This window comes from Pseudomonas sp. PAGU 2196, assembly GCF_022179005.1.
Classification (GTDB): Bacteria; Pseudomonadota; Gammaproteobacteria; order Pseudomonadales; family Pseudomonadaceae; genus Aquipseudomonas; species Aquipseudomonas kermanshahensis.
The window spans coordinates 43,184-100,448 of sequence record NZ_BNTL01000016.1 but is presented as its reverse complement, the minus strand read 5'-3'; the positions used below and the strand labels follow the sequence as shown (position 1 = coordinate 100,448).

Genomic DNA, 57,265 nt, shown 5'->3' with positions numbered 1-57,265 from the left:
TGATGGAAGATGCGCAGTGGGTGGGGCTGTGTGCGGCGCCCGAGGCGTTCTGGCAGTGCCAGGTGCGCTCCCTGCTGGGGCTGGGTATTCATTTTCAGGTCATCGCCTGGAGTGGGCTTGGTCTGGCGCTGGTGGCGCAGGTGGTTGCGGGTCGGGTTGGGTGGTGGCTGGCGGGCCTGGCGTTGGTGTTCGCGATACCGGCGTTGGTGCTGTATACCGCCAGTATTGCGGTGTTTGCCGTGGTGCTGGCCGGGTTGCGGCTGGTGCGGCAACCGCAGCGCGGCTGATAGGGGCTGCTTGGCAGCCCATCGCCGGCAAGCCGGCTCCTACAGGTACAGCGCAGACCCTGACACCAGCGCGATACCTGTGGGAGCTGGCTTGCCGGCGATGGGCCGCGCAGCGGACCCGGCAATATCAACCCGCACGCAGCCTCAAGCTCCGCCACAACGCCGCGGCCATCAACACGCTCACCACCGCCCACCCCCAGGCCTGCTGATTCTCCAGCCCTTCCAGAAACAACTGCGGCGCCACCCCCGCCCCCACGATAAACGCCAGCAATGCCACCTCGGCCCGCCGCGCCAGCACCGGCCGCACCAGGTAAACCACTGCCGGCAACGCCAGTGCAGCTGTAGGGAAACTGCGGTAACGCGGGTCGAATACCAGCGCCAGCATGCTCACCGCCGCCGCAAAGCCCGCTGCAAGCAACAGCCAGCCAGCACGGGCCTCAAGCCAGGCAAAAATACGCTCACGCCAGCCCACGCGGCGGGCCAAGGCCAGGGCGGCGTGGGCCAGCACCAGCAGGTTGAGCGCCGCCAGCAGCCCGGCCCACAGCCACTCCCCAGCAAAGCGTGCGTGGCTGCGCATCAGCTCGCCCCACAGCCCCAGGCAACCCGCGCCAAACGCTGCCAGCAGCGGCAACAGCAGGGCCACCATGGGGGTAGCGGGTTGCCCGGCCATCAACAGCATGACCAGCATCAATACCGCGCTGGCCAGCAGCCACTGCGGCCAGTAGTGCAGGTTGCTGACGGGCCCTTCGAGCACGCCTTTGTCCTGCCGGTCGGCATCGTAAAGCCCCCAGTAGCCGCCCACGGCGCCTTCGCTGGCGCGCTTCCACGGCTGGTCGAAGGCCTCGATCAAGTTGTACCGCCAGCCATTGCTTTCGGCCATCGTCACAAAGCCACGGATAAAGCGCGCCTCGTTGACCCGGCTGGGCACGGCGGTTTCCCGTTGGCGGCCTTCGCTGGGCCAGCCGGTCTCGCCGATCAGGATGTCCTTGGGCGCAAAGCGCGTCCCGAACTCACGGCGCACATCGGCGACATGGGCCAAGGCATCGTCGATGCCGCGCGGGTCATCCTCCCAGTAAGGCAGCAAATGGATGGTCAAAAAATCCACCTCCGGGGCCACCTGGGGGTGTTGCAGCCAGAATTCCCAGACGTCGGCATAGGTCACCGGCACCTTGACCTGGCGCTTGACCTTGGCGATCAGCTCGGCAAGGCGCGTGCCGGTGACTTCCTTGCGCAGCAGCGCCTCGTTGCCGACGATCACCGCGCTGACGACATCGGGGTTGGCGTTGGCGGCAGCGATCAGCAGGTCCACTTCCTTCTCGGTGTCCACCGGGTTGGCGTTGACCCAGGCACCGAGCATCACCTTCAGGCCATGTTTGCGTGCCAGCTGCGGTATCGCCTCAAGGCCGGTCATCGAATAGGTGCGGATGCACTGAAAACGCTCGGCCAGCAAGGCCAGGTCGGCATCCATGCGCGCCGGGCGCAGGCGAAACGGCTGGTCGAACGGCGACTGGTCCTTGTCGAAAGGGGTGTAAGAAGCGCACTGCAGTTTGTGCGTGGGGCTGGCCGCATCGGGCAGGTGCACCGGCTTGCCAAGCCCGTACCAGAGCGTTGCCAGCCCGATCAGGGCAAGCAGGCAGGCTAGCAGGTACAACGGCAGGTGCAGGCGGGTGTGGCTGGGCATCGGGCGGTCCATCGTCAGGCGCAAAAGGGTAGATAGTAGCCCGGCGCCAAACCTTTGGCATGCAAGGATCGCGCAGACTGGCGTGAGCCCATGGCGCTAATGGCACAGTGCTGTCGCCTATGGTTGGTTACATGTCGTACAGGGAGCAGGTCACAAGTTGTTGCAGGAAGATGATGCAATCTCCGAGACCTGACGAGGGGATGCTTTGATGGCAACTTTGAACAAGATGCGACGTTTCCTGGGTGTGGGCACCGCCCTGGTAATGGCCATGAGCGCTGCACAGGCAATGGCCAAAGAAGTAAGCATTGGTTACGTGGATGGTTGGGCCGACAGCGTGGCGACCACCAACGTGGCCGCCGAAGTGATCAAGCAGAAGCTCGGCTACGACGTGAAGTTGCAAGCCGTGGCCACGGGCATCATGTGGCAGGGCGTGGCGACCGGCAAGCTCGATGCGATGTTGTCGGCCTGGTTACCCGTGACCCACGGCGAGTACTGGACCAAGAACAAAGACAACGTGGTCGACTACGGTGCCAACTTCAAGGATGCCAAGATCGGCCTGATCGTCCCTGAATACGTGAAGGCGGTAAGCATCGCCGACCTCAAGACCGACAGCAGCTTCAAGCAGAAGATCGTCGGTATCGACGCCGGCTCCGGCGTAATGCTCAAGACCGACCAGGCCATCAAAGACTACGACCTGACAGGTTACAAACTGCAGGCCAGTTCCGGCGCTGCGATGACCGCCGAACTGGGCCGTGCCTATGCCAAGCAGCAGTCTATTGCCGTGACCGGTTGGGTGCCGCACTGGATGTTCGCCAAGTGGAAGCTCAAGTTCCTCGAAGACCCGAAAGGCGTGTATGGCGCTGCCGAAACCGTCAACAGCATCGGCAGCAAGGAACTGGCGACCAAGGCGCCGGAAGTGGCGGAGTTCCTCAAGAAGTTCAGCTGGCAATCCAAGGACGAGATCGGCGAAGTGATGCTGGCGATCCAGGAAGGCGCCAAGCCTGAAGCGGCGGCCAAGGACTGGGTGGCCAAACACCCGGACCGGGTCAAAGAGTGGACCGGTAAGTAACCGGCAACACGCTCACCTGTAGGAGCAGCCTTGTGCTGCGAAGAGGCCGGTACAGCCCCAGAAAAACGGGGCAATCTGTACCGGCCTCTTCGCAGCACAAGGCTGCTCCTACAGGTGTTTTGTTACTTAATCGGTAAAACACTGTTGCATCTAAGACTAAGGTCGTCTGGTTGGCGTCCAACGGCAGCATAAAGTGAGGGTGTGGGTTTCATCCCCTATCTGTGCTGCTAGGACAAAAACAATGAACGACAGCATTTACCTCTCGATACAAAACAGCCCGCGCTTCAAGGAGCTGGTTACAAAACGCGAACGGTTCGCCTGGATTCTCTCGGCGATCATGCTCGGTCTCTACTGCGCCTTCATCCTCCTGATCGCCTACGGTCCTCATGTACTGGGCGCCAAGCTCAGCCCAGAGTCGTCGATTACCTGGGGCATCCCCCTGGGCGTCGGCCTGATCGTTTCGGCATTTGTCCTGACCGCCATCTACGTGCGCCGTGCCAACGGTGAGTTCGATGAGCTGAACAAGGCCATCCTGAAGGAGGCGCAACAATGATTCGCCACGCCAAAGCCCTGGCCGTTCTGGCCTGCGGCGTTTTCGCACCCGCCGTGTGGGCCGCCGATGCCCTGACCGGCGAGGTGCAGAAACAGCCGCTGAACGTGTCGGCGATCGCCATGTTCGTGGCCTTCGTCGCCTTCACCCTTGGGATCACCTACTGGGCGTCCAAACGCAACAAATCGGCGGCGGACTACTACGCAGCCGGCGGCAAGATCACGGGCTTCCAGAACGGTCTGGCAATTGCCGGTGACTACATGTCGGCGGCCTCGTTCCTGGGGATTTCCGCCCTGGTGTTCACCTCGGGTTACGACGGCCTGATCTACTCCATCGGCTTTTTGGTCGGCTGGCCGATCATCCTCTTCCTGATCGCCGAACGCCTGCGCAACCTGGGCAAGTACACCTTCGCCGACGTGGCTTCGTACCGCCTCGGGCAGAAAGAAATCCGTACCCTGTCGGCCTCCGGCTCGCTGGTGGTGGTGGCGTTCTACCTGATCGCGCAGATGGTCGGCGCCGGTAAGTTGATCGAGCTGCTGTTTGGCCTCGACTACCACGTGGCGGTGATCCTGGTCGGTATCCTGATGTGCCTGTACGTATTGTTCGGCGGCATGCTGGCCACCACCTGGGTACAGATCATCAAAGCCGTGCTGCTGCTGTCCGGTGCCAGCTTCATGGCACTGATGGTGATGAAACACGTCAACTTCGACTTCAACACCCTGTTCTCCGAAGCCATCAAGGTGCACGCCAAAGGCGAGGCGATCATGAGCCCTGGCGGCCTGGTCAAGGACCCGATCTCGGCGTTCTCCCTGGGCCTGGCGCTGATGTTCGGTACCGCTGGCCTGCCGCACATCCTGATGCGCTTCTTCACCGTCAGTGACGCCAAGGAAGCGCGCAAGAGCGTGCTCTACGCCACCGGCTTCATCGGCTACTTCTACATCCTCACCTTCATCATCGGCTTTGGCGCGATCCTGCTGGTCAGCACCAACCCGGACTTCAAGGACGCCGCAGGCGCCTTGCTGGGCGGTAACAACATGGCCGCGGTGCACCTGGCCAATGCCGTGGGTGGCAGCGTGTTCCTGGGCTTCATCTCGGCGGTGGCCTTCGCCACCATCCTGGCGGTGGTTGCTGGCCTGACCCTGGCCGGTGCCTCGGCGGTGTCCCACGACCTGTACGCCAGCGTATGGCGCAAGGGCAAGGCCAACGACAAGGACGAGATCCGCGTGTCGAAGATCACCACCATCGCCCTCGGCGTGCTGGCGATCGGCCTGGGCATCCTGTTCGAGAAGCAGAACATCGCCTTCATGGTGGGCCTGGCGTTCTCGATTGCTGCCAGCTGCAACTTCCCGGTACTGCTGCTTTCGATGTACTGGAAGAAACTGACCACCCGCGGCGCCATGATCGGCGGCTGGCTGGGCCTGGTGAGTGCAGTGGGCCTGATGATCCTTGGCCCAACCATCTGGGTACAGATCCTCGGCCACGAGAAGGCGATCTACCCGTACGAGTACCCGGCGCTGTTCTCGATGCTGATTGCCTTCGTCGGTATCTGGTTCTTCTCGGTCACCGACAAGTCCAAGGCGGCTGAGAACGAACGTGCGCTGTTCTTCCCGCAGTTTGTGCGTTCGCAAACCGGCCTGGGCGCTTCCGGTGCGGTTTCGCACTGACCGCTGAGGCATAAAAAAAACCGCGATACGGGTGATGCCCGTATCGCGGTTTTTTTATGCTTGGACGGCTAGATCATGCCTAGCAGCAACAGCACCAGCAGAATCACCAACACCACGCCGATAATGCCGGAAGGGCCATAGCCCCAGCTGCGCGAGTGTGGGAAGACGGGTAAGCCACCAATCAGCAGCAGGATCAGGATGATGATGAGGATCGTGGTCATGGCGGAGTCCTTGCGTGGTTAGGGGTCAAGGGCCTCGGACTGCTGGCCTCTTGTTAAATCGGACCGGTGCGCTTGGCTAAAGATTCCATTTGTTCGGTACTGACCGCTTGGTCATGCCCTTTCATTCACTACCCTGATGAACCCTCCCTCACGGCAACGCCTTGATTAGACTCGCCTGACAACCCATCAGCACAAGGCCTGCCACCATGCAAAACCGCATCATGATCACCGGCGCCGGGTCCGGCCTCGGCCGCGAGATCGCCCTGCGCTGGGCACGCGAAGGCTGGCGCCTGGCGTTGGCCGATGTCAACGAGGCCGGCCTGCGCGAAACGCTGGAACTGGCCCGGGAAGCCGGTGGCGAAGGGTTTATCCAGCGCTGTGACGTGCGTGACTACAGCCAGCTCACGGCGCTGGCCCAGGCCTGCGAAGAGCGCTTTGGCGGCATCGATGTGATCGTCAATAACGCCGGCGTCGCCTCGGGCGGCTTCTTCGCCGAACTGTCGCTTGAGGACTGGGACTGGCAAATCGCGGTCAACCTCATGGGCGTGGTCAAGGGCTGCAAGGCCTTCCTCCCGCTGCTGGAGCGCAGCCAAGGGCGGATCATCAACATCGCCTCGATGGCCGCGCTGATGCAGGGCCCGGGCATGAGCAACTACAACGTCGCCAAGGCCGGTGTGCTGGCCCTGTCGGAAAGCCTGCTGGTGGAATTGCGCCAAGTGCAGGTGGCGGTGCACGTGGTGTGCCCGTCGTTCTTCCAGACCAACCTGCTGGATTCGTTCCGTGGCCCGAACCCGGCCATGAAGGCCCAGGTCGGCAAGCTGCTGGAGGGCTCGCCGATCAGCGCGGTCGATATCGCCGAGTACATCCACCGGCAAGTGGCTGCCGGCGAGTTTCTGATCTTGCCCCACGAGGCCGGGCGCCAGGCGTGGCAGCTCAAGCGCGAGGCACCTGAGCGGCTGTATGACGAGATGGCCGACATGGCGGTGAAAATGCGTGCCAAGGCGCATGCGCGATGATCTGTCTGTAGGGGAAATTACCCACTGATGTAGGTTGCTTCTGAATTGCCCTGGAGCTATTGAGTAGCCTTAAGTACCCGAGGCAGTCTCCGGTTTTCCCTTACGCTGGAGGATCGGATCATGCTGGTAATAGGGCGCGAAGTAGGCGAAGTCATCACCATTGGCGATGACATCCGCATCATGGTGGTCGAGACGCGGGACGGGATGGTGCGTTTTGGGGTGAGTGCGCCCCGCGAGGTGCCGGTGCACCGCGCCGAGGTGTACAAGCGCATCAAGGAGGGCGAGGTGCGCAAGGCGCGTGGCGCGTGAGGGCGTCAGTCGAGCAGCTCGCGTGGCACATCATGTTTGGCCAAGAGCTGGCATTGCTGGCTTTCCGGGTCGAACAGGATGAACGCCTGGCCCTTGGCCAATGCCTGGCGCACCCGCAATACGCGGGTTTCGAGGGGGGTGTCGTCGCCGTTGTCGGTGCCGTCGCGGGTGACGAAGTCCTCGATCAGCAGGGTCAGGGTGTCGGCTTGCAATTGGTCGTAGGGGATTAGCATGGCGGGCGATTCTGGGGGTTGAGTGTGGGCATGCTACGCGAAACGTTCGTGCATTTGGGGCCGCTGTGCGGCCCATCGCGACGCAAGGCCGCTCCCACAAGGACCGTGTAGGAGCGGCCTTGCGTCGCGATGGCTGCGCAGCAGCCCCAAACTATCAGCCTTTATTCCCAACCAGGCTATCCACCGCCGGCACCCGCGTATCGCTCTCCATCTGCGCATCGTGCTCCAGCTGATGGCTGAAGCGCTCGAGCGAGGCATTGGCCGGCTGCGAATCACTGGCAAACACCGGTGGGCTCAACAAGTACGCTGACAGCAACCGGCTCAGCGCCGCCAGGCTGTCGATATGCGTGCGCTCGTAACCGTGCGTGGCATCGCAGCCAAACGCCACCAGCGCGGTCCGGATGTCATGCCCCGCCGTCACCGCCGAGTGGGCATCGCTGAAGTAGTAACGGAACAGGTCGCGCCTGACCGGCAAATCGTGGTCGCCGGCCAGCTTCAGCAGGTGACGCGACAGGTGGTAATCGTAAGGCCCCGAAGAGTCCTGCATGGCCACGCTCACCGCATGCTCGCTGGAGGCCTGGCCTGGCGCTACCGGGGCAATGTCGATGCCGACGAATTCGCTGACGTCCCAGGGCAGGGCACCTGCCGCGCCGGAGCCGGTTTCTTCGGTGATGGTGAACAGCGGGTGGCAGTCGATCAGCGGCTGTCGGCCACTTTCCACCACTGCCTTGAGCGCCGCCAGCAATGCGGCTACACCCGCTTTGTCGTCCAGGTGGCGGCCGCTGATGTGGCCGCTTTCAGTGAACTCTGGCAACGGGTCGAAGGCGACGAAATCGCCGACCGAGACCCCCAGGGCTTCGCAATCGGCGCGGGTCGCGCAGTAGGCATCCAGGCGCACTTCGACGTGGTCCCAACTGATAGGCATCTGGTCGATGGCGGTGTTGAACGCATGCCCGCTGGCCATCAGCGGCAACACGCTGCCGCGGAACACACCGGTGTCGGTGAACACACTGACCCGGCTGCCCTCGGCAAAGCGGCTCGACCAGCAACCCACCGGCGCCAGCGCCAGGCGGCCGTTGTCCTGCAACTGACGCACGCTGGCGCCGATGGTGTCCAGGTGCGCGGAAACGGCGCGGTCGGGTGAGCTTTGCCGGCCTTTGAGGGTGGCGCGGATGGTGCCACGACGGGTCAGCTCGAAGGGGATGCCCAACTCATCCAGGCGTTCGGCCACGTAGCGCACGATGGTGTCGGTGAAGCCGGTGGGGCTGGGGATGGCGAGCATCTCCAGCAGGACGCGTTTGAGGTAGTCGAGATCGGGTTCGGGGTGGTGTTCGGACATGGGTACTCCTTACTGGCCTATTCGCGGGGCAAGCCCGCTCCCACACGTAAACCTGAAACCTGTGGGAGCGGGCTTGCCCCGCGAAAGGGCCATCATTGATTTACGCCAATCCCCGGCTATGCGGGAACAACAAGTCGATGAACCGCTCAGCCGTCGGCTGCGGTTCATGATTGGCCAGGCCGGCGCGTTCGTTGGCCTCGATGATCACGTACTCCGCCTGTTCGGCATCACGCACCATGAAGTCCAACCCCACCACCGGAATTTCCAGCGCCCGCGCCGCGCGCACCGCCGCATCGGCCAGCACGGGGTGCAGGCGCTCGGTCACGTCCTCAAGGGTGCCGCCGGTGTGCAGGTTGGCAGTACGCCGCACCGCCAGGCGTTGGCCGGCAGGTAGCACGTCGTCATAGCCCAGCCCCGCCGCACGCAGGGTGCGCTCGGTTTCATCGTCAAGCGGGATGCGGCTTTCACCGCCGGTCGCGGCCTGGCGCCTGCGGCTCTGGGCTTCGATCAGTGCGCGGATGTCGTGCTTGCCATCACCCACTACCTGGGCCGGGTGGCGTATGGCAGCTGCCACCACTTCAAAGCCGATCACCACGATGCGCAGGTCAAGGCCGGCATGGAAGCTCTCCAGCAGTACACGGCTGTCGAACTGCTTGGCGTGGGCCACTGCTTGGGTGAGTTCGTCGAGGGAGGTGAGGTTCACCGCCACCCCTTGGCCTTGTTCGCCATCCACCGGCTTGACCACCACCGCGCCATGCTCGTCGAGAAACGCCAGGTTGTCGTCGGCGTTGCCCGCCAGTTGCTGCGCCGGTACACGCAGCCCGGCATTGCTCAGTGCTCGCTGGGTCAGGCACTTGTCTTGGCACAGGGTCATGGTCACGGCGCTGGTCAGGTCGCTTAGCGACTCACGGCAGCGAATGCGACGCCCGCCCAGGCTCAAGGTGAACAGCCCGCCTGCGGCGTCTTCGACCTGCACTTCGATACCGCGGCGCAGCGCCTCGTCGACAATGATCCGTGCATAAGGGTTAAGCCCTGCTTCAGGGCCGGGGCCGAGGAACAGGCGTTCGTTGATGCCGTTCTTGCGCTTGACGGCGAAGGTCGGCAGGTTGCGAAACCCGAGTTTCTCGTACAGGCGCTTGGCCTGGCGGTTGTCATGCAGCACCGACAGGTCCAGGTAGGCAAGGCCACGGCTCATGAAGTGCTCGATCAGGTGGCGCACCAGCACTTCACCCACGCCAGGGCGGGTGCAGTGCGGGTCCACGGCCAGGCACCACAGGCTGCTGCCGTGCTCGGGGTCATCGAACGCCTTGGCATGGTTAAGGCCCATGACGCTACCGATCACCGCGCCGCTGTCTTCATCCTCGGCCAGCCAGTAAACCGGGCCGCCGAGGTGACGTGGCGTGAGCCGGTCAGGGTCGACCGGCAACATGCCGCGCGCTTGGTAAAGGGTATTGATCGCCTGCCAGTCCCCCAGGTTTTGCGCCCGCCGCACGCGAAAACCGCGAAACACCCGCTGCGCCGGGCGGTAGTCGGTAAACCACAGGCGCAGGGTGTCGGAGGGGTCGAGAAACAACTGCTGCGGCGCCTGCGCCAGTACCTGCTGCGGCGCGGCCACGTACAGGGCAATGTCGCGCTCGCCAGGGCGCTCGTCCAGCAGCTCCTCGGCGAGTGAGACGGGGTCTGGGTAGGTATGGCCGATCAGCAGCCGGCCCCAACCACAGTGCACGGCACGTGGCTGGTCGTGGGGCTCGCTGCCATCGCCGGCCAGGCGCGCCTGCAAACGCTCGTAGGACGGTGCCTGGCCGCGCAGCAGGCGCTGGCCGTAGGCGATTTCGTGGGCTTTCATCGGTCAGATTCCTTGTTCGCTCAGCCACAGGTTGAGCGCCGCCAGCTGCCACAGCTTGGAGCCTCGCAGCGGCGTCAACTGGCCGTGCGGGTTGCTCAGCAAGCGGTCGAGCATGGCCGGGTTGAACAGCCCTCGGTCTTGGCTGGGGTCGGTCAGCAGTTCGCGCACCCAGCCCAGCGTCGCGCCTTCCAGGTGCTTCAGGCCTGGGACCGGGAAGTAGCCCTTCTTGCGGTCGATGACCTCATGCGGGATGACCCGTCGGGCGGCCTGCTTGAGCACCTGTTTGCCGCCATCGGGCAGCTTGAAGCGTGCTGGGATGCGTGCCGACAGTTCCACCAGGCGGTAATCGAGGAACGGCGTACGCGCTTCCAGGCCCCAGGCCATGGTCATGTTGTCGACCCGCTTGACCGGGTCGTCGACCAGCATCACCGTGCTGTCCAGGCGCAAGGCCTTGTCGACCGGGTCGCTGGCGCCAGGGCGGGCGAAGTGCTCGCGGACAAAGTCGCCGGCGGCATCGCTTTCCAGCAGCCAAGGGGCTTGCACGGTGTCACGGTACTCGGCGTGGCTGCGGTCGAAGAACGCGTCGCGGTAGGCGCCAAAGGCATCCTCGGCGCCATCCACCTGTGGGTACCAGTGGTAGCCAGCGAACAGTTCGTCGGCACCTTGGCCGCTTTGCACGCCTTTGCAGTGCTTGGCCACTTCCCGCGACAGCAGGTAGAAGGCAATGCAGTCATGGCTGACCATCGGTTCGCTCATGGCGCGGAACGCGGCCGGGAGCTGGTCGATGATTTCATGTTCGGCGATGCGCAACTGGTGGTGGCGGGTGCCGTAGTGGCGGGCGATCAGGTCGGAGTACTCGAACTCGTTACCGCGTTCGCCGCCGGCATCTTCGAAGCCGATGGAGAAGGTCGACAGGTCGTCCACACCGGCTTCACGCAGCAGGCCGACCAGCAAGCTGGAATCGACCCCGCCAGACAACAGCACGCCAACGTCCACCGCGGCACGCTGGCGGATCGCCACGGCATCGCGGGTGGCGTCGAGCACCCGGGTGGTCCAGCCTTCGAGGTCCAGTTCACGCTCGTCGGGGTGGGCGCCGTACTGCAACTGCCACCAGGTCTGGCGTTCGATTTCGCCGTGGCGGTCGACGCGCATCCAGGTGCCGGGCTCAAGTTTTTGCACGTTGGCCAGCAGTGTGCGCGGCGCGGGCACCACGGCGTGGAAGTTCAGGTAGTGGTTGAGCGCTACCGGGTCGATCATCGGGTCGATGTCGCCGCCCTTGAGCAGGGCAGGCAGGGTCGAGGCAAAGCGCAGGCGCTCCCCGTTGCGCGACAGGTACAGCGGTTTGACGCCAAGGCGGTCGCGGGCCAGGAACAGGCGCTGGTTGTCGCGCTCCCAGATGGCCAGGGCAAACATGCCATTGAGCTTGGGCAGCAAGGCCGCGCCCCAGGCGTGGTAGCCCTTGAGCAGCACTTCGGTGTCGCCATCGGACCAGAACGTGTAGCCCAGGTCTTGCAGCTCCTGGCGCAGTTCGGGGAAGTTGTAGATGGCGCCGTTGAAGGCCAGCGACAGGCCGAGGGTGTTGTCGACCATCGGCTGAGCCGAACCGTCGGACAAGTCCATGATTTTCAGCCGGCGGTGGCCGAGGGCGATCGGGCCCTGGCTATGGAAGCCCCAAGCGTCCGGGCCGCGAGGCGCCAGATGGTGGGTGATGCGCTCCACCGCGGCCAGGTCGGCCGGGCGAGGGGCTTGGTCGAGGGGGGTGAAACGTAACTCTCCTGCTAATCCGCACATAAGTCCTTACCGGTTTTTCCGTTGGGGAGGCGGTGCCCAGAATCAGGGCGCCGTAAGGAACTGACCGGTGAGGTTTGCAGGAGTTTTAGAACGATCTGTTATATGGGTCGGGTTGATGGGGGGTTGGTTTGGCATTTGTTGCGGCTGTGAGATCGAGCGCCGCCCGCGCGGCGCTCGATCTCACCGGCGCAGCCTATCCCCAGCCATACACCCCAGCCATACACCCCAGCCCTATCACTTACCCCGAACCAACCTGCGCAAGGCAAACCGGTTCGGATGGCACGCCTCAGCCACCGCCCGTGGCACCGGCAACGGCTCCCCGCACACCCAGGCCGCAATCAATTCGCCCGACAGCGGGGCCGTGATCAACCCCCGTGACCCATGCCCGCTGTTCACATACAGCCCATCGAGCCAAGGGCACTCCACCTCTGGCACCTGCCGCGCGTCCTTGCCCAGCACGGCGAAGGCTTCGGCAAACGCCTGCGGGTCGGCCATGGGCCCGACGATTGGCAGGTAATCCGGGCTGGTGCAGCGAAACGCCGCCCGGCCCTGCAACTGCTCAGGGTCGAGTGCAGCGGTGTCCAAGCGCTGGGCCAGGTCCACGGAAATATCGTCCAGCAGCGCCAGGTTGCCCTTGTGCTCGGCAACGGTCGGCGCCAGGTCGTCACTGTGGAAGTCGAAGCTGGCGCCCAGGGTGTGTTCGCCCTCGCGCGGCGGCGCCACATAGCCGTCCGCACACACCACCGTACGCAGTGCGCGGCTGCTGTCGGTAGCCGGCAGGCGGGTGATCTGCCCGCGGATGCGCTTGAGCGGCAGTTGTGCGCAGGGCGCGAAATGCCGCACGTCGGCAGCACCGGCCAACACCACCAGCGGCGCGCTGGCCAGCAAGCGTTCGCCGTCCCAGGCCTGCCACAGGTGATCGACCTTGCGCAGTTCGATCACCTCATGGTGCACTCGAAGCTGGATCCTGGGGTGTTGCAACTGCGCCTGGCACAAGGCCGGCGGGTGTACCCAGCCGCCTTCCGGATAGAACAGGCCGCCTGCGGGCAATGCCACCCCGGCAACGGCTTCGGCCTGGTCACGGTCAAGTGCGTGCAGCAGGTCGTGGTCGAACGCCTCGGCCAGTTTGCCCTGGCGTTCTGCCTCCTTGCTGTCGAACGCCAACTGCAGCACCCCGCAAGCATCCCAGTCGCGGCCACGCTGCAAGTGCGCTAGCTGGCGCCGGGTGTAGCCGAAGCCGGCCAGGATCATCTGTGAAAGGGCCGTACCATGGGCAGACAGCTTGAGGTACAGCACCCCTTGTGGGTTACCGGAGGCTTCCTGAGCAGGCGCCGCATGGCGCTCCAGTACCGTGACCTGCCAGCCACGCCTGGCCAGGCTCGCGGCACTGGCACTGCCCGCCAGCCCGGCGCCGATCACCAAGGCCTCGCGTGGCACCCCAGCACTGCGCGGGCGGCCATACCAGGGCAGCTGCTTACGTAGGGCGGTCGGCCCGGTGTAGGCACCGCTCATCACCTCCCACTTTTTGCCAATGCCCGGCACCTTCTTCATGGCGAAGCCGGCCTCGACCAGGCTGCGCCGCACCCAGCCGGTGGTGGTGAACGTGCCCAGCACGGTGCCTGGGTGTGACAGCTGCGCCAGTTGCGCGAACAGCTCTGGGGTCCACATGTCGGGGTTCTTGGCCGGGGCGAAGCCGTCGAGGAACCACACGTCGATGCGTGCATCAAGCTGTGGCAACTGCTCGAGCACATCGCCAATCAGCAGGGTCAGGGTCACCCGTCCGTTGGCGAAGGTGAACTGCTGAAACCCTGGGTGCACAGCCACGTACTGCTCAAGCAGTGGCTCGGTATAGGCCGCCAGCTCTGGCCACAGGCGCACCGCCCGGGCCATGTCGTCGTGGCCGAGCGGGTATTTTTCGACACTGACGAAATGCAGACGGGCGTCGGCGTGGGCGTGCTGGTCGAATAACTGCCAGGCGCAGAAAAAATTCATGCCGGTGCCGAAACCGGTTTCGCCGATCACCAGGCAGGTGTGCGGGGCTAGGTCGGCGAAGCGCTCGGCCAGGCGCGTCTGGCCGAGGAAGACGTGTTTGGTTTCTTCGATGCCTTCGTTGACGGCGAAGTACACGTCGTCGTACTGCCGCGAATGGGGGCGGCCCTGGTCGTCCCAGTCGATCTGGGCATGTTGGAGGAGGGTGGACATGGTGGGCTCGGTTGCAGCGGATGCGGGATTTTATGCCATCTGCGGTTTTTACGCTGGTTACACGAACACAGCCTCAGCACAAATCCGCTAGTCTTGGTTATCCAATGAAGGAGCCACTGCATGTTCGAATCCGCTGAAATCGGTCACAGCATCGACAAGGAGACCTACGACGCCGAAGTGCCCGCCCTGCGCGAGGCGCTGCTCGAAGCCCAGTACGAGCTCAAGCAGCAGGCGCGCTTCCCGGTGATCGTGCTGATCAATGGCATCGAAGGCGCTGGCAAGGGCGAGACGGTCAAGCTGCTCAATGAGTGGATGGACCCGCGCATGATCGATGTGCTCACCTTCGACCAGCAGACCGACGAAGAACTCGCCCGGCCACCGGCTTGGCGCTATTGGCGGGCCTTGCCGCCGAAAGGGCGGATGGGCGTGTTTTTTGGCAACTGGTACAGCCAGATGCTGCAGGGCCGTGTGCATGGGGTGTTCAAGGACGCGGTGCTCGATCAGGCCATCACCGGTGCCGAACGCCTGGAGCAGATGCTGTGCGACGAAGGCGCGCTGATCATCAAGTTCTGGTTCCACCTGTCCAAGAAGCAGATGAAAGCCCGCCTCAAGGCGCTCAAGGATGACCCGCTGCACAGTTGGCGCATCAGCCCGCTGGACTGGCAGCAGTCCGAGACCTACGATCGTTTCGTGCGCTTTGGCGAGCGGGTGCTGCGCCGTACCAGCCGTGACTACGCGCCCTGGCACGTGGTCGAGGGGGTCGACCCTTACTACCGCAGCCTGGCGGTGGGGCGCATTCTGCTGGACGGCCTGCAAGCCGCCCTCGCCAACAACCCCAAGGGCAAGCACCAGGGCAACGTGGCGCCGTTGGGTCGCAGCATTGACCAGCGCAGCTTGATCGGTGCCCTGGACATGACCCTGCGCCTGGACAAGCAGGATTACCAGGAACAACTGGTCACCGAGCAGGCACGCCTGGCCGGCCTGCTGCGCCACAAGCACATGCGCCGGCATGCCCTGGTGGCGGTGTTCGAAGGCAACGACGCGGCAGGCAAGGGCGGCGCGATCCGCCGCGTGGCGGCGGCGCTGGACCCACGCCAGTACCGCATCGTGCCGATTGCCGCGCCCAGCGAAGACGAACGCGCGCAACCGTACCTGTGGCGTTTCTGGCGGCATATTCCGGCGCGGGGCAAGTTCACTATCTTCGACCGCTCCTGGTATGGGCGGGTGCTGGTGGAGCGGGTCGAGGGGTTCTGCAGCCCGGCCGACTGGATGCGTGCCTACAGCGAGATCAACGATTTTGAAGAGCAGTTGGTGAATGCCGGTGTGGTGGTGGTCAAGTTCTGGTTGGCGATCGACCAGCAGACCCAGCTGGAGCGTTTCGAAGAGCGTGAGCAGATCCCCTTCAAACGCTACAAAATCACCGAGGACGACTGGCGCAACCGCGAAAAGTGGGACCTGTATACCGAGGCCGTGGGCGACATGGTCGACCGCACCAGCAGCGAGATCGCGCCATGGACACTGGTCGAGGCCAATGACAAGCGCTGGGCCCGGGTGAAGGTATTGCGCACCATCAACGAGGCGCTGGAAGCGGCGTTTGCCAAGGACAAGAAATAGCCACCTGTGCCAGGCAGTCATGCCGCTGGGGAATGACCTGATGAATTCTTTTCCCGGCACTTAGCCCCGCGCCAGCCGCCAAGCCCGTAGAATCCAAGCACCCCCACCACGGGCTTGATCGAGGGCTTTATGCACACCACTTCCGGACGCTGGGTCTATGGCCTGCTGTTGGCACTTCTGACCGCGCTGCTGTGGGGCATCCTGCCGATCAAGCTCAAGCAGGTGCTGCAGGTGATGGACCCGGTCACCGTCACCTGGTACCGCCTGTTGGTGTCTGGCGGGCTGTTGTTCGCCTGGCTGGGGGCCAAGCGCCAGTTGCCCTCGTTCGGTAAGCTCGGGCCCAAGGGCAAGGGGTTGGTGGCCGTGGCCGTGCTTGGCCTGATGGGCAACTACGTGCTCTACCTGATCGGCCTCAAGCTGCTTAGCCCAGGCACCGCGCAACTGGTGGTGCAGGTAGGCCCGGTGCTGTTGCTGGTGGCCAGCGTGTTCGTGTTCAAGGAGCGCTTCAGCCTGGGGCAGGGGCTGGGCCTGGTGGTGTTGATCGGCGGTTTCGGGCTGTTCTTCAACCAGCGCCTGGAAGAGCTGCTGACCTCACTCGGCACCTACACCACTGGCGTGCTGACCATTTTGCTGGCGACCAGCATCTGGGTGTTCTACGCCTTGAGCCAGAAGCAGTTGCTGACGGCATGGCATTCGCAGCAGGTGATGATGGTGATCTACCTGAGCTGCGCCGCGCTGCTCACGCCGTGGGTACACCCACTGGAAGCGTTGCAACTGACGCCGCTGCAAGGCTGGCTGCTTTTGGCCTGCTGCCTGAATACCCTGGTGGCGTATGGCGCCTTTGCCGAGGCACTGGCGCACTGGGAGGCCTCAAGGGTGAGCGCTACGCTGGCGTTGACGCCGTTGGTGACCTTTGTGGCGGTGGCGCTGGCGGCCTGGGTGTGGCCCGACTATGTGCATGCCGAGGACATCAATGCCCTGGGGTATCTGGGGGCGGTGACGGTGGTGCTGGGATCGGCGCTGGTGGCGCTGGGGCCTTCGTTGGTTGCCGGTTGGCGCGCCAGAAAGGCGCGGTTGGCGCAGGTCCATCAATAGCATGCGCTAACCACTGCCCTTGTAGCAGCAGCCTTGCGCTGGTGTAGGAGCAGCACAAGGCTGCTCCTACAGGGGAGGGGGGATCGGGTCAGCCTTTACCGCCCGGCGCCAGCATGTTCTCCGGCCTGACCCACTGATCGAACTGTTCATTGGTCAGGTACTTCAACGCCAACGCCGCCTCACGCAAGGTCGTCCCTTCGGCATACGCCTTCTTGGCAATCTCCGCCGCCTTGTCATAGCCAATATGCGGGTTCAATGCCGTTACCAGCATCAACCCTTGCTCCAGGTGCGCCGCCATCTGCTCGGCATCCGGCTCGATCCCGGCCACGCAGTGCTGCTGGAAGTTGCGGCAGCCATCAGCCAGCAGTTCGACCGACTGCAGCAGGTTGTGGATGATCACCGGTTTGAACACGTTCAACTGCAAGTGGCCTTGGCTGGCGGCAAAACCGATCGCCGCGTCGTTGCCCAGCACCTGGCAGGCCAGCATGGACAGCGCCTCGCATTGGGTTGGGTTGACCTTGCCGGGCATGATCGAGCTGCCCGGCTCGTTGGCCGGCAGGCGCACTTCCGCCAGTCCTGTGCGGGGGCCGGAGCCAAGCAGGCGCAGGTCGTTGGCGATTTTCATCAAGGCCACGGCCAGGGTCTTCAGCGCCCCCGCCAGGCTGGTCAGCGGTTCATGGCCGGCAAGGGCGGCGAACTTGTTGGGCGCAGTGACGAATGGCAAGCCGGAAAGGGCCGCCAGCTCGGCCGCGATGGCTTCGGCAAAGCCGTGTGGCGCGTTCAGGCCGGTACCGACGGCCGTGCCGCCCTGGGCAAGTTCGCAGACTGGGGGCAGGGTGGCGCGAATGGCGCGCTGGGCGTAATCGAGCTGGGCAACGAAGGCCGAGACCTCCTGGCCGAAGGTGATCGGCGTGGCGTCCATCATGTGCGTACGGCCGGTCTTGACCAGTTTGAGGTGGCGCGCCGACAGTTCGGCCAGCCCCGAGGACAACTCGGCGATCGCCGGCAGCAGTTTTTCATGCACCGCCTGGGCCGCGGCAATGTGCATGGCGGTGGGGAAGCAGTCGTTGGAGCTCTGCGAGCGATTGACGTGGTCGTTGGGGTGCACGGGCGTCTTGCCGCCACGGCCCTTGCCGGCCAGTTCGTTGGCGCGCCCGGCGATGACTTCGTTGACGTTCATGTTGCTCTGGGTGCCGCTGCCGGTTTGCCAGACCACCAGCGGGAACTGATCGTCATGCTGGCCGTCGAGCACTTCGTCGGCGGCCTGCTCGATCAGCCGGGCGATATCGGCCGGCAGGTCGCCGTTGCGGTTGTTGACCCGTGCCGCGGCTTTCTTGATCAGCGCCAGGGCGTGCAGCACCGCGAGCGGCATGCGTTCCTTGCCTATGGCGAAGTTGATCAGCGACCGCTGGGTCTGCGCACCCCAGTAGGCGCCCTCAGGAACTTCGACCGGGCCCAGGCTGTCTGTCTCGATACGGCTCATTCTGCGCTCACTCCTTTGTGGTTCGAAATCGCAGTTTAGGCCCTGATTCGACAGAGCGGTTCCATCGCTCGTCGTGCCCACTTGAGCACATCGCCACCACAGCGCAGAATGCTCTACTCTGAGGTACCCGCCTCCCTCTCTTGAAGGAAATGCAATGACCCGTCTCCGTGTCCTTTGTGCCGCCGTCGCCCTGGCCTGTGCCAGCGGCCAGGTACTCGCTGCCACCGCCAGTCACAACGCTGCCGCCGAGAAATTCCTGACCCTGGCCAACGCCGACAAGCTGGGCACCCCGGTCTATATGCAGGTCCAACAAATGTTCGCCCAGCGCTTCGCCCAAACCAAGGCGCCTGCGTCCAAGCAGCCAGTGCTGCAAAGCTACCAGGCCAAGGCTAACGCCGCCCTGGACAGCGCCATCGGCTGGAACAAGCTGAAGCCGAAAATGGTCGACCTGTACACCGCCACCTTCACCGAGGCTGAGCTCAAGGACCTGGTCAAGTTCTACGAGTCGCCGCTGGGCAAGAAAGTCCTGCGCGAGATGCCCAAGGTTACCCAGCAGTCGGCCCAGCTGACCCAGCAGAGCCTGGAGCCTGCGGTACCGGTGGTCAACAAACTGCTCGAAGACATGACCAAAGAGCTTGACCCGAACGCTGGCAAGGCCGCCGCCCCCGCCAAGAAGTGAGTAACGCGTGATGAGCATGCAGCACCGCATCGAGCAACAACTGGCCGCGCTGGCGCCGCAACACCTGGAAGTGCTCAATGAAAGTCACATGCACAGTCGTGGTCAGGAGACCCACTACAAGGCAGTGATCGTCAGCGAGCAGTTTGCCGGGCTGAACAGCGTCAAGCGTCACCAGAAGGTCTACGCCACCATGGGCGAGCTGATGGGCCAGATCCACGCCCTCGCGATCCACACCTACACCGCTGAAGAGTGGGCCAAGGTCGGGGTCGCACCGGCCTCGCCGGTGTGTGCGGGCGGCGGGCACTGAATCCTTTTTGCCGTTCTGGTAGAATCTGCAACATCCGGGGGGCCGCTTTGCGGCCCTTTCGCGACACAAGGCCGCTCCTACAGGGGTTATGCGTTCCCTCTGTAGGAGCGGCCTTGTGTCGCGAAAGGGGCGCAAAGCGCCCCCCTGCTTTTTTAACAACCCGGTCCGCCCCTTACGAGGGCAACCACCTGGAGATTCACGTTCATGTCACAACCGATCGTCGTCGCGGCGCTGTACAAATTCGTCACCCTGCAAGACTACGTCGAGCTACGCGAGCCGCTGCTCAAGGCCATGCTCGACAATGACGTCAAAGGCACCCTGCTGCTGGCCAACGAAGGTATCAACGGCACCGTGTCGGCCACCCGCGAAGGCATCGACGGCCTGCTGGCCTGGCTGCGCAACGACCCGCGCCTGGTGGATGTCGACCACAAGGAATCCTACTGCGACGAACAGCCGTTCTACCGCACCAAGGTCAAGCTGAAGAAAGAGATCGTCACCCTCGGTGTGCCGGGCGTGGACCCCAACCAGCAGGTGGGCACCTACGTCGAGCCCAAGGACTGGAACGCCCTGATCAGCGACCCTGAAGTGCTGCTGATCGATACCCGCAACGACTACGAAGTGGCCATCGGCACGTTCAAGGGCGCCGTCGACCCCAAGACCGAGACCTTCCGCGAGTTCCCCGAGTACATCAAGGCCAACTTCGACCCGAGCAAGCACAAGAAAGTGGCGATGTTCTGCACCGGCGGTATCCGTTGCGAAAAAGCCTCCAGCTACATGCTCGGTGAAGGCTTCGAGGCGGTCTATCATCTTAAAGGTGGCGTCCTGAAGTACTTCGAAGAAGTGCCTCAGGAAGAAAGCCTGTGGGACGGCGACTGCTTCGTCTTCGACAACCGCGTCACGGTGCGCCATGACCTGAGCGAAGGCGAGTACGACCAGTGCCATGCCTGCCGCCACCCGATCAACGCAGAGGAGCGAGCGTCCGAGCACTATTCGCCAGGTGTCAGCTGCCCGCACTGCTGGGACAGCCTGAGCGAAAAAACTCGCCGCAGCGCCATCGACCGGCAGAAGCAGATCGAGCTGGCCAAGGCCCGCAACCTGCCGCACCCGATCGGTTACAACTACAAAGCCGAGGCCTGATGCATGTCTGCACGCCTGCTGTATGTGATGGACCCTATGTGCTCCTGGTGCTGGGGTTTTGCGCCGGTGGCCGCGGCCCTGATCGCCCAGGCGCGTGAAGCCGGCGTGCCAACCCACCTGGTACCAGGCGGCCTGCGCACCGGCGGCAGCGCCCTGGATGCGTCCACCCGCAAGTACATCCTCGAGCATTGGCAGGCGGTGGCCGACGCCACCGGCCAGCCGTTTCGTTTCGAGGGCGCCATGCCTGACGGTTTTGTCTACGACACCGAACCTGCCTGCCGCGCCCTAGTCACCGCCCGTGAGCTGGACGCCGAGCGCGTCTGGCCACTGCTGGCGTTGATCCAGCGCGCGTTCTACGAGGCCGGCGTCGACGTTACTACCGCGCCGCACCTGGTTGAGCTGGCCGAACAGGCGGGCTTCGACCGTGCGGTGTTTGCCGAGGCCTTTGCCCGCGCCGACACGCGCGTGGCCACCGCAGCCGATATTGCGTGGGCGCAAGACTTGGGCATCGCCGGTTTCCCCACCCTGCTGGCCGAGCGCAACGGCCAGCTGGCGCTGCTGACCAACGGCTACCAGCCGCTGGAGCGCCTGCAACCCTTGCTCGGCCGCTGGCTGCAGCAGGCTGCCTGTGCTTGATGTGCCCGGGTCGCCCGACCCTGTGCCAGGGAAACCCCACAGTGCGGCCGATCGACTGAGCTGGGCGGAAATCCGCCGCCTGGCACTGCACCACAAGAAAAACCTCTGGTCCGCCAACCTGATCGCCGTGCTCGCGGCGTGCTGCAGCGTGCCGATCCCCTTGCTGCTGCCGCTGCTGGTGGATGAAGTGCTGTTGGGCCACGGCGACGCCGCGCTGAAGTGGATGAACCACCTGCTGCCGGCCAACTGGCAGGTCGCGGCCGGCTATATCGGCCTGATGCTGGCGCTGACGTTGTGCCTGCGCCTGGCCGCCCTGGCCTTCAACGTGGTGCAGGCCAAGCTGTTTGCCGGGCTGGCCAAGGACATCGTCTACCGCCTGCGTATTCGGCTGATCGAACGGCTCAAGCGGATTTCCCTCAAGGAATACGAAAGCCTGGGCAGCGGCACGGTGACCACTCACCTGGTCACCGACCTGGACACCCTCGACAAATTCGTCGGCGAGACCCTCAGCCGTTTCCTGGTCGCCATGCTGACCCTGACCGGCACGGCGGCCATCCTGATCTGGATGCACTGGCAACTGGCGTTGCTGATTTTGCTGTTCAACCCGCTGGTGATCTACTTCACCGTGCAGTTGGGCAAGCGCGTCAAACACCTGAAAAAGCTCGAAAACGACAGCACCGCGCGCTTTACCCAGGCGCTGTCGGAAACCCTCGACGCCATCCAGGAGATCCGCGCCGGCAACCGCCAGGGCTATTTCCTGGGGCGCCTGGGCGTGCGCGCCCGGGAAGTGCGTGACTACGCCGTGGACTCGCAATGGAAGAGCGATGCCAGCGGCCGCGCCAGTGGTTTGTTGTTCCAGTTCGGCATCGACATCTTCCGCGCCGCGGCGATGCTCACTGTGCTGTTTTCCGACCTGTCGATCGGTCAGATGCTGGCGGTGTTCAGCTACCTGTGGTTCATGATCGGCCCGGTGGAGCAACTGCTCAACCTGCAGTACGCCTACTACGCCGCCGGTGGCGCCCTGAGCCGGCTCAACGAGCTGCTAGCGCGTGCCGACGAGCCGCAGTACCCCGCGGCCAGTGACCCGTTCGTGGGCCGCGAAACAGTGGGCATCGAGGTGCGCGACCTGCGCTTCGCCTATGCCGACGAGCCGGTGCTCGAGCACCTCGACCTGTCCATCGCCCCGGGCGAGAAGGTGGCTATCGTGGGGGCCAGCGGTGGCGGCAAGAGCACCTTGGTGCAGCTGCTGCTTGGCCTGTACAGCGCCCAGGCGGGGACCATCCGCTTTGGCGGTGCCAGCCTGCAGGAAATCGGCCTGGAAACCCTTCGTGAAAACGTCGCGGTGGTGCTGCAGCACCCTTCGTTGTTCAACGACAGCGTGCGCGCCAACCTGACCATGGGCCGCGAGTGCAGCGACGAAGCCTGCTGGCAGGCGCTGCGCATTGCCCAGCTGGACGCCACCATCGCCGCCTTGCCGCAAGGCCTGGACAGCGTGGTGGGGCGCTCCGGCGTGCGCCTGTCCGGGGGGCAGCGGCAACGGCTGGCGATTGCCCGCATGGTCTTGGCCGAACCCAAGGTGGTGATTCTCGATGAAGCCACGTCGGCGCTGGATGCCGCCACCGAGTACAACCTGCATCAGGCCCTGGCGCGCTTCCTCAGCGGCCGCACCACGCTGATCATCGCCCACCGCCTGTCGGCCGTGAAACAGGCCGATCGGGTGTTAGTGTTTGATGGCGGGCATGTGGCCGAAGATGGCGACCATCAGCAGTTGATTGCCGAGGGTGGTTTGTACGCCAAGCTGTACGGGCATCTGCAGCAGACCTGAGCCTCTTGTTACGGGCGGTGCGAATCGCTCGATTCCTTGTCATAAAAAACCCCTCCACGCAGATGGCAAATGGCCTACGCTGTGCTTGTCTGGGTTGATTCGAGCCTTATCTGCTCTGTGACAGGGACTCCATGAAGGGACATCGCACTCTAGAAGCGCCGAAGCTGCTGGGTATCATCTGGCCCTTCATCGCCGTCGTGATCTTCCAGGCGGCGTTGGGCGGTCTCAGCCTCTATACGCTATCGGCGGTACGCGCCTATGTCGCGGGCGAGAGCTTGTGGTCCAAGGCTCAGAAAGATGCCATCTACTACCTCAACCTGTACGCCGACAACCGCGACGAAGGCACGTACCAGCGCTATCGCCAGGCCATCACCGTGCCCCACGGCGATCACCAGTTGCGTGAAGTGCTCGACCAGCCCAATCCGGACCTAAACGCCGCGCGCGATGCCGTGTTGCAGGGTGGCAACCACCCCAACGACGTCGAACGCATCATCTGGTTCTATCGCAACTTCCGCAGCATCAGCTACATGCAGACGGCCATCGATTATTGGGACATCGGCGACCGCTACCTGGGCCAGCTGGATGTGCTGGCGGGCGACATGCGCAAAGGCTTTGCTGGTGGCCAGGTCGATGCCGGCACGATCAGCGACTGGAAGGCCCGCATCGTCGCCATCAACGAAGGTGTGACGCCGGCCGCCAGGGCCTTCAGCGATGCGCTGGGCGAGGGCTCGCGCATGCTGCTGCAGGTGCTGCTGATCACCAACCTGCTGACTGCCTTGTTCCTCATTACCATTGCCTGGCGCCGCTCCAGCAAGTTGCTGGCCCAGCGCCAGGCGTTCGCCAGTGCCCTGCAGGCCGAAAAGGAGCGGGCGCAGATCACCCTGCAGGCGATTGGCGATGCGGTCATCACCACCGACGTCGATGGCTATATCGGCTACATGAACCCGGCGGCGGAGCAACTCACCCACTGGCAGGCCGGCCAAGCCCAGGGGCTGCCACTTTCGGCGCTGTTCAGCCTGGTGGACGAGCAGGCCGAAGAGGACGGCCGCAGCCTGGTTGAGCAGGTGCTCAGCGGCAGCCTGAAGGGCGGCGCCGAGCATGCCCGGTTGATCCAGCGCCTGGACGGCAGCACCGTGTCGATCAATCTGGTGGGCTCGCCTATCGTCAATGATGGGCAGGTCAGCGGCATCGTGCTGGTGCTGCACGACATGACCCAGGAGCGCCAGTACATCGCCAACCTGTCCTGGCAGGCGACCCATGACGCCTTGACCGGCCTGGCCAACCGCCGCGAGTTCGAATACCGCCTGGAGCAGGCGCTCAACGGCCTGGCACGCCAGGCTGGGCGGCATTCACTGATGTTCCTCGACCTCGACCAGTTCAAGCTGGTCAACGACACCTGTGGCCACGCGGCGGGCGACGAGTTGCTGCGTCATATCTGCGCCGTGTTGCAGTCGGGGCTGCGCGAAGGGGACACGCTAGCCAGGCTGGGTGGCGATGAGTTTGGCGTGCTGCTGGAAAACTGCCCGCCGGACCACGCCGAGCGTATTGCCGAGCAACTGCGCCAGATGGTCCAGAGCCTGCACTTTGTGTGGAAGGGGCGCCCGTTCGTCACCACCGTCAGCATTGGCCTGGTGAACATGGCGCAGGCCCCCGGTACCCTGGAGGCCTCGCTGCGCGCCGCCGACATGGCCTGCTACATGGCCAAGGAAAAGGGCCGCAACCGGGTGCAGGTGTACCACGCCGACGACAGCGAGCTGTCCATGCGCTTTGGCGAGATGGCCTGGATCCAGCGTTTGCATGTGGCCCTGGAAGAAAACCGCTTCTGCCTGTACGCCCAGGAAATCGCCGCGCTGAAGACCATCGAAGGCCCTGGCCATATCGAGATTCTGCTGCGCCTGCACGACGAGAGCGGCCGCACCATCTTGCCCAGCAGCTTCATCCCCGCCGCCGAGCGCTATGGCCTGATGACCGCCCTTGACCGCTGGGTGGTGCGCAATGTGTTCCAGGTGATTCGCCAGTGCCTGGACGAAGGGCGCGAAGGGCCGCTGTCCATGTGCGCGATCAACCTGTCGGGGTCGAGCATCGGCGACGACAACTTCCTCGAGTACTTGCAGCGCTTGTTCGTCGAGTACGCCATCCCGCCACGCATGATCTGCTTCGAGATCACCGAAACCAGCGCCATTGCCAACCTCGGCAGTGCCATTCGTTTCATCAACGAACTGAAAGGGCTGGGGTGCAGGTTCTCGCTCGACGACTTCTGTGCCGGCATGTCGTCGTTCGCCTATTTGAAGCATTTGCCTGTGGATTTCCTCAAGATCGACGGCAGTTTCGTCAAGGACATGCTCGACGACCCGGTCAACCGGGCCATGGTCGAGGTCATCAACCACATCGGCCATGTCATGGGTAAGCGGACCATTGCCGAGTTTGTCGAAACCCCCTTGATCGAACAGGCCCTGCAGGAAATTGGCGTGGATTACGCCCAGGGCTACCTGATCGAACGGCCCCAGGTGTTCACCTGTGACAGCCTGCAGCGCCAACGGATCGCCGCACGGCCTTTGTTGCAGCGGGCACCTGGCACGTTTCGTTAGCTAGACAGCGGCTTTCGCTGACACAACACGTCCGAAAAATCACAAGGAACAAGGAGCTGAAAGTGATTGATGCATTCGTTCGTATCGGGCCATTGATGGACCCCGCCAGTTACCCTCAATGGGCCCAGCAACTGATTGAAGAGTGCCGCGAAAGCAAGCGCCGGGTAGTCGAGCATGAGTTTTACCAGCGCCTGCGTGATGGCCAGTTGAAGCCTTCGACCATCCGCCAGTACCTGATCGGCGGCTGGCCGGTGGTCGAGCAGTTCTCCCTGTACATGGCCCATAACCTGACCAAGACCCGCTATGGCCGCCACCCCGGCGAAGACATGGCGCGGCGCTGGTTGATGCGCAACATCCGCGTCGAGCTCAACCATGCCGACTACTGGGTGCACTGGTGCCATGCCCATGGCGTTCACCTGCATGACCTGCAGGCGCAGGAGGTGCCGCCCGAGTTGAATGGGCTCAATGACTGGTGCTGGCGGGTGTGTGCTACTGAAAACCTGGCGATTTCCATGGCAGCGACCAACTACGCCATCGAAGGCGCGACTGGGGAATGGTCGGCGGTGGTGTGCGCTAATGACACCTATGCCCAAGGCTTCCCGGAGGAGCAGCGCAAGCGCGCCATGAAGTGGCTGAAGATGCATGCGCAGTACGACGATGCGCACCCGTGGGAGGCGCTGGAAATCATCTGTACCTTGGCGGGGGAGAACCCGACGCTGGGTTTGCGTACCGAATTGCGCCGGGCGATCTGTAAGAGTTACGACTGCATGTACCTATTCCTGGAGCGCTGCATGCAGCTGGAAGGGCGTCAGCAGGGGCGGGTGCGGCCGGCGTTGGCGGCGGGTTGATGGTCCCCTGTACTGGCCCTATCGCCGGCAAGCCGGCTCCCACAGAATTTCACCAAGCCAGAAGGCAATGAAACCCCTGTGGGAGCCGGCTTGCCGGCGATAGAGCCAGTACAGGCCACCCAAAATCACTGGGCGTTGAACGCCTGCCCATTCACCCCAGTGCTGTCTGGCCCCATCAGGTACAGGTACACCGGCATGATCTCTTCAGGCAGCGGGTTGTTCTGCGGGTTCTCGCTCGGGTAAGCCTGGGCCCGCATCGCCGTGCGCGTGGCGCCCGGGTTGATGCTGTTGGAGCGCACCGGCGCAACCCCTTCCAGTTCGTCGGCCAAGGTCTGCATCAGGCCTTCGGTGGCGAACTTCGACACCCCGTAGGCGCCCCAGTAGGCCCGGCCTTTGCGCCCGACGCTGCTGGAGGTGAACACCACCGAGGCGTCCTCCGACAGCTTGAGCAGCGGCAGCAGGGTGCTGGTGAGCATGAAGGTGGCATCGACGTTGATGTGCATCACGCGCATGAAGTTGTCACCCGACAACTGCTCCAGTGGCGTGCGCGGGCCGATGATCGAGGCGTTGTTGAGCAGGCCATCCAGGCGCCCGAACTGGTCTTCGATCATGACCGCCAGCTCGTCGTACTGGTGGGGCAGGGCGGTTTCCAGGTTGAACGGGATCACCACCGGTTGTGGGTGCCCGGCGGCCTCGATCTGGTCGTAGACCTCGTTGAGGTTGGCCTCGGTCTTGCCCAGCAGCAGCACGGTGGCACCGAGCGCGGCGTAGGCCTTGGCGGCGGCGGCACCGATGCCGCGGCCGGCTCCGGTGACCAGGATGACCCGGCCTTGCAGCAGGTCGGGGCGGGCGGTGTAGTCGAACATCAGATTTTTCCCTTGTTCATTGGGCAGCGCCGATCATTGTGGGAGCGGGCTTGCCCCGCGAAGCAGGCGGCGCGGAGGATGGCACGGGCTTCGCCCGCGTTCGCGGGGCAAGCCCGCTCCCACAGGCCCTGCTGACTTCAGGTCTTGATCAGCAGCCGCACAGCGCGCTGTCGATCACCTTGCGCAGTTCCAGTGGGTGGTCCACCACCACGTCGGCACCCCAGTTGTTCGGGTTGTCCTCTGGATGAATATAGCCGTAGCGCACCGCCGCGGTGCGGGTGCCGGCATCGCGGCCAGACTCGATGTCGCGCAGGTCGTCGCCGACGAACAGCACGCTGGCCGGGTCCAGGTTCAAGGTTTTGCAGGCAAGGATCAGCGGCTCGGGGTCGGGCTTGCTGTTTTTCACGTGGTCCGGGCAGATCAGCAGCGCCGAGCGCTCGGCCAGGCCCAGGCGTTGCATGATCGGCTCGGCAAAACGTACCGGTTTGTTGGTGACCACGCCCCACAGCAGGTTGCCTTTCTCGATGTCGGCCAGCAGCTCGGCCATGCCGTCGAACAGCTTGCTGTGCACCGCACAGTCGCGCTGGTAGCGCTCGAGAAACTCCAGGCGCAGGGCCTCGAAGCCTTCAGCTTCCGGGTCCATGGCGAAGGTGGTGGCGACCATGGCACGGGCACCGCCGGAAATCACCCCGCGAATCAGGTTGTCGTCCACGGCCGGCAAGCCGCGCTCGGCGAGCATGGCCTGGCAGATGGCGATGAAGTCCGGCGCCGTGTCGAGCAGGGTGCCGTCCATGTCGAAGAGTACTGCTCGCAAACGCATGCTCATTCCTCGCGCAGGGTCTGGATCATGTAGTTGACGTCCACGTCGTTGCAAAGCTTGTAGTGCTTGGTCAGCGGGTTGTAGGTCAGGCCGATGATGTCCTTGACTTCAAGGCCGGCAACACGGCTCCAGGCGCCCAGCTCGGACGGGCGGATGAACTTCTTGAAGTCGTGGGTGCCGCGCGGCAGCATCTTCAGGATGTACTCGGCGCCGACAATGGCCAGCAGGTAGGCCTTGGGGTTGCGGTTGATGGTGGAGAAGAACACCTGGCCGCCAGGCTTGACCATGCGGTAGCAGGCGCGAATCACCGACGACGGGTCGGGGACGTGCTCGAGCATTTCCAGGCAGGTGACCACGTCGAACTGCCCAGGCATTTCTTCGGCCAGTGCTTCGGCGGTGATCTGCCGGTATTCAACCTCGACGCCGGACTCCAGTTGGTGCAACTGGGCCACCGCCAGCGGGGCCTCGCCCATGTCGATGCCGGTTACCGAGGCGCCACGCAGGGCCATGGATTCGCTGAGAATGCCGCCGCCGCAGCCCACGTCCAGCACTTTCTTGCCAGCCAGGCCGACCCGCTCGTCGATCCAGTTGACGCGCAACGGGTTGATTTCATGCAGCGGCTTGAACTCGCTTTCACGGTCCCACCAGCGGTGGGCCAAGGCTTCGAACTTGGCAATTTCGGCGTGGTCGACGTTGCTCATTTAAGAGTCCTCTGAAACTTCGCTAAATTGGGCCGGAGTATACCCGAGCGCTCAAGGCCGAGGGTCGCTATAATCGCCGGCTTTTGATATCCGAACGACGGGGAGAGGCGATGCGCGAGCGACTTTTGGCGGCGGAGAAGGTGACCGCGATCCGCTGGCAAGGCGGCGTTCTGCATCTGCTCGACCAGCGCCTGCTGCCCGCGCAGGAGGTCTGGCTGGCCTGCGACAATGTCGCGCAGGTGGTGGACGCGATCCGTGACATGGCTGTGCGCGGTGCGTCGGCCATCGGCATTGCCGCGGCCTACGGCCTGGTCCTCGCCCTGGAAGAGCGCCTGGCCGAGGGCGGCGACTGGGAGCAGGACCTGGAAGAAGACTTCCTCAGCCTGGCCGAGGCGCGCCCGACCGCCGCCAACCTGTTCTGGGCGCTGAACCGCATGCGCGAGCGCCTGCAGCGCTTGCGCCCGGAAGAAGACGTGCTGGCGGCGCTGGAAGCTGAGGCGGTAGCGATTCATGAAAGCGACCGTGAAGCCAACCTGACCATGGCCCAGTACGGCATTGAACTGATTCGCCGCCATCAGGGCAACGCCCAGACCCTGCTCACCTACGGCAATGCCGGCGCCCTGGCCAGTGGCGGTTTTGGCACCGCGCTGGGGGTGATCCGTGCGGGTTACCTGGAGGGCATGGTCGAGCGGGTGTATGCCGGCGAAACCCGCCCTTGGCTGCAAGGCTCGCGCCTGACCGCCTGGGAGTTGGCCAACGAGGGCATTCCGGTGACGTTGTGCGCCGATTCGGCCCTGGCCCACCTGATGAAGAGCAAGGGCATCACCTGGGTCGTGGTCGGTGCCGACTGCATCGCGGCCAATGGCGATGTGGCCAGCAAGATCGGCACCTACCAGCTCGCGGTCAGTGCCATGCACCACGGCGTGCGCTTCATGGTCGTGGCGCCGAGCACCAGCATCGACCTGAACCTGGCCACTGGCGAGGACATCCCGCTTGAAGAGCGCGATGCAGACGAGCTGCTGGATTACGCCGGCACCCGCGTGGCGCCGCAGGTGGAGGTGTTCAACCCGGTGTTCGACGTGACCCCGGCCGACCTGATCGACGTGATCGTGACCGAGAAGGGCATCGTCGAACGCCCGGATACCGCCAAGCTGGCTCAGTTGATGTGCCGCAAGCGTTTGCACTGAGGGGTGTGGCTACACATTTCTCTGTAGGAGCAGCCTTGTGCTGCGAAGAGGCCAGTACCGGCGCCGGCTATTTCTGCTGTCTGCGCCGGCCTCTTCGCAGCGCAAGGCTGCTCCTACATGAGCCTTGCACAACCTGTAGTGGCAGGGCCTGCCACATCTCCCCACCCGCACTGCCTTTGTGATAACATCCGGCAGTTTCCAAGACCGCCCATCACGGCGGCCAAATTTGCGCAGATCCATGGCACAACTCATTGATTTGTCGTAAGTCGTCGCAGCACTGCGCGTCGCGACGGCGAGCTTCGTTCGGCCCTTGATGGCGCTGCGAAGTTTCACCAGAAAAAGGAATCAGGCTTCTCATGGGCGAACTGGCCAAAGAAATCCTCCCGGTCAATATCGAAGACGAACTGAGACAGTCTTACCTCGACTACGCGATGAGCGTGATTGTCGGGCGAGCGCTGCCCGATGCGCGTGACGGCTTGAAGCCCGTGCATCGTCGCGTTCTCTTTGCGATGAGCGAACTGGGCAACGACTGGAACAAACCGTACAAGAAGTCCGCCCGTGTGGTCGGTGACGTGATCGGTAAGTACCACCCGCACGGCGACACTGCGGTCTACGACACCATCGTGCGTATGGCCCAGCCGTTCTCGCTGCGTTACCTGCTGGTCGACGGCCAGGGCAACTTCGGTTCGGTCGACGGCGACAACGCCGCGGCCATGCGATACACCGAAGTGCGCATGGCCAAGCTGGCGCACGAGCTGCTGGCCGACCTGCACAAAGAAACCGTCGACTGGGTGCCCAACTACGACGGCACCGAGCAGATCCCGGCAGTCATGCCGACCCGTATTCCCAACCTGCTGGTCAACGGTTCCAGCGGTATCGCCGTGGGCATGGCGACCAACATCCCGCCGCACAACCTCGGCGAGGTCATCGACGGCTGCCTGGCGCTGATCGACAACCCGGATGTCACCATCGATGAGCTGATGCAGTTCATCCCTGGCCCAGACTTCCCGACTGCCGGCATCATCAACGGCCGCCAGGGCATCATCGAGGCCTACCGCACCGGCCGTGGCCGCATCTACATGCGTGCCCGTTCCGAAGTCGAAGACATCGACAAGGTCGGTGGCCGCCAGCAGATCGTCGTCACCGAGCTGCCGTACCAGCTGAACAAGGCGCGTCTGATCGAGAAGATCGCCGAGCTGGTCAAAGAGAAGAAGATCGAAGGCATTACCGAGCTGCGTGACGAGTCCGACAAGGACGGCATGCGCATCGTCATCGAGCTGCGTCGCGGCGAGGTGCCGGAGGTGGTGCTCAACAACCTCTACCAGCAGACCCAGCTGCAGAGCGTGTTTGGCATCAACGTCGTGGCCCTGATCGACGGCCGCCCGCGTCTGCTCAACCTCAAGGACCTGCTCGAAGCGTTCGTCCGCCACCGCCGTGAAGTGGTGACGCGCCGTACCGTGTTCGAGCTGCGCAAGGCCCGTGAGCGTGGCCACATCCTTGAAGGCCAGGCGGTCGCGCTGTCCAACATCGATCCGGTCATCGCCTTGATCAAGGCCTCGCCGACGCCGTCGGAAGCCAAGGAAGCGTTGATTTCCACTGCCTGGGAATCCAGCGCCGTGCAGGTCATGGTCGAGCGCGCCGGCGCCGATTCCTGCCGCCCTGAAGACCTCCCGGAGCAGTTCGGCCTGCGCGAGGGCAAGTACTACCTGTCGCCGGAACAGGCCCAGGCGATTCTTGACCTGCGTCTGCACCGCCTGACCGGCCTGGAACACGAGAAGCTGCTGGCCGAGTATCAGGAAATCCTCGAGCAGATCGGCGAACTGATCCGCATCCTCAGCAGCGCCGAGCGCCTGATGGAAGTGATCCGCGAAGAGCTCGAAGCCATCCGCGCCGAATACGGCGATGCGCGCCGCACCGAGATCCTCAACGCCAGCCACGACCTCAACTACGGCGACATGATCCCGGAAGAAGAGCGCGTGGTGACCATCTCCCACGGTGGCTATGCCAAGACCCAGCCACTGTCCGCCTACCAGGCCCAGCGCCGTGGCGGCAAGGGCAAGTCGGCGACCGGCGTGAAGGACGAGGACTACATCGAGCACCTGTTGGTCGCCAACAGCCACGCCACCCTGTTGCTGTTCTCCAGCAAGGGCAAGGTGTACTGGAAGAAGACCTACGAAATCCCTGAAGCGTCCCGCGCTGCCCGTGGCCGTCCGCTGGTCAACCTGCTGCCGCTGGAAGAGGGTGAGCGCATCACTGCGATGCTGCAGATCGACCTCGAGGCCCTGCAGCAAAGCGCCGACCTGGACGAAGAGCTGGACGAGGCCGATGACACCGTGCTCGAAGGTGAGCTGGTAGAGGCCGAGGAAGTCGACGAAGAAGACGGCGACACCCCGGAATGGTCTGCTGAGCCGACCGGTGCCTATATCTTCATGGCCACCGCTTCCGGTACCGTCAAGAAGACCCCGCTGGCCCAGTTTGCCCGCCCACGCACCAGCGGCCTGATCGCCCTGAAGCTGAAAGAAGGCGACACCTTGATTGCCGCGGCCATCACCGACGGTGCCAAGGAAGTCATGATGTTCTCCGACGCCGGCAAGGTGATCCGCTTCGCTGAGAGCGTGGTGCGCGAAATGGGCCGTACCGCCCGTGGTGTGCGCGGCATGAAGCTGGGCAAAGGGCAGCAGATCATTTCGATGCTGATCCCTGAGTCCGGTGCGCAGATCCTCACCGCGTCCGAGCGTGGCTACGGCAAGCGTACGCCGCTGTCCAAGTTCCCGCGTCGCGGCCGTGGTGGCCAGGGCGTGATCGCCATGGGTACCAAGGGGCGCAACGGTCTGTTGATCGGCGCTATCCAGGTTCAGGAAGGCGAAGAGATCATGCTCATCTCCGACCAGGGCACCTTGGTGCGGACGCGGGTTGGCGAAGTGTCCAGCTTGAGCCGTAACACCCAGGGTGTGACGCTGATCAAGCTGGCGGCTGACGAAACGCTGGTGGGCCTGGAGCGAATCCAGGAGCCTTCCGAAGAAGAGCTCGACGAACTGGTCGAGGCGGATGCGCAAGGCGAAGCGCCGGAGGCTGTCGATGACGACAGCGCGGGCGCCGAAGAGGCACCGCAAGAGTAAGCAAGCGCAACAACCCGAGCGGGGCGACCAAGGTCGCCCCGTTTGACTGATTAGAGGCAGTCAATGGGGCCGCTATGCGGCCCATCGCCGGCAAGCCGGCTCCCACAAGTGAAGCGCATGTCGTGAGCTTTTCGATATGCCTGTGGGAGCTGGCTTGCCGGCGATGGGCTGCACAGCAGCCCCATTACAGCCAGCCTGTCCCCGTAGGGGGTGCGGGCCTGCAAGTTACGATTTGTTCTATTTTGGCAGAGCGAGAGTGGATGTGAGCAAACGAGCCTTTAACTTCTGCGCAGGCCCTGCTGCGCTTCCTGACGCTGTCCTGCAGCGCGCCCAGGCCGAAATGCTGGACTGGCGCGGCAAGGGCTTGTCGGTGATGGAAATGAGCCATCGCAGCGACGATTACGTGGCCATCGCCGAGAAGGCCGAGCAGGACCTGCGTGACCTGTTGTCCGTCCCCTCCAACTACAAGGTCCTGTTCCTGCAGGGCGGTGCCAGCCAGCAGTTCGCCGAGATCCCGCTGAACCTGCTGCCGGAAAACGGTACCGCCGACTACGTCGAAACCGGTATCTGGTCGAAGAAGGCCATCGAGGAAGGGCGCCGTTTCGGCAACATCAATGTCGCCGCCAGCGCCAAGCCTTACGACTACCTCGCCATCCCAGGCCAGAACGACTGGAACCTGACCAAGAACGCTGCCTACGTGCACTATGCGTCCAACGAGACCATCGGTGGCCTGCAGTTCGACTGGGTGCCAGAGACCGGTGACGTTCCGCTGGTGGTCGACATGTCGTCCGATATCCTCTCTCGCCCGATCGACGTCTCGCAGTACGGCCTGATCTACGCCGGTGCGCAGAAAAACATCGGCCCGAGCGGCCTGGTGGTGGTGGTCGTGCGCGAAGACCTGCTGGGTCACGCTCGCAGCAGCTGCCCGACCATGCTCGACTACAAGGTGTCAGCCGACAACGGCTCGATGTACAACACCCCGGCCACCTATTCCTGGTACCTCTCGGGCCTGGTGTTCGAGTGGCTCAAGGAGCAGGGTGGCGTCGAGGCCATGGAGCAGCGCAACCGCGCCAAGAAAGACCGCCTGTACGGCTTCATCGACGCCAGCGACTTCTACACCAACCCGATCAGCGTCAACGCCCGTTCGTGGATGAACGTGCCGTTCCGCCTGGCCGACGAGCGCCTGGACAAGGCCTTCCTGGCCGGCGCCGACGCCCGTGGCTTGCTCAACCTCAAGGGCCATCGCTCGGTCGGCGGCATGCGTGCCTCGATCTACAACGCCCTGGGCCTGGAAGCGGTTGAAGCGCTGGTTGGCTACATGGCTGAATTCGAGAAGGAGCACGGCTGATGTCCGAACACGAGCTCAAGGCGCTGCGCGTGCGCATCGACAGCCTCGACGAGAAGATCCTCGAGCTGATCAGCGAGCGCGCCCGTTGCGCCCAGGAAGTGGCGCGGGTCAAGACCGCCTCGCTCGCCGAAGGTGAAAAGCCGGTGTTCTACCGCCCCGAGCGTGAGGCTGCGGTACTGAAGCGGGTCATGGAGCGCAACAAGGGGCCGCTGGGCAACGAAGAGATGGCGCGGCTGTTCCGCGAAATCATGTCGTCCTGCCTGGCCCTGGAAGAGCCGCTGAAAATCGCCTACCTGGGCCCTGAAGGTACCTTCACCCAGGCAGCGGCGATGAAGCACTTCGGCCATGCCGTGATCAGCCGCCCGATGGCGGCCATCGACGAAGTGTTCCGCGAAGTGGCGGCCGGTGCCGTCAACTTCGGCGTGGTGCCGGTGGAAAACTCCACCGAGGGCGCGGTCAGCCACACCCTGGACAGCTTCCTTGAGCACGACATGGTGATCTGCGGTGAAGTCGAGCTGCGCATCCACCACCACCTGCTGGTGGGCGAGAGCACCAAGACCGACAGCATCACCCGCATCTACTCCCACGCCCAGTCGCTGGCCCAGTGCCGCAAGTGGCTGGATGCGCACTACCCGAACGTGGAGCGCGTGGCAGTTTCGAGCAACGCCGAAGCGGCCAAGCGGGTCAAGGGTGAGTGGAATTCGGCAGCGATCGCCGGTGATATGGCGGCGAACCTGTACGGCCTGACCCGTCTGGCCGAAAAGATCGAAGACCGTCCGGACAACTCGACGCGCTTCCTGATGATCGGTAACCAGGAAGTACCGCCGACCGGCGACGACAAGACCTCGATCATCGTGTCGATGAGCAACAAGCCGGGGGCCTTGCACGAGCTGCTGGTGCCGTTCCATGAGAACGGTATCGACCTGACCCGCATCGAGACCCGCCCGTCGCGCAGCGGCAAGTGGACGTACGTGTTCTTCATCGACTTCGTCGGCCACCACCGCGACCCGTTGATCAAGGCAGTGCTGGAGGCGATCAGCCAAGAGGCTGTGGGGCTGAAGGTGCTGGGGTCTTATCCGAAGGCGGTGCTGTAAATGAGCTTGTCGGGGCCGCTTTGCGCCCCGTCGCGACGCAAGGCCGCTCCTGCAGGGCCTGCGTGATACCTGTAGGAGCGGCCTTGTGTCGCGATGGGCTGCGAAGCGGCCCCCTGCGGTCTCACAGACTGTCTTGATTTCTGAACAGGGTTCGCACTCGTGGTAAATGCAGTAACAACCAAACCCGCACCGCTCATCGGTCGCCTCGTCGTCGTAGGCCTGGGCCTGATCGGCGGCTCCTTCGCCAAGGGCTTGCGCGAAAGCGGCCTGTGCCGCGAAGTGGTCGGCGTCGACCTGGATGCCCCCTCGCGCAAGCAGGCCGTGGCCCTGGGTGTGGTCGACCGCTGTGAAGAAGACCTCGCCGCCGCCTGTGTCGGTGCCGATGTCATCCAGCTGGCCGTGCCGATCCTGGCCATGGAAAAGCTGCTGGCACGCCTGGCACAGCTCGACCTGGGCGATGCCGTCATCACCGATGTCGGCAGCGCCAAGGGCAATGTGGTGCGCGCCGCCCGTGAAGTCCTGGGTGAGCGCCTGTCGCGCTTCGTCCCCGGCCACCCGATTGCCGGTTCCGAGCAGAGCGGGGTAGAGGCCTCCAATGCCGCCCTGTTCCGTCGCCACAAGGTCATCCTCACGCCGCTGCCGGACACCGACCCCGCCGCCCTGGCCACGGTCGACCGCCTGTGGCGCGCATTGGATGCCGATGTCGAGCACATGCCGGTCGAGCGCCATGACGAAGTACTGGCCGCCACCAGCCATCTGCCGCACTTGCTGGCCTTCGGCCTGGTCGATTCGCTGGCCAAGCGCAATGAAAACCTCGAGATCTTCCGGTACGCTGCGGGAGGCTTCCGCGATTTCACGAGAATCGCCGGCAGCGACCCGACCATGTGGCACGACATCTTTCTCGCCAACCGCGAAGCCGTCCTGCGCACGCTTGATACATATCGCAGCGATCTCGACGCCTTGCGCGACGCGATCGATGCAGGGGACGGGCACCAGCTGCTGGGTGTATTCACCCGCGCACGCGTTGCCCGCGAGCATTTCAGTAAAATCCTGGCCCGCCGGGCCTATGTGGACGCTATGAACGCCAACGATCTGATTTTCCTGGCCCAACCGGGTGGCCGCCTGACCGGGCGAATCCGCGTACCGGGCGACAAGTCGATTTCTCACCGCTCGATCATGCTCGGCTCGCTGGCCGAAGGCACGACCGAGGTCGAAGGGTTCCTCGAAGGTGAGGATGCGCTGGCGACCTTGCAAGCCTTCCGTGACATGGGGGTGGTCATCGAAGGCCCGAACCAGGGTCGCGTAACCATCCATGGGGTCGGCCTGCACGGCCTCAAGCCGCCACCTGGGCCGATCTACGTGGGTAACTCCGGCACCTCGATGCGCCTGCTCTCTGGCCTGTTGGCCGGTCAGCCGTTCGACGTGACCATGACCGGTGATGCCTCGCTGTCCAAGCGCCCGATGAACCGCGTGGCCAACCCGCTGCGCGAAATGGGCGCAGTGGTCGAGACTGGCCCTGAAGGCCGTCCGCCACTGACCATCCGTGGTGGTAACAAGCTCAAGGCACTGACCTACACGCTGCCGATGGCCAGTGCCCAGGTCAAATCGTGCTTGCTGCTCGCCGGTCTGTATGCCGAAGGCAAGACCACGGTCACCGAACCTGCACCGACCCGTGACCACACCGAGCGCATGCTGCGCGGCTTTGGTTACGCAGTCGAGTCCAATGGCCCGGTGGCTTCGCTGCAGTCTGGCGGCAAGCTCACGGCTACTCGCATCGAAGTGCCTGCCGATATTTCGTCGGCGGCGTTCTTCCTGGTCGCGGCCTCGATCGCTCAAGGCTCGGAGCTGGTGCTCGAGCATGTCGGCATCAACCCGACCCGTACCGGCGTGATCGACATCCTGCGCCTGATGGGCGGCGACATCACCCTGGAAAACCAGCGTGAAGTGGGTGGTGAGCCGGTGGCGGACCTGCGTGTGCGCGGTGCTCAGCTCAAGGGTATCGACATCCCCGAAAACCTGGTGCCGCTGGCCATCGACGAGTTCCCGGTGCTGTTCGTTGCCGCCGCCTGTGCCGAAGGGCGCACCGTGCTGCGTGGCGCCGAAGAGCTGCGGGTCAAGGAATCCGACCGCATCCAGGTCATGGCCGATGGCCTGATCAGCCTGGGCGTGAAGTGCGAACCGACCCCGGACGGCATCATCATCGACGGCGGCCAGATCGGCGGCGGCGAAGTGCACGGCCACGGTGACCACCGTATCGCCATGGCCTTCAGCGTTGCCTCGCTGCGTGCCACTGCGCCGATTCGCATCCATGACTGCGCCAACGTCGCCACCTCGTTCCCCAACTTCCTGGCGTTGTGTGCCGAAGTCGGTATCCGCGTGGCTGAAGAGGGCAAGTCGTGAATTCGCAAGCAACAGTCATCACCATCGACGGGCCAAGCGGCTCGGGCAAGGGCACGGTCGCCGGTCTGCTGGCTCGCGAGCTGGGCTGGCGCCTGCTGGACTCCGGCGCGCTGTACCGTTTGCTGGCATTCAATGCCAACAATCACGGCGTCGACCTGACCAACGAAGAGCTGCTCAAGCAGCTTGCCGCCCATCTGGATGTGCAGTTCATCGCGGCCGAGCCCGGTAAGCTGCAACAGATCATCCTTGAGGGTGAGGACGTCAGCAGTGTCATCCGCACCGAAACCGTCGGCGCAGGCGCCTCGATGGTGGCCTCGCTGCCTGCCGTGCGGGACGCGTTGCTGTTGCGTCAGCGTGCATTCCGCGAGGCTCCGGGCTTGATCGCCGATGGTCGCGACATGGGTACCGTGGTGTTCCCGGACGCGCCCTTGAAGATTTTCCTGACCGCCAGCGCGGAGGAGCGGGCACGTCGTCGTTACCTGCAGTTGAAGGGCAAAGGCGAAGATGTTAGTCTGTCGAGTCTGCTGGATGAGATTCGTGCACGTGATGAGCGTGACACCCAACGTGCAGTGGCCCCGCTGAAACCAGCGGCCGATGCCATTCAGTTGGACTCTACCGAGTTGTCCATCGAGCAGGTGTTGCAACGTATCAGGAGTGAGATCGCGCTTCGCGACCTTCACTGATAGCCAGGAGAGCAGGCAGGTGCACCAGTCAACGTCCTGTCGGCTTTCCTTTAAATAACGAAACCCACATTGTCTGGAATGTGGCGATGGGCGTCTGTTTCGCCCGAATCTACAGGAATTAAAATGAGCGAAAGCTTTGCAGAACTCTTTGAAGAAAGCCTGAAAACCCTCAATCTTCAGCCGGGTGCGATCATCACCGGTATCGTTGTCGACATCGACGGCGACTGGGTTACCGTACACGCTGGCCTGAAGTCCGAGGGCGTCATCCCGCTCGAGCAGTTCTACAACGAAGCTGGCGAGCTGACCATCAAGGTCGGTGACGAAGTTCACGTTGCGCTGGACGCGGTCGAAGACGGCTTTGGCGAAACCAAACTGTCCCGTGAAAAAGCCAAGCGCGCCGAGTGCTGGATTGTTCTGGAAGCAGCTTTCGCCGCCGAAGAAGTGGTCAAGGGCGTTATCAACGGTAAGGTTAAGGGCGGCTTCACTGTCGACGTTAACGGCATCCGTGCGTTCCTGCCGGGCTCCCTGGTTGATGTCCGCCCAGTGCGCGACACCACCCACCTGGAAGGCAAAGAGCTGGAATTCAAGGTCATCAAGCTCGACCAGAAGCGCAACAACGTTGTCGTTTCCCGTCGCAGCGTGCTGGAAGCCGAGAACTCCGCCGAGCGCGAAGCCCTGCTGGAAACCCTGCAGGAAGGCCAGCAAGTCAAAGGTATCGTCAAGAACCTCACCGACTACGGCGCATTCGTGGACCTGGGCGGTATCGACGGCCTGCTGCACATCACCGACATGGCCTGGAAGCGCATCAAGCATCCTTCCGAAATCGTTAACGTTGGCGACGAAGTCGACGTTCGCGTTCTGAAGTTCGACCGTGAGCGCAACCGCGTTTCGCTGGGTCTGAAGCAGATGGGCGAAGATCCGTGGGTTGCTATCACTGCCCGCTACCCAGAAGGTACTCGCGTACAAGCTCGCGTTACCAACCTGACCGACTACGGCTGCTTCGCTGAGCTGGAAGAAGGCGTTGAAGGTCTGGTACACGTTTCCGAAATGGACTGGACCAACAAAAACATCCACCCGTCGAAAGTCGTTCAGGTTGGCGACGAAGTGGAAGTCATGGTTCTGGACATCGACGAAGAGCGTCGTCGTATCTCCCTGGGCATCAAGCAGTGCAAGTCCAACCCATGGGAAGACTTCTCCGGCCAGTTCAACAAGGGTGACAAGATCACCGGTACCATCAAGTCGATCACCGACTTCGGTATCTTCATCGGTCTGGACGGCGGCATCGACGGCCTGGTTCACCTGTCCGACATCTCCTGGAACGAAACCGGCGAAGAAGCCGTACGTCGTTTCAAGAAGGGCGACGAGCTGGAAACCGTCATCCTGTCGGTCGACCCAGAGCGCGAGCGCATCTCCCTGGGCATCAAGCAGCTGGAAGACGATCCGTTCTCCAACTTCGTTGCTGTCAATGACAAGGGCGCTATCGTCAAGGGCATCGTGAAAGAAGTTGACGCCAAAGGCGCCATCGTCACCCTGGCCGACGACATCGAAGCCACTCTGAAAGCTTCCGAAATCAGCCGTGACCGCGTTGAAGACGCGCGTAACGTTCTGAAGGAAGGCGAAGAGATCGAAGCTAAGATCATCAGCGTTGACCGTAAGTCCCGCGTTATCAGCCTGTCGATCAAATCGAAAGACGACGCTGAAGAGCGCGAAGCTATCCAGAGCCTGAAAAACGCTCCGGAAGCTGCTGCCGACACCACCATGGCTGCGCTGCTGCGCGAAGCAATGGCCAAACAGAACTAAGTTCTGTTGGATCGGTAAGAAAAAGGGCGACCCTCGGGTCGCCCTTTTTTTATCTGTGATTTTTGTGGTGGTGCCTAAATCGAGCGGCCCGAAACAAACGTACGAGCGAGCGTTGCTCGCGATACGCCGCGCGGGCGGCGCTCGATCTACGCGTCACCCCAAAACTCACGACGTACCCCTTCAACCACGCGCATCCCAGCCAATCCGCGACAAATTTCTTTTCACTTCAATCTTGAATTTTTTTATTAAGTCAAGAACCGCCCTGTTCAAATCCCTCCCAGCGTGCTACAAACTGGTTAAGCAATGATCTAGCTGCTTGATAACGAAGGGAAAAATATGACGAAGTCGGAGCTGATCGAACGTATTGTCACCCATCAGGGGCTGCTCTCCTCGAAAGACGTGGAGTTGGCCATCAAGACCATGCTTGAGCAGATGTCGCAGTGCCTGGCGACGGGCGATCGCATCGAGATTCGCGGTTTTGGCAGCTTCTCGCTGCACTATCGCGCACCCCGCGTCGGTCGCAACCCCAAGACTGGCCAGTCGGTCAGCTTGGAAGGCAAGTTCGTGCCGCACTTCAAACCGGGCAAGGAATTGCGTGATCGGGTCAATGAAGAAGATGAGGCCGAGGCCTGATAAAAAAGGAGCAGTCTGATGCGTAACCTCAAGCGCGCCCTGGCGGCGTTGTTCGTGCTGCTGTTGGCGGCTGTGGTGCTGTTCTTCGTGCTCGAGAACCAGCAAGCGGTCTCGCTGGTCCTGTTTGGTTGGTCTGCCCCTGAAGTGCCGGTTGCGGTACTGGTACTGGCCGCGCTGGTCATCGGGTTGGCTATCGGCCCACTGCTCGGCGCCTACGGCGTGCAGCGCAGCAAGCGCAAGATTCGCGCTTCTGCCCGGCAAGCGGCATTAAGCGGTAATTGAGGCGGTTTCCTACTTCTATTGAGGAAAGTCTCACCTATGCCCGCATCGGCTGTCATGAAGTAATAGCACACTTCATTTTCGGCCCAGGCGAGTGTGCAGCAGCATGGATTTCCCCGTTCTTTCTCATCACGGCGCCACCCGAGGCGTAACTGGCTCTTGCCACCAGCTTCACCTTGACCCCGCTACCAGCCTGCTGGTCGATTGCGGTCTGGAGCAAGGTGATGATGCATCGCTGGGCGCGCAGTCCACCTCCCAGGGTTTTGGTGCGAGCTTCGAGGTGAGCAGTGTTCAGGCACTGATCGTCACGCACGTGCATCTCGACCATGTCGGCCGCATCCCCGCGCTACTGGCGGCGGGGTACCGAGGCCCCATCCTGTGCAGCGAACCTTCTGCCAAGCTGCTTCCACTGGTGCTGGAGGATGCCTACAGGCTGAGCATCAGCCGTGAACCGCAGCACGCGCAGCGCTATCTCGCGATGCTCGATGAACTGATCGTCCCGCTGCCTTTCGAGCAATGGCATGCTCTCATCGATCGTCCTGGTCTTGGCTGCCGCATTCGCTTGCAGCGCGCCGGGCACCTACTGGGTTCAGCCTATGTCGAGTGTGACGTGGAGCGCGGGGAGGCCAACACCCGCTACGTGTTCTCCGGCGACCTAGGGCCCTCCACCAACCCCTTGCTGCGGCCCGTGCAGCCCCCAGAGCGCGCTGACGTGCTGGTGCTCGAAAGCACCTATGGCGATCGCCTGCACCCCAGTACCGACGACCGTCGCGAAAAACTGGAAGCAGTCATCGATCGGGCATTGGCCGATAACGGCACGATCCTCATCCCAGCCTTCAGCCTGGGGCGTACCCAGGAATTGTTGTACGAGCTCGAAGACATCCTTCATCGCAAGGCCCTGCTGAGCGCGGGTCAAGCGCCGGGTGATAGTCCTCTTGATTGGTCGCAATTACCCATCATTCTTGATTCACCCTTGGCTCAACGCATCACCAGCGTTTACCGCGACCTGCATGAATACTGGAACGAAGAAGCCCGGGCGCGGTTGGCTGAGGGGCGTGACCCGCTGGGCTTTGGTCAGCTGATCAGTGTGGATACCCATGCCAGGCATCAGCAGGTGGTGAATTACCTCAAAAGCACCGGGCGCCCGGCGATTGTCATTGCAGGCAACGGCATGTGCTCGGGTGGGCGGATCGTCAACTACCTCAAGGCCATGCTTGGGGATCCGAGGCATGAGGTGCTGTTCGTCGGGTATCAAGCCAAGGGCACGCCGGGGGCAGTGATTCAGGCCAGTGAGGGGGCGGAAGGGTTTGTGCAGATTGATCTGGATGGAGAGGCTTATGAGATTCGGGCGAAGGTGATGACGTTGAGTGGGTATTCGGGGCATGCGGATCAGCATGGCCTGCTCGAATTTGCCGTGAACGGCGCCAAGCCGCCAGCCAAAGTGGTTTTGGTGCATGGGGAGCCAGCCGCAAAGGCGGCCTTGAGCCGAGCACTGCTCAGTCGCGCACCGGGAGCCAAGCATGAAGTGGAGGTGAGTATTCCCTGAAAGCAGCAAGATGATCTGCGTGTTATCCGCTGTGCCAAGAAACTGATAGATTGTGCTTTCCTCGGTCGAATTAGAGCGAATGCTGTACTCTGATTCATAGTGGGGCAGGCTCGAATGCGGGCGGCTGGGTGACACATCGCCGCTGAGCTATGTCTTGATCCACCGATTTGGGTGGGTTGCTGAAAGTGGCTTTCCCTGGTTTGCCAGGGAATCGTGCAGATCGTCGGATTCAAGGATAACTAAAAGAAATGCGCAATGATCGTGAGCGCCTCGGTGAAGCGCGTGAGTATGATATTTTCGATTTGACCGAGGGGCTTTGGCGGCAACGCTTGCTGGTGCTGGTGGTCACTGTATTGGTTGCGGCGCTGGCAGTTGTCTACGCAATGCTGGCGACGCCGGTGTATGAGGCCAAGGTTCTTCTGCAGCCGCCACTGAGCAGTGATATCAGTCAGTTGAATGTCGGACGGGTGGGGGGGGATGATTTGCTCGCTCCCATTCGTGAGCGGGAGGTTGGCCAGATCTACCGGCGCAATCTGCAGTCAGATTCGTTGCGGCAAGCGTTTTTCGAGCAAGTTTACCTACCCAGTCTTGGTGAGGGCCTTGGTGCAGGTTCGGCTGGTCTTTACGCCAAATTCTATGGGCAGCTACAGGTGCTCAATGCTAATGAGGAGGAGGGCCGTTCTTCTGTTTCTGCACGTGCCGAGGATCCCCATCAGGCGGCTGATTGGGTTGTGAAGTATGCGGAGATGGCGGGTGAGCGAACCAAAAGTGAACTGATAAAAAAGGTCACTGCCGAGTTCAAGGTAGAAGCCGACAACCTACAGCGAGCTATCGATGCCGCGCGAGCCAATGCCTCGCGTGAGCGTGAGGACCGGATTATCCAGTTGACGGAGGCGTTGCACACTGCGCGCTCCATCGGTCTTGAAAAACCGCCGATCATTACCACCGGGTTGTCAGCGGAAGTCTCTGCGGGGATGAATGGCTCGCTGATGTACATGCGCGGAAGCAAAGCGCTGGAGTCGGAAATCAAGAATTTGCAGGCGCGCGTGTCTGATGACCCGTTCGTGAGTAACTTGCGTGAGCGAGAACAAAAGGTGTCGTTCTATCGTTCGGTAACGCTGACGCCTGATCAGTTTGAAGTGTATCGGCAGGATGGCGTAGTGGAGCCACCCGAAGCTCCAGTCAAGCCTCGCAAGGCTTTGATTGTGGGGCTCGGCGTGTTGGTTGGCTTGTTCATCGGCACATTCATCGCGCTCATTCGTGAGGCGTGGCGGTTCAGGCAAGCGCGCCAGAATTAGTGGTCAGCAGAGGTGCTGGTGGTGTGCGGCAATGAATAAACTGTCGAACACTGCTGGCCTGTGAAGCGTCGGCTAACAGTGCCGAAAACTCAAAAGACATAAGGCAGTGGTTGAGGATGAGTGAGCAATATCTAGTTTCCATTGTAGTGCCAACTCATAACCGTTCGAAGTACGCGATTCCCTGTGTGAAGAGCTTGCTCGAAATAAAGTCCGAGCGGCTTCAGGTCGTGGTGCACGATACCAGTAACGATGATTGCCAGTTGGCTGCCTGGGCGGCTGATCAGGCGGACTCGAGATTGGTTTACGTCCATTGGAAAAGCCGTCTTTCCATGACCGAGAACCATGAGCGAGCCATGCAGTTGGCAGAGGGCGAGTACGTCTGCCTGATTGGTGATGATGATACTGTTTCGCAACGGATTCTCGAGGCGGCCGAATACGCAAAGGCTGAAAACGTCGACATGCTGACGCCGCGGGTTAAAGCCTTCTATTACTGGCCAGACTTTCGCACCAAGTTTTACGGTGCTGCGCATGCCGGGCGCATTTACCTGGAAACGTTTGGGCGGGGTGCTGAGACGCTGCAGGCTAGCAAGCAATTAGACAAAGCACTTCATGAGGCATGCCAGGGTACCGATGCGCTGCCGAAGCTTTACCATGGCCTGGTAAGGCGTAGCTTGCTGGACGAACTGCGTCGCCGCAGTGGAAAGATTTTCTTCGGGACTAGCCCCGACATGTCAGCGTCCGTTTCGCTTGCGATGATCGGCAAGACTTATTGCTTGCTCGATTTCCCCTTCACCATGCCAGGCGGTGGGGGTGGAAGTAACAGCGGGCGTAGCGCCATGGGCAAGCACAAGGGCAACTTGAAAGATGACCCTCATATGAAGCCCTTCACGGACTTGCAGTGGCCTGCTGAGTTGCCCATGTTCTTCAGTGTTGAAACTGTTTGGGCTCACGCTGCCTGGGCAACGCTGGAGGGTATGAAAGACGAGAAGCGGCAGTCGCAGTTCAACTTGGCGCGCCTTTATGCCTTGTGCCTTTTTTATCACCGAGACTACGCAAAAGAAATTTTTGCAGCGCGTCGGGCGGCTCAGGCTGGTGGCAATGGCCAGGTGGGCATGGTCCGGCTGGTTTCTGAGTTTGTATCCGTGCTGACAAAATATACCTTCTCCCGCCTGAAAAGGGTGATGAAGCCTAATGCCAGTAACGGGCGCGAAGTGGTTGGCGTGGTAGAAGATGTGTACCTCGCACGGCAGGCCCTGGACAGTAAGCTGGAAGCAAGGTTGGCGGGGGCGGGCATCTGCACTTCATCGACGAGAACGCGCAGCGTGACAGAGTGATTGGTGGGAGGCAATGAAGATAGCTAATCTCTCGTCACTGCTGCTGGCCAGTTTTTCCGGAAAGCTCATCTATGCGTTGGCAAGTGTCATTTCATTGCCGCTGGCCGCTTATGTGCTCGGCGCAGAAGCGGTAGGCCTGGTAGGGTTTTTTACTACACTGCTGATGGTGCTGATGGTGCTGGAGGGCGGGCTGACCAGTAACGTCATCCAGCGTTTGGCCAGGATCAGAGGCGTTGCGAGCGCTGACCGTTCAATGCGCTCTGTCAGGGCGCTGGTGAATACCTACCTGTTGGTCTTTTCTGCAGTGGGCTTGATTGCGGCGTCCGCGATATCGCTGGCGTCGCCGGCACTCGTGAGCCATTGGCTGAAGCTCACTGATATCAGCCAGGATCAAGCACTGTACGCCCTTTACTGCATGGCAATATTCATTGGTCTTAATTTGCCAGTGATGTTGCTGCAGGGCGTATTTGTGGGCAACGAACTGCAATACCCGCTGAACAAAGTGTATATCGTCTACTCGTTGATGCGTACCCTTGGCGTATTAGGGTTGGTTCATAGCGTTCCCGCATTCGGTGGTGTGACGGGTTATTTTACACTCCAGGTTTTCATCCAGCTGATGTATGTCGCGACATTGATGTATGTGCTGTATCGTCGTGACTTGCTGGGGGCGGGTAGGGTTCACAAAAAGTACGTTCTTAGTGGCTTGGCATTTAGTCGAGGGGTTTTTCTGATCTCCTTGACTTCGGTGATAACCGTGCAGTATGACAAGTTGTTCATGAGCGGTGCGCTCGGCTTGCAAGACTATGCGTACTACAGCCTTGCCAGTACGATTGCAGGTTTTCCTTATATTTTTTCGACGGCTTTTAATACGGTGTTGTTCCCGCGGTTCTCGCGGGACCTGCGTGTTGGTGAGCTGGCGCGTATCGAAAAAGTATTTCGAGCTGCACTGGTACTGTTTGCGCTGATCATGACCATTATGTGCAGTGCGGTATTCTGGTATGCCGGCGCTGCCTTGCACATGATGTTCGAGCCGTTTTTGGCAGAGGGTATCGACACGGTAGTGCCTTGGCTGCTGGTGGGCACAGCACTGCAGTCCTTGTTGATCGTTCCTTTCTCGTTGCAGATGGCTGCGGGGTGGACGTCGCTTGCGTTCCGCTTGAACCTGGTTGCGGTGCCGATTATCTTGTTCGCCCTGCCAGCGCTGGTGGCAAGCTTTGGGGCTGTTGGCGGTGCTTACAATTGGCTGCTTTACAACGCCTTTTCGTTTGGCTGTACGGTATATTTTACGTGTCGCCGATTTCCTTGGTTGCTGCCTGCTTATCGCGCGTGTCTATACGCTGCGTTGGTGACTGCCGTGATGGCGAATGGCTTATTCTTCCTTTGTTTCCAATGGTTGTCTGGCGCGGTGGCGGGCGTGGTGGGTGCATGCCTGGCTTCGGCGTTGCTGGCTGCATTGGGGGCATTTATCTTTCGCAAGCAGTTGGCTGGACTCAGGTGACATGAGCGTATAGTCTGTCTTGATTACGGAGAATTATAATGAAGATAGTTGTGCTGGGTGCTTCCGGAATGCTGGGTAATGCGGTGTTCAGGTACTTGGTGTCTGATCAGCGCTACACAGTATGGGGCACGGTACGTAGTTCCGCGTCGCTCAAGTATTTTTCTGCCAGTGAACGTGAACGTTTGGTGGTAGGGCTTGATGTGCTTAGCCAAGACGACCTGCTTGAATTCTTTATGCAGTATCGGCCGGATGTCGTTATCAATTGCACCGGGCTGATAAAGCAACTTTCAACTGCAAATGACCCGCTCGCGGTATTGCCGATCAATGCGCTGCTGCCTCACCGTCTGCAGAAGCTCGCGCAACTGATTGGTGCGCGGCTGGTTCATATTAGTACCGATTGTGTTTATGCCGGCACCCAGGGGCAGTACGTAGAGGCTGATGTTTCTGATGCTGAAGACCTGTACGGCAAGTCGAAGTACATCGGTGAAGTACATGATTCAGCGAACGCGATCACGTTGCGAACCTCGATCATTGGTCACGAGCTGTCAGGGAGCAAGTCACTGGTGGACTGGTTCCTTTCTCAGTCCGGCAGTGTCAAGGGTTACCAGAAGGCAATATTTTCAGGCCTGCCAACGGTTGAAATGGCGCGGGTCATTGCGGACTACGTGCTGCCCAATGCAGCGCTGAATGGCCTCTACCATGTGTCGGCGGAGGCGATTGATAAATACTCATTGTTGAAGTTGGTCGCTGAGAAATACGGTAAGACGATCGATATCGTGGCGGATGACGCGGTTGCTATTGATCGCTCCCTTGACTCGAGCCGGTTTCGTCAGGCGACAGGTTACCTGCCTCCGAGCTGGGCTGATCTGATCGTTAAGATGCGCGACTTTAAATAAGATATTTCAGGGTTTGGAAATGTTTAAAAATAAAGTATTGATGATTACGGGTGGTACTGGGTCGTTCGGCAATACAGTGCTTAAGCGGTTTCTCGATACCGATGTGAAAGAAATTCGAATCTTCAGTCGGGACGAGAAAAAGCAGGAAGACATGCGCATTGCCTTGGGTAATGACAAGGTCAAGTTCTACATTGGCGATGTGCGTGATTATTCCAGCCTGTTGCAAGCGATGGTTGGCGTGGATTACATCTTCCATGCTGCAGCGCTCAAGCAGGTGCCGTCTTGCGAGTTCTTCCCCATGGAGGCGGTGAAGACCAACGTGATGGGTACTGAGAATGTGCTCAACGCGGCAGTCGAGTGCAAGGTCAAGCGCGTGGTGGTATTGAGCACCGACAAAGCGGTGTACCCGATCAACGCGATGGGTATCTCCAAGGCGTTGGCGGAAAAACTGGTCATTGCCAAGTCCCGTATGATTCCTGCGAGTTCACAAACTGTCATTTGTGCTACCCGCTATGGCAACGTGATGGCGTCCAGGGGCTCGGTCATCCCCTTGTTTGTCAATCAGCTGAAAAGTGGCCAGCCGCTTACTATTACCGACCCCAATATGACGCGTTTCCTCATGTCGCTTGAGGACTCCGTCGATTTGGTGCTGCATGCATTCGAGCATTCCCAGCAAGGGGATATTTTTGTGCAGAAGGCGCCTGCTTCAACGGTGGGTGACCTGGCGACCGCCTTGCAACAATTGTTCAAACTTAAGAATGAAATCAAGGTCATCGGCACGCGGCATGGCGAGAAGCTCTACGAGTCGCTGATATCGCGTGAAGAAATGGCCAAGGCCGAAGACATGGGTCGTTATTATCGGGTGCCTGCTGATAACCGAGATCTCAACTACGAAAAATATTCCTCCAATGGCGAGGAAGAAGTTTCCCATCTCGATGACTACACCTCACACAATACCGTGTTGTTGTCGATCGAAGAGATCAAGGAGACCTTGCTCAAGCTGGACTACATACAGCAAGAGCTGAAAGCCTGATCAACGTCGTGTGCCCGGTTGTTGGTGTTTTATTATTTGTCGGTGTGTTGGAGAAGTCGTTTGGCCGAGCTCAGTGCTGTCGTCAGTGTCAGTGTTGTTATCCCTTGTTATCGCTGCAAGGGTTCGATAGCGCGCGCGGTTGAGTCTGTGTTTGCTCAAACACTGAGGCCTGCTGAAGTTATCCTGGTTGATGACTGCAGCCCAGATGACACGCTTGAACAGCTGCACGCCGAAGCGAAGAGGTACCCGCCGGGCTGGGTAAAGGTCATTGCGCTGAAGAAAAATGGCGGCCCAGGCAATGCGCGGAATGCTGGCTGGGCAGAAGCCACTGGGAAGTACGTGGCGTTTCTTGATTCTGATGACAGCTGGCATGTCAAGAAAACCGAGCTGCAATACCAGTGGCTTGAGCAGCATCCCGAGGTCGACTTGCTTGGCCAGCATTTTGCGGCGGGTCAGCGCAGCGAGCCGTCGATTGACGATGTACGTTTCATCCCCGTGACGGGGCGTCAGCTGCTGCTGTCCAATCGCTTTTCCACCTCTTCTGTCATGATTCGGCAAGACGTGAAGTATAGATTCAAGCAGGGCATGCGTTACTGCGAAGATTACCAGTTGTGGTGTGATATCTGTTTCGGCGGTGGGGCATGCTTTAACGTGGATTACCCACTCGTCAACACCTTCAAGCCCGTGTACGGCGACTCAGGCCTGAGTGGTCAACTCTGGCGCATGGAGAGAGGCGAGTTGGCGGTGCACCTGTCGCTGCTCAAGCGCAGGTACATAGGCCTTCCTGCGTGCTTGCTCGCCGTTTCATGGTCACTCGGGAAGTTTGTTCGTCGCGTCATCAACTCATCGGTTCGAAGGACTCTATGATTTACATCGTCGGCTGGGGGATCATGCTGCTCGGGCTTATGGTTTCGGAGGTGGTCAGAAACCGAAGCCGTATCCCTGCTGCGGTGGTGATCGCTTTCGTGGCGATATTGGCTATTTTCCGAGGTGCGGTTGGTACGGACACAAACACCTACGAATTCTTGCTGGAGTCCGTGGACCCTGCGGCGTTCAGCGGAGGTGTAGAGCCTCTGTTCATGGCGTCCGGCTGGCTTTTCAAGACGGTCACGGGTTCTGCAGTAGGGGCGGTCAGGCTGTTTGCGCTTGTGTTATTTGGCGTGCTTTTCTATTTTCTGTTGCACTCGAATAGAAATGAACGCTTCTTCCTGTTGTCGTTTTTCCTGCCGTCATTTATCTATCAGTACAGCATGAATACCTTGCGCTTAGGCTTGGCCAGCGCCGTACTTCTGTTGGTGTTTCAGTACATTCGTCGGTACCGTTATTCACAACGCGCAGCGTTATCGATAGTTGCCTTGGCGTTTCATTACTCGTCCCTATTCAATCTGGGGTTTTTGCTGGCACTGCGCATGCGCTGGACACGCTGGGCCAGCATGCTGGGGTTCGCCGTTTTCGTCGTCTGTGCGTTGCTGGTCGTGCTCTTGAATAACGACTACTTCTTGATGAAGCTGAACGCTTATCAGCAGGTCGCGTCGCCCGGGAGGTTTTCTGGGTTGAGCAAAGTCGTGCTGATTGTGGTGATGCTGTTGGCGGTAATCGCTTCACGTATGCCGCGGCCGGACAAGTTTAAATTGTTGGTTTTGGCGGTCCTGTTGACGGCGGCTTCGTTTGGCTTGGCGACCGTAAGCTACGCGGGTTTGCGCTTCCTTGATTTGCTGTCGTTTTCACTGCCATTGGCGGTCATGGTTATTTATAACGACAACGAGCTTGACTTCGACTGGGCGATAAAGTTGGGGCTTTCGCTGGTAGGGCTTATCTCGGTAGTGGCCAGTTACAGGAACTATTTGCAAGAGTCGGGGCAGGGGCCTAGCCCATTCCTGCCTTATCATTTTTTGGATTTGCTTGGTGGTGTCTAGGCTGCGGGCGCACAGGTGGAAAACGGGGGGGGCGTAATTGAAGATTTTAGTGTTGGGCGCAAACGGCTTTATTGGGTCGCGGTTGGTACGTCTTCTTAAGGAGCAGGCGCTCTCGATTCGTGTTCTGACCCGTAAGCCAGCGCTTTTTGATGCCACGCAGCTAGAGGTATTCGCCGGGGACCTGACTGACCCGCAGTTGAATGTGGATGACTTGCTCAGCGGCTGCGATGTCGTCATCAACTGCGCGGGCGAGATCAGAAATGAACAGCTGATGCCTGCGCTGCATGTTGACGCGGTCGAGCGTTTACTCAGTGCCGTGGGCCGTGCGCGCAGTCGCACAGGACGCTTGCGCTGGGTGCAGTTGAGTAGCGTCGGGGCATATGGCCCGGCGGCTGGCCGTGAACGTATCGTCACCGAGCAGACGCCAGCCAATCCGCAGGGTACCTATGAAGTCACCAAGACCCAGGCTGATGAATTGATCATGTCTCACCCTGCGCTGCAGGGCGATTTCGCTGATTGGGCTATTCTTCGGCCCTCCAACGTTTTTGCAGACGATATGCCGAACGCTTCGATCCGGCAGCTGGGTGCGATGATTCGCAAGAAATTGTTTTTTTACGTCGGCTACAAAGAGGCGATTGCCACGTACATTCATGCCGACGATGTTGCTGCGGCCCTCGTGCGCTGCGCAGTAGATCCGCGTGCCTCACGGCAACTCTACAACCTGTCGAATGATTGCCCGTTCAGCGAGGTGGTCAACGCCCTGGCCGCTGCCCAGGGGGTGTCATCGCCGCGTTTGAGGGTGCCGGAGGGGGTGGTGAGGCTTGCCGTGTGGGTGGCTGGCAAAGTCACCCGCTTGCCTCTGACACAGGGGCGAGTTGATGCCTTGGTCAATAAAACCGCTTACCCGATAGGCAAAATACGCGACGAACTGAATTTTGTGCCGCGTTACAGCGTCCCAGCGCATATCAGCGAAGTGTTGAAATAAAATAGCGGTGCGCCAGTGGCCAGCCCAGAGGGCCCAGCAGGCGATAGAAAATAATGAACATGCAAATTGGAACCTCAAGCGATGTCGATCAAAGGCCTAAGGGTGGCGCGAATCTCAACGGTTCCGTTTTTTGTAGTGACCCAGCTCAGTGCGCAACTGCAAGCCCTGGGTGAGGCGGGCGCGCAAGTGCACGTGATTGCCAGCAACGACGAGTTGGTAGGGGCGCTTCAAGCCCGTGAGGACATACGTTTCATTCCGGTCGAGATCGCGCGTGAAATCAGCCCTTTCAAAGACCTGGTCAGCCTGATTCGGCTGGTCGTCTTGTTCCGCAAACAGCGTTATGACATCGTGCATTCCACCACGCCCAAAGCCGGGTTGCTTACGGCAATAGCCGCGAAGATTGCCGGGGTCAAGGTGCGCCTGCACACCTTTACCGGGCAGCCTTGGGTGACCATGAGCGGGGCCAAGAAGAAGCTGCTTAAGCTCTGCGATATGCTCATCGCCAGGCTCAATTCACATACCTTCACCGACAGCGTCAGCCAGCGCGACTTCCTGGTAAGGGAAGGGGTGGTCGCTGCTTCGAGAATTTCAGTGATCGGTTCCGGGTCACTCGCCGGAGTCGATATTCGTCGTTTTGACGCCGCACGGTTTTCGCCGTCTGCCAACGACGCAATGCGTCAACAGTTGGGGATTCCAGCGGACGCTAAAGTCTTGCTGTTTGTTGGCAGGGTGACGCCGGAGAAAGGCGTCGGTGAATTGATGCAGGCTTTTTTGAAGCTGCAAGCGCACTACCCGGAGCTTTATCTGGTGCTGGTTGGGCCCTATGAAGCGGACGGCCGCGCCGTGGTCGAGTCGCATTTGACGCCTGCATGTGTTGAGCGGGTGAAAGTGCTGGGCTTGCAAGCTGCGCCTGAGCAATACATGGCGATCGCCGATCTGTTGTGCTTGCCGAGTTATCGAGAAGGTTTTGGCACCGTGGTGATAGAGGCGGCGGCGATGGGCGTGCCGACGGTAGGCACCGCCATCTACGGTTTGACCGATGCCATTGTGGACGGTGAGACAGGGTTATTGGTCCCCGTGCAGAATGCCGACGCCTTGGCCGAGGCGATTCGATCGCTTTTGGCTGAGCCTGAGCGTCTGAAGGAAATGGCCAGGCACGCCAGGGAGCGGGCTATAAGGGATTTTGATTCAGCACGGTGCTCAGCCTTGTTGATTGAAAAGTACGAAGGATTCAGCTCATGAGTGGCAGTCAGCCGTTATCTTCTTCTCAGCGCGTCCTCGTTACGGGCGCTAGCGGTTTTGTTGGGCGTGCGCTGGTGACGCGATTGCTGGCAAGCAATGACTTTGAGGTCGTCGCGCAGTTTCGCTCCAGCGCCTCTGCGCAGAAGAACCAAGGAAAAACCGTTGTTACCCCGGCTATCAACAGTGAGACCGACTGGTCGTCGGCGTTGGCTGGGGTGAATGCGGTCGTGCATTGCGCGGCGCGCGTTCATGTCATGAACGAAACTACCGCAGATCCGCTGGCTGCATTCCGCGAGGTCAACGTGGAAGGCACGTTGAAGCTTGCGCGTGAGGCCGCTCGCTCAGGCGTTCGACGCTTCATTTATCTCAGCTCGATCAAGGTCAACGGCGAGGGTACGGACGGAAAAGCCTTCACTGCCGAAGACGACTGCGGCCCGACCGACCCCTACGGCCTTTCGAAATGGGAGGCTGAAAAAGGGCTCATGGAGCTGGCTCAACGTTCGGCGATGGACGTCGTCATCGTCCGGCCACCGCTGATTTATGGGCCGGGTGTAAAGGCCAACTTCCTGAAGATGATCCAGTGGGTCGATCGGGGCGTGCCGCTTCCGTTGGCCTTGGTTGATAACCGCAGGAGTTTGGTCGGCCTGGAAAACCTGACCAACTTCCTGATCCATTGCATCGACCATCCGTGTGCAGCGAACCAGGTGTTCCTGATTTCAGATGGAGAGGATCTTTCTACCCCCGCATTGTTGCGCAACGTTGCGCAGGCACTTGGAAAACCCTCTCGTCTGCTGCCGTTCCCCGTCACGTTACTCCGCGGCTTCGCTGAACTGCTGGGTAAGCGGGCCGTTGTGGACCGGCTGTGCGGATCGTTGAGAGTCGACATTGAAAAAAACAGCCGCGTGCTGGGCTGGACGCCTCGATCATCGGTTGCCGAAGAGTTGAAGCGCACTGTTAAAGCTTACCGTGAGCAGGAACCTAGATGAGCCTTTGGTTACTTTTACCCCTGACTGTGATTGTGTCGCTTGTATTGACTGCAGCACTGCGTCGTTACGCACTGGCGACGAGCATGATCGATGTGCCCAATGCCCGTAGTTCGCACACGATACCCACGCCCCGCGGCGGCGGTGTGGCGATCGTAGTCAGTTTTCTCATTGCGCTGGCATGGCTGGGCTATGTGGATGCGATCGACTGGGCTGTTGCTGTGGGCCTGTTCGGTGCCGGCCTGATTGCCGCCCTTGTCGGGTTTCTGGATGACCACGGGCACGTCCCTGCCGGATGGCGGTTGCTCGGGCATTTTGCGGCCGCTGCCTGGGGCCTTTTCTGGCTCAACGGTGCGCCACCGCTCGAGTTTTTCGGCGTGGTTGTTGATTTAGGGGTGATAGGCCACTTGCTGGCGGCCGTTTACCTTGTGTGGTTGTTGAACCTTTACAACTTCATGGATGGGATCGACGGGCTGGCGAGTGTGCAGGCGGTTACCGCATGCCTGGGGGGAGGCCTGCTTTGTTTGCTGGGGGGGCACGTATCGCAACTGTGGCTGTCAGGGTTGATGCTGATGGCAGTGGCGGGCTTTCTGGTCTGGAACTTCCCGCCTGCGAAGATTTTCATGGGGGATGCCGGTAGTGGCTTCCTGGGGATCATGCTGGGCCTGTTCGCGCTCCAGGCAGCGTGGATTTCGCCTGCGTTTTTCTGGAGCTGGATGATACTGCTAGGGGTATTCATCGTTGATGCCACGTGGACGTTGATCCGCCGGCTGTTGCGCGGTGACAAAGTCCATGAAGCCCATCGCAGCCATGCTTACCAGTATGCTTCAAGGCATTATGGGAGCCACCGTACCGTGACCCTCGCTGTGCTGCTGATCAATATAGGGTGGCTGTTGCCCATCGCGTTGTTGGTGGGCTCTGCCCACCTCGACGGTATAGCCGGTCTTGTGCTGGCCTATATTCCCTTGGTGTGTTTGGCGTTAAGGTTCAATGCCGGATTGAAAGAGGCCTGACTAGCTATGGTTCAAGGATACGATAAGATGCGCAGCTGGCTTTTACAGCTAACGCGGCGCCAGAAGCGGCTGCTGCAGCTCTCTACTGACGTAGTGATGATCTGGCTCGCCTTGTGGCTTGCCTTTGTCGTTCGTCTTGGCATCGACGACCTGGCCAATCCGATCGTCGACCACATGTGGCTGTTCCTGTGTGCGCCGGTAGTGTCGATCCCGCTCTTCATTCGCTTCGGGCTGTATCGCGCGGTGATGCGTTATTTTGGTAACGACGCCCTGATCGCCATCATCAAGGCGGTCACGCTGTCTGCGCTGATCCTCGGCTTCATCATCTATTGGTCCAGCAACCATCAGAACGTAGTGCCGCGTTCCATCACCTTCAACTACTGGTGGTTGAGCCTGATCATGGTCGGTGGCCTGCGGCTCGCCATGCGCCAGTACTTCCTGGGTGACTGGTTTGCTGCCGCCGTCCAGCACGTACCGTTCGCTCAACGAGACGATGGCTTACCACGGGTGGCAATCTACGGGGCCGGCGCCGCCGGTAACCAATTGGCAACGGCGCTGCGCATGGACAAAGCCATGCGGCCGGTGGCATTCATCGACGATGACCCGAGCATTACCGACCGTGTGATCGCGGGTTTGCAAGTGTATCGCCCAGAGCAACTGCAGCAGTTGATCGACGATACCGGCGCTCAGGAAATCCTGCTGGCACTGCCGTCATCGACCCGCACCCGCCGTCGGGAGATCCTTAACTTCCTTGAGGACTTCCCGCTGCATGTGCGCAGTGTGCCCAGCTTCATCGACCTGGCGAGCGGCAAGGTCAAGGTGGATGATATTCAGGAAGTGGACATTGCCGACCTGTTGGGCCGTGACCCGGTGCCCGCACAAAGCGACCTGCTTGAACGTTGCATCGCTGAACAAACCGTGTTGGTCACCGGTGCCGGTGGCTCGATCGGCTCCGAGCTGTGCAGGCAAATTCTTTCCCAGTCCCCGAAAACGCTGCTGCTGTTCGATCACAGCGAGTTCAACCTCTACAGCATTCTTTCTGAACTGGAACAGCGCATTGCCCGTGAGTCGCTGTCTGTTTGCCTGCTGCCGATCCTGGGTTCGGTACGTAACCAGGCGCAGATGCTCGACATCATGAAAACCTGGCGGGTCGATACGGTTTACCATGCTGCTGCCTACAAGCATGTACCGATGGTCGAGCACAATATCAGCGAAGGCTTGCTGAACAACGTCATTGGTACCTTGCACACCGCGCAAGCAGCATTGCAGGCTGGGGTCGCCAACTTTGTGCTGATTTCGACCGACAAGGCGGTACGCCCGACCAACGTGATGGGCAGTACCAAGCGCCTTGCCGAGATGACCCTGCAGGCCCTGAGCCGCGAGTTGGCGCCCGTACTGTTTGGCGATGGGAGCAATGTTTCGCAGGTCAACAAAACCCGCTTCACCATGGTCCGTTTCGGCAACGTGCTGGGCTCATCGGGCTCGGTAATCCCGCTGTTCCATAAGCAGATCAAGGCCGGCGGCCCGCTGACCGTTACCCATCCGAAAATCACCCGCTACTTCATGACCATTCCCGAAGCCGCGCAGTTGGTGATCCAGGCGGGCTCGATGGGCAAGGGCGGGGATGTGTTCGTGCTCGACATGGGCGAGCCGGTGCGGATTGTCGAGTTGGCCGAGAAGATGATCCACCTGTCCGGTTTCAGCGTCCGCTCCGAACGCAACCCCATGGGTGACATCGCTATCGAGTTCACCGGGTTGCGGCCGGGCGAGAAGCTTTACGAAGAGCTGTTGATCGGTGACAACGTGATAGCGACACGCCATCCAATGATCATGAGTGCCAGTGAAGATTTCCTGACCTGGGAAGAACTCAAGGACGCGCTGAGCCAGTTGCTGGGCGCAGCAGCTGCAGATGATTTTGTTCGCGTGCGTCAGTTGCTGCGTGAGACCGTTATCGGCTATGCCCCGGAAGGGGAGATCGTCGACTGGATTTATCAGCAGCGGCGCTTGGATCGGTAAGCATCCTCTGTGACACAAGGCCGCTCCTTATAACAGCGGCCTGTTCTACACGATATGCAGTGCCAGCCATGAGGGCCGCAAGGGCCCTCATTAGAGCGGGGCAGCACAACCGCCCAGCGTTTATGTGAAACCCGCAGCACCCCAGGGTTTTCCCC

The 57,265-nt window shown here is 61.4% G+C and carries 48 protein-coding genes (1 of these 48 only partly in view); 37 read left to right on the top strand and 11 right to left on the bottom strand.

What is annotated here, in order from left to right; genetic code table 11:
- On the top strand, positions 1-287 hold the 3' portion of the coding sequence (locus tag MFF34_RS15890; protein ID WP_099453208.1) for a hypothetical protein. Its footprint begins 82 nt before the window's first position; the window shows 287 of its 369 coding nt (coding positions 83-369); the start codon falls outside the window, past its left edge; its stop codon occupies positions 285-287.
- A gap of 127 nt (positions 288-414) precedes the next feature.
- On the opposite strand, the gene MFF34_RS15885 is transcribed toward MFF34_RS15890, so the two are convergent.
- Complete coding sequence (locus MFF34_RS15885) at positions 415-1,980, bottom strand: beta (1-6) glucans synthase (RefSeq protein WP_238215183.1); 1,566 nt, start codon at positions 1,978-1,980, stop codon at positions 415-417.
- A gap of 196 nt (positions 1,981-2,176) precedes the next feature.
- Here MFF34_RS15885 and MFF34_RS15880 point away from each other — a divergent pair, with 196 nt between their 5' ends.
- From MFF34_RS15880 to MFF34_RS15870, 3 genes are all read left to right on the top strand, one after another.
- Complete coding sequence (locus tag MFF34_RS15880; RefSeq protein WP_099428543.1) at positions 2,177-3,037, top strand: glycine betaine ABC transporter substrate-binding protein; 861 nt, start codon at positions 2,177-2,179, stop codon at positions 3,035-3,037.
- A gap of 241 nt (positions 3,038-3,278) precedes the next feature.
- Positions 3,279-3,590: a DUF485 domain-containing protein gene (locus MFF34_RS15875; RefSeq protein WP_027595925.1), complete on the top strand. Its 312-nt coding sequence runs from the start codon at positions 3,279-3,281 to the stop codon at positions 3,588-3,590.
- Positions 3,587-5,251 carry a cation acetate symporter gene (locus MFF34_RS15870; protein ID WP_027595926.1) on the top strand — a complete coding sequence of 555 codons (1,665 nt, stop codon included), beginning with the start codon at positions 3,587-3,589 and terminating at the stop codon, positions 5,249-5,251. The genes MFF34_RS15875 and MFF34_RS15870 overlap by 4 nt, the downstream gene beginning before the upstream one ends.
- Before the next feature lie 68 nt (positions 5,252-5,319).
- Here the strand turns inward: MFF34_RS15870 and MFF34_RS15865 are convergent, their stop codons facing one another.
- Positions 5,320-5,472: a DUF3309 family protein gene (locus MFF34_RS15865; RefSeq protein ID WP_003252624.1), complete on the bottom strand. Its 153-nt coding sequence runs from the start codon at positions 5,470-5,472 to the stop codon at positions 5,320-5,322.
- 206 nt (positions 5,473-5,678) lie between these two features.
- Between MFF34_RS15865 and MFF34_RS15860 the strand changes: the two genes are divergently transcribed.
- Together MFF34_RS15860 and csrA are read left to right on the top strand one after the other, a co-directional pair.
- Positions 5,679-6,488, top strand: coding sequence for an SDR family oxidoreductase (locus tag MFF34_RS15860; protein WP_238215181.1), 810 nt, complete (start codon positions 5,679-5,681; stop codon positions 6,486-6,488).
- A 120-nt stretch (positions 6,489-6,608) separates the two neighbouring features.
- Positions 6,609-6,797, top strand: coding sequence for a carbon storage regulator CsrA (csrA, locus tag MFF34_RS15855; RefSeq protein WP_238215180.1), 189 nt, complete (start codon positions 6,609-6,611; stop codon positions 6,795-6,797).
- A gap of 5 nt (positions 6,798-6,802) precedes the next feature.
- Here csrA and MFF34_RS15850 read toward each other — a convergent pair whose 3' ends face one another.
- From MFF34_RS15850 to mnmC, 5 genes are all read right to left on the bottom strand, one after another.
- Positions 6,803-7,030, bottom strand: coding sequence for a YheU family protein (locus MFF34_RS15850; RefSeq protein WP_027595929.1), 228 nt, complete (start codon positions 7,028-7,030; stop codon positions 6,803-6,805).
- A 154-nt stretch (positions 7,031-7,184) separates the two neighbouring features.
- Entirely contained in the window at positions 7,185-8,369 is a 1,185-nt protein-coding gene (locus MFF34_RS15845) for an osmoprotectant NAGGN system M42 family peptidase (RefSeq protein ID WP_238215179.1), read from the bottom strand.
- 100 nt (positions 8,370-8,469) lie between these two features.
- Positions 8,470-10,215, bottom strand: coding sequence for an N-acetylglutaminylglutamine synthetase (ngg, locus tag MFF34_RS15840; protein WP_238215178.1), 1,746 nt, complete (start codon positions 10,213-10,215; stop codon positions 8,470-8,472).
- Between the two features lie 3 nt (positions 10,216-10,218).
- Complete coding sequence (locus MFF34_RS15835; RefSeq protein WP_099453212.1) at positions 10,219-12,006, bottom strand: N-acetylglutaminylglutamine amidotransferase; 1,788 nt, start codon at positions 12,004-12,006, stop codon at positions 10,219-10,221.
- 234 nt (positions 12,007-12,240) lie between these two features.
- A complete protein-coding gene (gene mnmC / locus MFF34_RS15830) occupies positions 12,241-14,208 on the bottom strand; it encodes a bifunctional tRNA (5-methylaminomethyl-2-thiouridine)(34)-methyltransferase MnmD/FAD-dependent 5-carboxymethylaminomethyl-2-thiouridine(34) oxidoreductase MnmC (protein ID WP_238215177.1) in 1,968 nt (655 codons plus the stop codon).
- 120 nt (positions 14,209-14,328) lie between these two features.
- On the opposite strand from mnmC, the gene pap reads away from it, so the two are divergent.
- Both pap and MFF34_RS15820 read left to right on the top strand, forming a co-directional pair.
- Positions 14,329-15,822: a polyphosphate:AMP phosphotransferase gene (gene pap / locus MFF34_RS15825; protein WP_027595934.1), complete on the top strand. Its 1,494-nt coding sequence runs from the start codon at positions 14,329-14,331 to the stop codon at positions 15,820-15,822.
- Positions 15,823-15,951: 129 nt separating this feature from the next.
- Positions 15,952-16,917: a DMT family transporter gene (locus tag MFF34_RS15820; protein ID WP_238215169.1), complete on the top strand. Its 966-nt coding sequence runs from the start codon at positions 15,952-15,954 to the stop codon at positions 16,915-16,917.
- An 88-nt stretch (positions 16,918-17,005) separates the two neighbouring features.
- Here MFF34_RS15820 and MFF34_RS15815 read toward each other — a convergent pair whose 3' ends face one another.
- Positions 17,006-18,400 (bottom strand): class II fumarate hydratase, encoded by a 1,395-nt coding sequence (locus MFF34_RS15815; RefSeq protein ID WP_027595936.1) that lies wholly within the window; start codon positions 18,398-18,400, stop codon positions 17,006-17,008.
- Between the two features lie 154 nt (positions 18,401-18,554).
- On the opposite strand from MFF34_RS15815, the gene MFF34_RS15810 reads away from it, so the two are divergent.
- From MFF34_RS15810 to MFF34_RS15780, 7 genes are all read left to right on the top strand, one after another.
- Positions 18,555-19,079, top strand: a complete 525-nt coding sequence (locus MFF34_RS15810; RefSeq protein WP_027595937.1) for a DUF2059 domain-containing protein — start codon at positions 18,555-18,557, stop codon at positions 19,077-19,079.
- A 10-nt stretch (positions 19,080-19,089) separates the two neighbouring features.
- Positions 19,090-19,386, top strand: coding sequence for a BolA family transcriptional regulator (locus MFF34_RS15805; RefSeq protein ID WP_085272798.1), 297 nt, complete (start codon positions 19,090-19,092; stop codon positions 19,384-19,386).
- A 204-nt stretch (positions 19,387-19,590) separates the two neighbouring features.
- The gene (locus MFF34_RS15800) at positions 19,591-20,523 is read left to right on the top strand and encodes a rhodanese-related sulfurtransferase (RefSeq protein ID WP_238215166.1); all 933 of its coding nucleotides are present in this window, start codon (positions 19,591-19,593) and stop codon (positions 20,521-20,523) included.
- Positions 20,524-20,526: 3 nt separating this feature from the next.
- Positions 20,527-21,159: a DsbA family protein gene (locus MFF34_RS15795; protein ID WP_099428551.1), complete on the top strand. Its 633-nt coding sequence runs from the start codon at positions 20,527-20,529 to the stop codon at positions 21,157-21,159.
- Positions 21,152-22,984 (top strand): ABC transporter ATP-binding protein, encoded by a 1,833-nt coding sequence (locus MFF34_RS15790; protein ID WP_027595941.1) that lies wholly within the window; start codon positions 21,152-21,154, stop codon positions 22,982-22,984. The genes MFF34_RS15795 and MFF34_RS15790 overlap by 8 nt, the downstream gene beginning before the upstream one ends.
- Positions 22,985-23,115: 131 nt before the next feature.
- Entirely contained in the window at positions 23,116-25,572 is a 2,457-nt protein-coding gene (locus MFF34_RS15785) for an EAL domain-containing protein (RefSeq protein ID WP_238215165.1), read from the top strand.
- Between the two features lie 62 nt (positions 25,573-25,634).
- Positions 25,635-26,420: a TenA family transcriptional regulator gene (locus MFF34_RS15780; protein WP_027595943.1), complete on the top strand. Its 786-nt coding sequence runs from the start codon at positions 25,635-25,637 to the stop codon at positions 26,418-26,420.
- A gap of 125 nt (positions 26,421-26,545) precedes the next feature.
- Here MFF34_RS15780 and MFF34_RS15775 read toward each other — a convergent pair whose 3' ends face one another.
- The 3 genes from MFF34_RS15775 to ubiG form a co-directional block, all read right to left on the bottom strand.
- Positions 26,546-27,286: a YciK family oxidoreductase gene (locus MFF34_RS15775; protein ID WP_027595944.1), complete on the bottom strand. Its 741-nt coding sequence runs from the start codon at positions 27,284-27,286 to the stop codon at positions 26,546-26,548.
- A gap of 148 nt (positions 27,287-27,434) precedes the next feature.
- The gene (mupP, locus tag MFF34_RS15770; RefSeq protein ID WP_027595945.1) at positions 27,435-28,106 is read right to left on the bottom strand and encodes an N-acetylmuramic acid 6-phosphate phosphatase MupP; all 672 of its coding nucleotides are present in this window, start codon (positions 28,104-28,106) and stop codon (positions 27,435-27,437) included.
- A 2-nt stretch (positions 28,107-28,108) separates the two neighbouring features.
- Positions 28,109-28,807 (bottom strand): bifunctional 2-polyprenyl-6-hydroxyphenol methylase/3-demethylubiquinol 3-O-methyltransferase UbiG, encoded by a 699-nt coding sequence (gene ubiG / locus MFF34_RS15765; RefSeq protein ID WP_027595946.1) that lies wholly within the window; start codon positions 28,805-28,807, stop codon positions 28,109-28,111.
- Between the two features lie 110 nt (positions 28,808-28,917).
- Between ubiG and mtnA the strand changes: the two genes are divergently transcribed.
- The 22 genes from mtnA (at position 28,918) to MFF34_RS15655 (ending at position 57,110) form a co-directional block, all read left to right on the top strand.
- Positions 28,918-29,994, top strand: coding sequence for an S-methyl-5-thioribose-1-phosphate isomerase (gene mtnA / locus MFF34_RS15760; protein ID WP_238215162.1), 1,077 nt, complete (start codon positions 28,918-28,920; stop codon positions 29,992-29,994).
- Between the two features lie 356 nt (positions 29,995-30,350).
- Positions 30,351-33,113 (top strand): DNA gyrase subunit A, encoded by a 2,763-nt coding sequence (gene gyrA / locus MFF34_RS15755; protein WP_027595948.1) that lies wholly within the window; start codon positions 30,351-30,353, stop codon positions 33,111-33,113.
- Between the two features lie 262 nt (positions 33,114-33,375).
- The gene (serC, locus tag MFF34_RS15750) at positions 33,376-34,461 is read left to right on the top strand and encodes a 3-phosphoserine/phosphohydroxythreonine transaminase (protein WP_238215161.1); all 1,086 of its coding nucleotides are present in this window, start codon (positions 33,376-33,378) and stop codon (positions 34,459-34,461) included.
- Positions 34,461-35,555 carry a prephenate dehydratase gene (pheA, locus tag MFF34_RS15745; protein ID WP_027595950.1) on the top strand — a complete coding sequence of 365 codons (1,095 nt, stop codon included), beginning with the start codon at positions 34,461-34,463 and terminating at the stop codon, positions 35,553-35,555. The genes serC and pheA overlap by 1 nt, the downstream gene beginning before the upstream one ends.
- Before the next feature lie 159 nt (positions 35,556-35,714).
- A complete protein-coding gene (locus MFF34_RS15740) occupies positions 35,715-37,955 on the top strand; it encodes a bifunctional prephenate dehydrogenase/3-phosphoshikimate 1-carboxyvinyltransferase (protein WP_099453220.1) in 2,241 nt (746 codons plus the stop codon).
- Positions 37,952-38,638 carry a (d)CMP kinase gene (cmk, locus tag MFF34_RS15735; protein ID WP_027595952.1) on the top strand — a complete coding sequence of 229 codons (687 nt, stop codon included), beginning with the start codon at positions 37,952-37,954 and terminating at the stop codon, positions 38,636-38,638. Before MFF34_RS15740 ends, cmk begins: the two co-directional genes overlap by 4 nt.
- A gap of 123 nt (positions 38,639-38,761) precedes the next feature.
- A complete protein-coding gene (gene rpsA, locus MFF34_RS15730) occupies positions 38,762-40,438 on the top strand; it encodes a 30S ribosomal protein S1 (protein ID WP_003252673.1) in 1,677 nt (558 codons plus the stop codon).
- Between the two features lie 336 nt (positions 40,439-40,774).
- Positions 40,775-41,071 (top strand): integration host factor subunit beta, encoded by a 297-nt coding sequence (gene ihfB, locus MFF34_RS15725; RefSeq protein WP_003252675.1) that lies wholly within the window; start codon positions 40,775-40,777, stop codon positions 41,069-41,071.
- Positions 41,072-41,089: 18 nt separating this feature from the next.
- The gene (locus MFF34_RS15720; protein WP_027595953.1) at positions 41,090-41,353 is read left to right on the top strand and encodes a lipopolysaccharide assembly protein LapA domain-containing protein; all 264 of its coding nucleotides are present in this window, start codon (positions 41,090-41,092) and stop codon (positions 41,351-41,353) included.
- A gap of 103 nt (positions 41,354-41,456) precedes the next feature.
- Complete coding sequence (locus tag MFF34_RS15715; protein ID WP_238215160.1) at positions 41,457-42,896, top strand: MBL fold metallo-hydrolase RNA specificity domain-containing protein; 1,440 nt, start codon at positions 41,457-41,459, stop codon at positions 42,894-42,896.
- Between the two features lie 248 nt (positions 42,897-43,144).
- The gene (locus tag MFF34_RS15710) at positions 43,145-44,194 is read left to right on the top strand and encodes an LPS O-antigen chain length determinant protein WzzB (RefSeq protein ID WP_238215159.1); all 1,050 of its coding nucleotides are present in this window, start codon (positions 43,145-43,147) and stop codon (positions 44,192-44,194) included.
- Positions 44,195-44,310: 116 nt separating this feature from the next.
- Positions 44,311-45,528 carry a glycosyltransferase family 2 protein gene (locus tag MFF34_RS15705; RefSeq protein ID WP_238215158.1) on the top strand — a complete coding sequence of 406 codons (1,218 nt, stop codon included), beginning with the start codon at positions 44,311-44,313 and terminating at the stop codon, positions 45,526-45,528.
- Positions 45,529-45,541: 13 nt separating this feature from the next.
- Positions 45,542-47,026, top strand: a complete 1,485-nt coding sequence (locus tag MFF34_RS15700; RefSeq protein ID WP_238215157.1) for an oligosaccharide flippase family protein — start codon at positions 45,542-45,544, stop codon at positions 47,024-47,026.
- A 38-nt stretch (positions 47,027-47,064) separates the two neighbouring features.
- Positions 47,065-47,922, top strand: coding sequence for an SDR family oxidoreductase (locus MFF34_RS15695; protein ID WP_238215156.1), 858 nt, complete (start codon positions 47,065-47,067; stop codon positions 47,920-47,922).
- Positions 47,923-47,941: 19 nt separating this feature from the next.
- Positions 47,942-48,955: a polysaccharide biosynthesis protein gene (locus MFF34_RS15690; RefSeq protein ID WP_186682309.1), complete on the top strand. Its 1,014-nt coding sequence runs from the start codon at positions 47,942-47,944 to the stop codon at positions 48,953-48,955.
- A gap of 60 nt (positions 48,956-49,015) precedes the next feature.
- Positions 49,016-49,822 (top strand): glycosyltransferase, encoded by an 807-nt coding sequence (locus tag MFF34_RS15685; protein ID WP_238215154.1) that lies wholly within the window; start codon positions 49,016-49,018, stop codon positions 49,820-49,822.
- The gene (locus MFF34_RS15680) at positions 49,819-50,871 is read left to right on the top strand and encodes an EpsG family protein (RefSeq protein ID WP_238215151.1); all 1,053 of its coding nucleotides are present in this window, start codon (positions 49,819-49,821) and stop codon (positions 50,869-50,871) included. Before MFF34_RS15685 ends, MFF34_RS15680 begins: the two co-directional genes overlap by 4 nt.
- Positions 50,872-50,908: 37 nt before the next feature.
- Positions 50,909-51,856 carry an NAD(P)-dependent oxidoreductase gene (locus tag MFF34_RS15675; protein ID WP_238215148.1) on the top strand — a complete coding sequence of 316 codons (948 nt, stop codon included), beginning with the start codon at positions 50,909-50,911 and terminating at the stop codon, positions 51,854-51,856.
- An 81-nt stretch (positions 51,857-51,937) separates the two neighbouring features.
- Entirely contained in the window at positions 51,938-53,098 is a 1,161-nt protein-coding gene (locus MFF34_RS15670) for a glycosyltransferase family 4 protein (RefSeq protein WP_238215147.1), read from the top strand.
- On the top strand, positions 53,095-54,084 hold the full coding sequence (locus MFF34_RS15665; protein ID WP_238215144.1) for an SDR family oxidoreductase: 990 nt from the start codon (positions 53,095-53,097) through the stop codon (positions 54,082-54,084). The genes MFF34_RS15670 and MFF34_RS15665 overlap by 4 nt, the downstream gene beginning before the upstream one ends.
- Positions 54,081-55,094 carry a glycosyltransferase family 4 protein gene (locus tag MFF34_RS15660; RefSeq protein ID WP_186682321.1) on the top strand — a complete coding sequence of 338 codons (1,014 nt, stop codon included), beginning with the start codon at positions 54,081-54,083 and terminating at the stop codon, positions 55,092-55,094. Before MFF34_RS15665 ends, MFF34_RS15660 begins: the two co-directional genes overlap by 4 nt.
- A 27-nt stretch (positions 55,095-55,121) precedes the next feature.
- On the top strand, positions 55,122-57,110 hold the full coding sequence (locus tag MFF34_RS15655; RefSeq protein WP_238215143.1) for a nucleoside-diphosphate sugar epimerase/dehydratase: 1,989 nt from the start codon (positions 55,122-55,124) through the stop codon (positions 57,108-57,110).
- The last annotated feature ends 155 nt before the right edge of the window (positions 57,111-57,265 follow it).

What these genes read in the sequence shown, in the direction of transcription:
- MFF34_RS15690 (WP_186682309.1), top strand. Translation starts at nt 47,942, where the DNA reads ATGTTTAAAAATAAAGTATTGATGATTACGGGTGGTACTGGGTCGTTC.
- MFF34_RS15880 (WP_099428543.1), top strand. Translation starts at nt 2,177, where the DNA reads ATGGCAACTTTGAACAAGATGCGACGTTTCCTGGGTGTGGGCACCGCC.
- MFF34_RS15695 (WP_238215156.1), top strand. Translation starts at nt 47,065, where the DNA reads ATGAAGATAGTTGTGCTGGGTGCTTCCGGAATGCTGGGTAATGCGGTG.
- rpsA (WP_003252673.1), top strand. Translation starts at nt 38,762, where the DNA reads ATGAGCGAAAGCTTTGCAGAACTCTTTGAAGAAAGCCTGAAAACCCTC.
- csrA (WP_238215180.1), top strand. Translation starts at nt 6,609, where the DNA reads ATGCTGGTAATAGGGCGCGAAGTAGGCGAAGTCATCACCATTGGCGAT.
- MFF34_RS15700 (WP_238215157.1), top strand. Translation starts at nt 45,542, where the DNA reads ATGAAGATAGCTAATCTCTCGTCACTGCTGCTGGCCAGTTTTTCCGGA.
- MFF34_RS15660 (WP_186682321.1), top strand. Translation starts at nt 54,081, where the DNA reads ATGAGCCTTTGGTTACTTTTACCCCTGACTGTGATTGTGTCGCTTGTA.
- pap (WP_027595934.1), top strand. Translation starts at nt 14,329, where the DNA reads ATGTTCGAATCCGCTGAAATCGGTCACAGCATCGACAAGGAGACCTAC.
- mupP (WP_027595945.1), bottom strand. Translation starts at nt 28,106, where the DNA reads ATGCGTTTGCGAGCAGTACTCTTCGACATGGACGGCACCCTGCTCGAC.
- mnmC (WP_238215177.1), bottom strand. Translation starts at nt 14,208, where the DNA reads ATGTCCACCCTCCTCCAACATGCCCAGATCGACTGGGACGACCAGGGC.
- MFF34_RS15810 (WP_027595937.1), top strand. Translation starts at nt 18,555, where the DNA reads ATGACCCGTCTCCGTGTCCTTTGTGCCGCCGTCGCCCTGGCCTGTGCC.
- MFF34_RS15775 (WP_027595944.1), bottom strand. Translation starts at nt 27,286, where the DNA reads ATGTTCGACTACACCGCCCGCCCCGACCTGCTGCAAGGCCGGGTCATC.
- MFF34_RS15845 (WP_238215179.1), bottom strand. Translation starts at nt 8,369, where the DNA reads ATGTCCGAACACCACCCCGAACCCGATCTCGACTACCTCAAACGCGTC.
- gyrA (WP_027595948.1), top strand. Translation starts at nt 30,351, where the DNA reads ATGGGCGAACTGGCCAAAGAAATCCTCCCGGTCAATATCGAAGACGAA.
- MFF34_RS15820 (WP_238215169.1), top strand. Translation starts at nt 15,952, where the DNA reads ATGCACACCACTTCCGGACGCTGGGTCTATGGCCTGCTGTTGGCACTT.
- MFF34_RS15805 (WP_085272798.1), top strand. Translation starts at nt 19,090, where the DNA reads ATGAGCATGCAGCACCGCATCGAGCAACAACTGGCCGCGCTGGCGCCG.
- MFF34_RS15710 (WP_238215159.1), top strand. Translation starts at nt 43,145, where the DNA reads ATGCGCAATGATCGTGAGCGCCTCGGTGAAGCGCGTGAGTATGATATT.
- MFF34_RS15720 (WP_027595953.1), top strand. Translation starts at nt 41,090, where the DNA reads ATGCGTAACCTCAAGCGCGCCCTGGCGGCGTTGTTCGTGCTGCTGTTG.
- MFF34_RS15680 (WP_238215151.1), top strand. Translation starts at nt 49,819, where the DNA reads ATGATTTACATCGTCGGCTGGGGGATCATGCTGCTCGGGCTTATGGTT.
- MFF34_RS15835 (WP_099453212.1), bottom strand. Translation starts at nt 12,006, where the DNA reads ATGTGCGGATTAGCAGGAGAGTTACGTTTCACCCCCCTCGACCAAGCC.
- mtnA (WP_238215162.1), top strand. Translation starts at nt 28,918, where the DNA reads ATGCGCGAGCGACTTTTGGCGGCGGAGAAGGTGACCGCGATCCGCTGG.
- MFF34_RS15795 (WP_099428551.1), top strand. Translation starts at nt 20,527, where the DNA reads ATGTCTGCACGCCTGCTGTATGTGATGGACCCTATGTGCTCCTGGTGC.
- MFF34_RS15865 (WP_003252624.1), bottom strand. Translation starts at nt 5,472, where the DNA reads ATGACCACGATCCTCATCATCATCCTGATCCTGCTGCTGATTGGTGGC.
- pheA (WP_027595950.1), top strand. Translation starts at nt 34,461, where the DNA reads ATGTCCGAACACGAGCTCAAGGCGCTGCGCGTGCGCATCGACAGCCTC.
- MFF34_RS15655 (WP_238215143.1), top strand. Translation starts at nt 55,122, where the DNA reads ATGCGCAGCTGGCTTTTACAGCTAACGCGGCGCCAGAAGCGGCTGCTG.
- ubiG (WP_027595946.1), bottom strand. Translation starts at nt 28,807, where the DNA reads ATGAGCAACGTCGACCACGCCGAAATTGCCAAGTTCGAAGCCTTGGCC.
- MFF34_RS15860 (WP_238215181.1), top strand. Translation starts at nt 5,679, where the DNA reads ATGCAAAACCGCATCATGATCACCGGCGCCGGGTCCGGCCTCGGCCGC.
- MFF34_RS15665 (WP_238215144.1), top strand. Translation starts at nt 53,095, where the DNA reads ATGAGTGGCAGTCAGCCGTTATCTTCTTCTCAGCGCGTCCTCGTTACG.
- MFF34_RS15875 (WP_027595925.1), top strand. Translation starts at nt 3,279, where the DNA reads ATGAACGACAGCATTTACCTCTCGATACAAAACAGCCCGCGCTTCAAG.
- MFF34_RS15800 (WP_238215166.1), top strand. Translation starts at nt 19,591, where the DNA reads ATGTCACAACCGATCGTCGTCGCGGCGCTGTACAAATTCGTCACCCTG.
- MFF34_RS15885 (WP_238215183.1), bottom strand. Translation starts at nt 1,980, where the DNA reads ATGGACCGCCCGATGCCCAGCCACACCCGCCTGCACCTGCCGTTGTAC.
- MFF34_RS15670 (WP_238215147.1), top strand. Translation starts at nt 51,938, where the DNA reads ATGTCGATCAAAGGCCTAAGGGTGGCGCGAATCTCAACGGTTCCGTTT.
- MFF34_RS15705 (WP_238215158.1), top strand. Translation starts at nt 44,311, where the DNA reads ATGAGTGAGCAATATCTAGTTTCCATTGTAGTGCCAACTCATAACCGT.
- ngg (WP_238215178.1), bottom strand. Translation starts at nt 10,215, where the DNA reads ATGAAAGCCCACGAAATCGCCTACGGCCAGCGCCTGCTGCGCGGCCAG.
- ihfB (WP_003252675.1), top strand. Translation starts at nt 40,775, where the DNA reads ATGACGAAGTCGGAGCTGATCGAACGTATTGTCACCCATCAGGGGCTG.
- MFF34_RS15815 (WP_027595936.1), bottom strand. Translation starts at nt 18,400, where the DNA reads ATGAGCCGTATCGAGACAGACAGCCTGGGCCCGGTCGAAGTTCCTGAG.
- MFF34_RS15715 (WP_238215160.1), top strand. Translation starts at nt 41,457, where the DNA reads ATGGATTTCCCCGTTCTTTCTCATCACGGCGCCACCCGAGGCGTAACT.
- MFF34_RS15850 (WP_027595929.1), bottom strand. Translation starts at nt 7,030, where the DNA reads ATGCTAATCCCCTACGACCAATTGCAAGCCGACACCCTGACCCTGCTG.
- MFF34_RS15870 (WP_027595926.1), top strand. Translation starts at nt 3,587, where the DNA reads ATGATTCGCCACGCCAAAGCCCTGGCCGTTCTGGCCTGCGGCGTTTTC.
- MFF34_RS15785 (WP_238215165.1), top strand. Translation starts at nt 23,116, where the DNA reads ATGAAGGGACATCGCACTCTAGAAGCGCCGAAGCTGCTGGGTATCATC.